Origin of the sequence: Paenibacillus doosanensis, assembly GCF_025060755.1 — a bacterium.
In the GTDB taxonomy this organism is placed as follows: domain Bacteria; phylum Bacillota; class Bacilli; order Paenibacillales; family NBRC-103111; genus Paenibacillus_S; species Paenibacillus_S doosanensis.
Genome location: NZ_JANYUY010000031.1, coordinates 1 through 57,671 on the forward strand (window position 1 = coordinate 1; position 57,671 = coordinate 57,671).

Genomic DNA, 57,671 nt, shown 5'->3' on the forward strand with positions numbered 1-57,671 from the left:
TATTACTTTCGGGGGAGCCCCCGGATATTCACAGGAAATAGCTGCGCATCATTTCCTAAACAACAAAAAAATACCGTAAGATGTTTAAACCATCTTACGGTACGAACAATTACTCCCATTTGTACGACATTCCGAGCTTAAAGCTTGTTATATTCCTCGTCTGTTACGGGTTCCAGCCATTCCGGTTTGCCTGCCGTGATTGCGATGTGTTCAAACCAGCTGTCCTTTGCAGCACCGTGCCAATGTTTGACTCCATCATGGGTGACAATAACATCGCCGGCTTTTAAAAATTGAGCAGGCTTGCCTTCTTCTTGATACCAGCCTTCGCCGCCGGTTACTAATAAAAGTTGAAATCCATCGCGATGAATATGCCAATTATTTCTGCATCCCGGTTCAAAGGTCACATTCCCGACGCCAACATTCACTTTAGGATCGGCAATTAATGTTTTCAGATAACTTTGCCCGACAAAATATTGCGCAAATGCTTCATTTTTTTCGCCCGCTGGGAAAATGACGCCATTTTTTACTTCTTCATGCTTTGCCATTTTTACGCCTCCAATAAATATCTGATTTACTTTAATTTCCCGCCAAATACCGGAAAGAAGCTGTGCTCGCCATAATTCTGGATGTGCTCTACCTTCTTCAAAGTCTCCATATCCGCATCGCTGATCACAAAATCAAGCTCCGCATTGATTCTCATATGATCTGGATTTGCCGTCTTAGGAATGACTACAAGACCAAGCTGGATATCATAACGCAGGCAAAGCTGGGCAACAGATACGCCGTACTTATCGGCTATTACCTTAACCTCAGCATGATCAAGGACTGCGCCGTGTGCAATGGGCGAATAGGCTTCTACCAGGATGTCATTCTTCCGGCAGAACTCAATGAGCTCCAACGGAGTATTGCTCACATGCGCCAAAATCTGATTTACCATAGGCTTGATCTCACAGCTTGCCAAAATATTCTCTATATCATCCTGAAGGAAGTTAGAAAGGCCGATTGCCTTTACTTTGCCTGCCATATAAGCATCCTCCATCGCTTTCCATACTTCCTTGTTTTCCTCGAAGTAACGGTTCTCCTCACGGAACTCCTTCCAAGGCTGCGGGCTGTGGATAATCAGAAGGTCAATGTAATCGAGTTCCATTTTTGCTAAAGACTCATTAATGGACTGCGTAACGGCTTCATAGGTCTTTAATTCTGCAGCAACCTTTGTCGTGATGAAAAGCTCTTCTCTTGCGATACCGCAAGAACGGATTCCTTCGCCTATACCGGCTTCATTCATATAAGCCTGAGCCGTATCAATATGGCGATATCCGATAGATACCGCATCGCGCAATGCCTGTGCCGCCTGTTCATTGTCAAGCAGCCAGGTGCCAAGACCTAATTGGGGAATCTCTACGCCATTCGATAATTTGTAAGTTTCGTTAAACATGCTTTTGTCTCCTTTGCATTCAACTACTCCGGAATGATTTCATTGACGCAGGCTAAAGCGTTTAATGTTCTCGGAAAGCCCATATAAGGAAGACAATGAGTGAGGGCTGAGATCATGGTTTCCTTGTCATTGCCCACATTCAGGTTACCCTGTACATGTGCCTTCACTTGACCTTCTGCGCCGCCAAGGCTGCTTACAATACAGAGAGTCAACAGCTCTCGCGTCTTTAAATCAAGACCGCCGCGGGTATAGAAATCGCCGAAGCAGAAGGCGGAAAGGTAATCTTGAATATGCTTTTGGTTGGACGGGGCATTCTCCCGCATTTTTGCAATGACATCCCCGAAAATCTCCACCTGCACGGCAAGCCCTTTGTCTAAACGATTATCTTCGTCCACCTGCTTCTGGCTTTCAAGCGGCAAGGTAATATTTCTGGCTTTGAAAACTTCATTGACCTCATTAATGGCGTTTAACGTTTTGGGGAAACCAAGGTATGGCGCACACTGGTAAACGGCTTCTTTGATTTCCACCGGTGTGAGTCCGACGTTCAGCGCGGCAAGAGTATGAGCTTTGAGCTGCGGTAAGGTTTGATTGGTTGCAAGCACCACGAGAGTAATAAGCTCGCGCTGTTTGTTATCCAGACTGCCTTGATAAAAAACTTCCCCAAAAATGAAGCGGCTCAGGATGTCCTGAAAATCAGGATCGGCAGCATAGGCCGCCGGCACTTCATCGCCGAAGAGTTGTTTGTACGTTTCTCGGCTCTTTTCAATTCGATTCATAGTTAAGCCTCCTGCTTGTTTTTTGGCAGCTGAATGAGACCCATGCAGCTATACTAAGCCGCAGGATGGAGCCGTACATGCTCAGCATAATCCCGGAGACTTCCGGAGCCAGCGCAACGAGATTAAACTGCGAATCCGGATCGATCCGTCATAGTATTATTCATTTAATTCCGCCCATATCCCGGCTTTTTAAGCAAAGTAACCATACGATTATTTCCAAGTGAAGAGGCACACCTGTGTAGGCGTGCCCTTCATATTTGTAAGGATTACAATTTACTCATTCTCCATCGTGCTGATGTCGATTACAAATCGATACCGGACATCCGAAGCCAGCACGCGCTCCCAGGCTTCATCGATCTGCTTCGCGGAAATCACTTCGATCTCAGGAGCGATGTGGTGTTCTGCGCAGAAATCAAGCATTTCTTGCGTTTCGCGAATACCGCCGATCATCGAGCCAGCAAATGACCGACGATGACCGATAAGGGAGAATACGTTGACGGACAACGGCTCCGCCGGCGCACCGACGTTGACCAATGTACCCTCCAGCGCCAAAAGCGAAAGGTAGGCGTTAATATCAATCTGCGCGCTCACAGTATTCACGATGAGATCGAAAGAACCGGCCAACTTCTTAAACGTCTCAGGATCGCTTGTGGCATAATAATGGTCTGCACCAAGCCGCAAACCGTCTTCTTTTTTCTTCAATGACTGTGATAAAACCGTAACCTCCGCCCCCATGGCATGAGCAAGCTTCACAGCCATATGTCCAAGACCGCCAAGCCCGACAACAGCTACCTTCTTGCCAGGGGCGGCTCCCCAATGACGCAGTGGCGAATAGGTTGTGATACCGGCACACAAGAGCGGTGCGGCAGCATCAAGCTCCATCCCGTCAGGAATTGTAACCACGAAGTCTTCGGTTACGACGATATGGGTGGAATATCCCCCTTGCGTATATTGCCCGTACCGATCGATGGCTGCATAGGTGCCCGTATTGCCGCTAAGACAATACTGCTCCTCTCCCTTATGGCAGTTAACGCACTCGCCGCAGGAATCGACCATGCAGCCTACCCCTACCCGGTCGCCGATGGCATGCTTGGTGACTTTCGAACCAACCTGGGTGACGATACCTGCAATCTCGTGGCCTGGAACGAGCGGATAGTTCACTGGTCCCCACTCGCCGCGAGCCGTGTGAATATCGGAGTGGCAAATGCCTGCGTACTTTATCTCAATGAGGACATCATGCGGCTGAAGGTCCCTACGCTCGATTGTGGTAAGTTTAAACGGGCCTTCCGGACTGAATGCAGCTCGCGCATGAGCAGTAATCATATATATAACCTCCTATTAATTCCGAAAAATAATCAACACCTGTTAATAATTATAGATTAATTCATGATACTATCAATGGTTAAAAGAGAGTGATTCGTTGATTATTAAACAATTTAGTACAAACTGTTTATTATTTTCGGAAGGTTCCTTTGGGATTTTATAGTGATCCAATCGAATCATAATTGGATTCTGTATAGCTTATCGTCACTCTGCTGCGGAGTACCGATAGACTCCGTTGCTTGCTCGGGTGTTCTGGGAGCACTTGATCACCGTACAGGCACTTGATTCAATCTGAAAGCCATGTCCGGTTGCTGAATTCGCGGCCGCGCAACACAACCTTGTTAGTATAAACCTCAACGAACAAGCCTTGCACAGCATCTTTCCTTACATTCTCGTACTTGGTAATTCATCACGAGACCGATTGTTGAGCAGGGGTAAGCATGTAATGTCTTAGTAAAATGACGGCCGTGCTTAATATCAACGAAAGTAATCCCGCGATTACGACGTATTGCGTACCCATCGCTGAAATAAATAGCCCGCCTACGGCCGTACCCAAGGTTGTCCCTACATTAGCTGATGTTAAAAACAAGCCGTTAGCGAAATCAGGCGCTTCCGGAGCTGCGGACATCATTAAATATTGATTGATATTGCCTCCAATACCCGCTACGATCCCCCAGATTAAAGTCATGACGGCGACCGGGACGCTAAGCTTTCCAAAGAAGAACAACATGATGTACACGGCTCCCAATACAAATGGAAGAGCTGCGACGGATCTGACAGCATGGTTCGTAAGCAGCCTGCCTGCGACCACATTACCGATAATATTGGCTCCACCGTACATGAATAACATGAAACTGATCGAATTTGAAGACATATTTGTCACTGTTTTCAAATACTCCGCAAGATAACTATAAACTCCAAAAACGGATGAATTCAATAAAATGACGGCCGCTATGGAAACCCAAGTGATTGCTTTTTTTAATACGGACAGTTGAGCCCCATAAGACTGCCTGCCCTTTACAGGCATAGAGGGTATAAATAGCAATGTAGCCAAGAATACAAGGATATTGACAACAGCAAAGAATATCATTGCCACTTCTAAAGAAGCCGCACTGGCAAGAAAACTGGCGATGGGTACACCGATGACCATGCCGGCCGATACGCCAATAAAAACTTTGGAAACTGCTTTAGGAGCTTCTTCCTCGCTGACCGAGTCGGCAGCTACGGTTAACGCCAATGAACAATATACGGGATGAAAAAAGGCCGGTATGACGCGAGCAATTAAGGCAACGGCAAAGTTTGACGCAAAAATGGAAACCACGTTTCCAACTACGAAAACGCCAAGTACGAGTAGCATGACCTTCTTCCGGTTGATTCCCGAAAACAATAACGGCATGGTTGGACCAGACACGGCTACAGCTATGGCAAACAGACTCACCAGCCACCCCGCCCGGGAGATACTTACGTTATAGTGTTCCGCAATGGAAGGCAATATCCCGATCACCCCCATCTCGGTATTTAAAATACCGAAAATGCCGACAGACAATATAAAAATAAGCAAATGGTTTCGGTTTTGCAAACTTATAGCTCCCTCTTCGGATAATTATGAATCCTGTTTCAAGTTTCAAGATATGCCTATTTTTTGAAGGTGAGCCAAGTAAGCGTCGGATACTTGCTCGCGGGATGTCTTCGTGTTGCAAACTTAATGTATGCCCTAATGTAAAGTGTTCCTCCATGGTGACTCTGCCGCACATCCAAGCTTTCGCCTCATAATGCTCATGAATTTTTTTCGTATATATCTGTGAAGTCGGCGTCTCGCTCTACTTTCAAAAAATTCCCGGCGATTTTCCCCATCCAATGAAGTTGCCATGTGGCAAACAATATAGGGCCTCTCCATACTTGCAGCTCCTTTGCGCAATAATGTATTTCTTATCAAGCACCGGCTTCATGTAAATGAACATTGATTGTTTAATCAACTCACGATTATAATTCTAAACAGAATCCCAATGCTTGCAATAATTAATTACCCACGATGTGTGGATTAATCAACAATAAATCCATAATTGCCGATTATCTAACAAATAGCGAACTGCACCCTAATTGTTAGACACAAGCTAACAATTGGGGTGCAGTTTTTCGGCCATAACAATAGCCACAAACGCTGGCGCAAACAGAATGGGAAATCTCTAAACCATCAGCCGTTATTCTGTCTGTTGTGCTTCTTTTGTTACCAAGCGCTCTACTGCTCTACGAAACTCCAGTTCCCTCTTCTTGCTTTTTCGCAATTCTTCTCTAAGTGATCTCATTAAAGAAACACACATCAGTGCCATAATAATGGAAAACGGAAGCGCGGTAACAATCGAAGCCGTTTGCAATGCATTAAGCCCCTGGCTCAGCAGCAGGACGAGGGCGATCGCCGATTGTGTTAGCCCCCATGTAATTTTAATTTTCCTAGACGGGTCCAGACTTCCGTTGGAAGAGAACATGCCCAACACATAGGTCGCTGAATCTGCCGAGGTGACAAAGAATGTAATAATGAGCAGAAGCGAAAGCATTGCAAGCATTTTACCGAAGGGCAAGTGGCTTAAAGCAGTAAATAAAGCGGCGGTCATATCCTTACTCACAGCTTCCGACAGCTGGATTCCCTCCATGATCTGCTCATGCAAACCTGTTCCTCCGAATACCGAAAACCAGACGAAGCTGAAGAGACTCGGTATGAAAAGAACGCCCAGTACAAATTCCTTGATCGTTCTTCCTTTCGAAACTCTTGCAATGAACATACCGACAAAAGGCGCCCAGGCAATCCACCACGCCCAGTAGAACAGCGTCCAATTGCTAACCCATGTCCCTTGAGTGAATGGCGTAAGCCTCAAGCTCATTTGAATTAAATTTTGCAAATAGCCGCCTACGGTTAGCGTAAAGGTATCCAGCAGAAATGATGTAGGTCCAAGAATGAACGTACATACCAGAAGCCCCAGCGCTAGAATCAGGTTAGCGTTACTCAGTAGCTTTATTCCTTTATCCAGTCCGGTAGTGGCAGAGAGCAAATATAGCAAAGTCAACACAATCAATATGACGATTTGGACACTGACATGATTCGAGATGCCTAATATAAATTGAAATCCTCCATTAATTTGCAGCGTTCCAAGCCCGAGTGAAGTGGCTACGCCAAAGGAAGTAGCAATAATAGCCAGTATATCGATTAATTTTCCTAACGTCCCATTAACTCTCTCCCCAATTAGCGGGAATAAAGTTTGGCTTATGAGACCCGAACGTTTTTTTCTAAATTGAAAATAAGCAAGAGTCACTCCCACAACCGAATAGATGGCCCAAGGATGAAGTCCCCAATGAAAAAACGCGTATTGCATAGCGAGCCTTGCCGACTCAACAGACTGACTTTCCGCACCTTGCGGCGGTGTCGTATAATGGGAAAGCGGCTCGGCTACGCCCCAGAAGACCAGCCCGATTCCCATTCCAGCGCTGAACAGCATGGCGAACCAGCTCAGATCGGAAAATTCCGGTTCATCCTCATCATGGCCCAACCGAATCTGTCCATATTTGCTAAAGGCCAAGTAAACTACAAAGATTAAAAAACCGAAGGTCACAAATAAATAAAACCATCCGAAGTTGCTTGTTGTAAAAGCCAGAAATTGATCTGCCTGTTTGACCAAACCTTCCGGATTCATCATGCCCCATAATACGAACGCGGCAATGATAAGGATAGAGACGATAAAAACCATAGTATCCTCCGTTAAAGAAGCTTCGCGCTTGTTTCGTTACATTTTTTCCTGCGGTCTTCCGAAATATTCAAGCAAAAGCAACATATCCCTCAGCTAAAACGACATTATGTTGTTATTCGCAGACATTATTCCTGCGGTTAGGAGGACAAGCTTATCTGAATAAAGCTTCTGCAGTGTCAGGCTTGTAATCATTGACGGGTTTGGACCGTTCAGGTAAGATAGTAGGTAATAAACTCCCACTTGTGCGTATTACAAGGGGGACTTTTTATTTTTCAGGAGGCGATTATGGAATATATTACAAAGTTACTTGAGAGTATGGGTTTCCATGGAGCTGCAACTGTTTATCTTGCCGATGCAATATTGATCGCTGGGATCGCTTTGCTTTGTATCTTTGCCAATTATGTTACGAAGGGAATTGTACTGAAGCTTGTTACTGCGTATATACGAAACCACAGTCGGACGACTTGGAATCATTACATTCTAGAACATAAAATCATTCAGAGGCTCTCTCATCTTGTACCGGCCATCATTATTTACTATTTCTCTTTTTCGTTCCCGCTCTATACGTACTTAATCGCGAAGGGCGTCTTCGTCTATATGATCATCGTGATGATGTTCGTGCTGGATGCGCTGCTGAATGCCATCAACGATATCTATATTACCTATGAAATATCCAAGACCCGGCCCATTCGCGGCTATATACAGGTCGTTAAGATCTTTTTATTTACGATCGGCGGCATTCTGGTCATCTCCAATTTAATCGGTCAAAGTCCTCTGATCTTGCTGAGCGGCATCGGCGCTTTATCGGCTGTTCTGCTGTTAATTTTCAAGGATTCCTTGTTGGGGCTGGTTGCCGGCGTCCAGTTGACGGCCAATGACATGGTCCGGGTTGGCGATTGGATCGAGATGACTAAGTACGGGGCTGACGGTGACGTGATTGATATTTCCTTAAATACCGTCAAGGTACAAAACTGGGATAAAACCATTACTACGATTCCGACGTACGCCCTAATCTCGGACTCGTTCAAAAATTGGCGGGGCATGCAAAACTCCGGCGGCCGCCGGATTAAACGCGCAGTTTATATCGATGTAAGCAGCATAGCTTTCTGCACACCGGAAATGATTGAGAAGTTTAGAAAAATTCATTTTCTGAATGAGTACATTGCTCGTAAAGAAGCAGAAATCGATCAATACAACCAGGAAAACGGTATTGATCGTTCCGTAAGAGTGAATGGCCGTGCGATGACGAATATAGGCGTATTCCGGGCATATATCCAGAGCTATATAGAGCACCACCCCAACATCCATGAGGGAATGACTCGTATGATCCGGCAGTTGGCTCCAGAGGAGACAGGAATCCCTTTGGAAGTTTACGCTTTTACCAATGACATCAACTGGGCTGTATATGAGGGCATACAATCTGATATTTTCGATCATATTCTTGCGGTCGCGCCGGATTTTGGTCTACGGATCTTCCAGAACCCGACCGGCCATGATTTGAAAAGCATGGTACAGGATGAATCCGAAAAAATGCTGTTACGAGGATAGCCTATCTGAACGTATCGTTATTAAGACATAGATGATGCCAAAAGAGCCGTTCGAGCTTATACATAAACGAACGGCTCTTGCTTTATTCTTCCGGCCACATTCCCAATGAGTGATGGCGGCGATCATGGTTTCACAGGCACATCACCTTCCTTAGGCGGAATTATGAATGCCCGACGACTCGGTGCGGTACATACGGTTCCTCCAAAAACGCAATCTCTTCAGATGTTAATTTAATGGAAAAGGCAGCTTCCGCATCCTCGAGATGGGAAATCTTCGTAGCCCCGACGATGGGGGCGGTTACCGGTTCTTTGTGCAACAGCCACGCCAGTGCGATGTGAACACGGCGAACGCCATGTTTTTCCGCAAGAACCGCGACGCGGTCGACCACCAATTGATCCACGTCCGCTGCGGCATCGTATTTTTGTTTTGCAATTTGATCGGTATCGGCCCGATGCGTAGATGCCTCCCGCGCTAATCTTCCTCCTGCGAGCGGGCTATACGGAATGACCCCGATTTTTTCTTCCTTGCAGAGCGGCAGCATCTCCCGCTCCTCTTCGCGGTAAATGAGGTTTAAGTGATTTTGCATAGATACAAATCGAGTCCAGCCGTTTTTCTCGGCTATATGCAACGCCTTTTGGAACTGCCATGCCCACATGGCGGAAGCGCCGATGTATCGTGCCTTACCAGCCTTGACTACATCGTGAAGCGCCTCCATCGTCTCTTCGATGGGCGTGTTATAATCCCAACGATGAATTTGATACAAATCGACGTAGTCGGTTTTCAATCTCTTAAGGCTCTTATCGATTTCGCTCATGATCGCTTTGCGGGAAAGGCCGGCGCCGTTGGGCCCTTGATGCATCCGTCCATGTATTTTAGTGGCGATAACAACTTCATCGCGGTTTGCATAATCCCTGAGTACGTTTCCAACGATCTCTTCGCTCGTTCCCTCAGCGTAGACGTTTGCTGTATCAAAAAAATTAATTCCAAGCTCCAGTGCCTTTTTTATGATTGGGCGAGCGCGCTCCTCATCGAGCACCCAACGATGATGCCCCTTCTCCGCGTCGCCGAAGCCCATACAACCAAGACAAATCCGGGACACATCCAAACCGGTATTCCCAAGTTTCGTATAATCCATTTCGTTGTTCCTCCCTTATTTGCTTAAATAAAAATCAAATGGGCGATTTTATGAACGCTGCTTGTTTTATCAACTCACGTTTTAGTCTAAACAGAATCAACATGCTTGCAATAATCAATTCCTCGCGATATGTGGATTAATCAACAAACGATCAATAATTGTCGATTATTTCGGCAAGATCATCATTTTGTAACGATAAGTTCACCTCCGTTTCACAGATTATGTGAATTAAATCACAATGATCATTTATACTAACGTAAAGGGAATAGGTAAACAATAAAACCATATCCTACCTTATAAGGAGTTGATGATCATGATGACCTACGACCCGGTGGTGTACAGCCGCATTTTAACGGGGCTCACGCTCGGATTTCACATTATTTTCGCTACGATCGGTGTCGGCGTTCCCGTAATGATCGCCATTGCCGAGTTTCTCGGGATCAAGCTGAAGGACCCTTATTACACTTTGCTTGCGCGGCGCTGGGCGCGAGGCTTCGTCATTACCGTCGCCGTCGGCGTCGTGACCGGCACCTCGATCGGTCTGCAGCTCAATCTGCTGTGGCCGAGCTTTATGCAAATCGCCGGTCAAGCTATCGCGCTGCCGCTGTTTCTGGAGACGTTCGCCTTTTTCTTCGAAGCGATCTTTCTCGGCATTTATTTGTATACGTGGGACCGGTTCCGTAATCCCTGGACTCATTTCTCCCTTGCGCTTCCCGTCATCATCGGCTCTTCGGCATCGGCTTTTTTCATTACCGTGGTGAACGCCTTTATGAATACGCCGCAAGGCTTCAAGCTGTCGGGGCGCACGATCGTCGATATCGACCCGCTCGTCGCCATGTTCAACCCGGCTACGCCGACGAAGACGGCGCATGTGCTCTCTTCCGCCTACATGACGAGCGCCTTCGTGCTGGCGGCGGCGGCCGCCGTATCGCTGCTCGCCGGAAGGAAGCATATCTACTACCGGAAAGCGCTGAAGCTGACGATGCTCGCCGGGCTCATCTTCTCGCTGCTGACCGCCTTCATCGGCGATCTGTCCGGCAAATTCCTCGCCGAATACCAGCCGGAGAAGCTGGCCGCGGCCGAATGGCATTTTGAGACGACCGCCCGGGCCTCTCTCGTCGTCGGCGGCGTATTGACCGAGAACCAGGAAGTCCGCTACGGACTCAAGCTGCCGTATGCGCTCAGCATCCTCGCGTTCGGCAAGCCGAACGCCGTCGTAACGGGACTGAACGATATACCGGCCGACGAGCGTCCGCCGCTGTATATCCACTACTTGTTCGACATCATGGTCGTCATCGGCAGCCTGCTGATCGTGCTCTGTATCGGCTACATTCTATTCTCCCGCAAGGCGCGGGCGGCTAAGGGGCAGGCGCTGCCCCGCTGGCTGCTGCGCTGCATCGCGGCATCGGGACCGCTCGCCATGCTCGCTATCGAATGCGGCTGGATCTTCGCCGAAGCCGGACGTCAGCCGTGGATTCTCCGCGGCTATATGAGAACGGAGCATGGAGCGACGACGGCCGCTCATGTGGACTGGATGCTGCTCTTGTTCTCGCTGCTGTACATGCTGCTGGCCGTAACCGTCTGGGCCGTGCTGCGCAAGCTGTTCCGCACCAACACGGCCGAACAGGAAATGATCAGCCGCGGCATCGAAGGAGGCAAACCGAGATGAATATCGAGCTCATCGGCATTACGGTTCTATGGCTATTTCTATACGGATACCTGATCGTCGCATCCATCGATTTCGGGGCCGGTTTCTTCAGCTATTACAGCATGATCACCGGACGGAAGCATCTCGTTCACGGCATCATCGAACGCTACTTGTCGCCGGTCTGGGAAGTGACGAACGTCTTTCTTATTTTCTTTATGGTCGGCATGGTCGGATTTTTCCCGGACACCGCCTATTACCTCGGAACCGGCCTGCTCATTCCGGGGAGCATAGCGATCGTTCTGCTCGCTATCCGCGGCTCCTACTACGCCTTCAGCACATACGGAGCGAAGGACAACCCGGTCTACCTGCTGCTGTACGGCAGCAGCGGTCTGTTCATCCCGGCCTCGCTGTCCATCGTGCTGACGATCTCGGAGGGCGGCTATATCGAGGAACGGGGCGGTCAGGTCGTCCTACAATACGGCAGGCTGTTCACAAGCCCGTACGCCTGGTCCGTCGTGATTTTATCGCTGGTCAGCATTCTGTTCATCTCCGCCTCCTTCCTGACCTACTATGCGGACAAAGCGAAGGATTACAAGGCGATGGAGGTGCTGCGCGGCTTCGCCATCGGCTGGAGCGCGCCGACCATTCTGGCCAGTCTGCTCGTCTTTTTCTCGATCCATGCCCACAGCCCGTGGCATTTCGAGAGAATGATGGAACTGGCCTGGATGTTCGCGCTCTCCCTTCTCTGCTTCCTGGTCGCAACGTATTTGATCTGGCAGCGCAAGCGGCTGGGCGTCGCCTTCATTATGGTCATGCTGCAGTTCGCCTTCGCCTTCTTCGGCTATGGCGCGGCTCATCTGCCCTATATCTTGTATCCGCTCGTCACAATCCATGCCAGCGTCACAAGCCCTACGATGGGCGTCGCGCTCATTATCGCGTTCATCGCCGGCTTGCTGCTGCTCATCCCTTCGCTGTATCTGCTGATGCGCTTGTTCCTGTTCAGCGCTTCTTATGTGCAGGGTAAGAACGGGAAATAGTTATCGGGGCGGCACGTTGCGGGGGACCAGCAAAAAACAAACCGGAGTCGGACAAGGACATCCTTCGTCTGCCTCCGGTTTGTTTGCATTGACGTTGATGTTCATAAATCATCTCTTCCATTCATACGGTCTGCCCGTGTCCCGATAATAACCGTAGCATCTTCTTCTTCCGATCGTACCATTGTAGAGCGAAGTCCGTATTGAGCCAAAAGCTCTGCGGCCAATGGCGCCTGGCGCTCGCTCGTCTCGATCAGAAGACAGCCGTTCCGTGCAAGCCAGGATGGTGCGGCGGCGGCAATTTTGCGCAAAACGTCAAGGCCGTCGGAGCCGCCGTCAAGAGCAACCAGCGACTCATGCTCCCGGGCTTCCTGAGGCAGAAGCTTCACAGCCTCGGTCGGCACATAGGGCGCATTGGCTATGAGCACATGAACCCGGCCGCGAAGCTCATCCGGCAGCGGTGCATAGAGATCGCCTTCGTACACGAAGCTGCTAACGGATTGGATATTACGTCGGGCGCAGCGCACCGCGACCGGATCGATATCGACGGCATGCAGCTCGATACGCTCCGACGCTGACGCTACAACGGCCCCTATCGCTCCGCTGCCGCAGCACATATCCACCACGACGGCTCCCGGCTGAACGAGGGCAGCCGCTTGCCGGGCCAAAAACTCGGTTCGATACCGCGGCACAAAAACGCCCGGGTCCACTTGAATCCGCAGGCCGCAAAACTCCACCCATCCGATTAAATACTCGACGGGAACTCCGGCGATTCTCCGCTCCACCCATGCAGCGAGCTGCTGAGAAGTCGGCGCAGACGAGATGAGAAGCCGCGCCTCATCCTCCGCAAAAACAGAGCCGGCATGGCGCAGCTTGCTGACGATTTCCGAATAAACAACGTTTTCATTAAGCTCATAATTATGCACAAATCATCCTACTTTTTATGGGGATTGTATCTTCAGTATACCTTCCGCTCCTTCCTATCGGTGTGTAGAAAAATAGTATAATGAAACTATACCGCCCCGCTTCAGCCATCCGATTTATTTGGCAGATCCGTCAATTATCGTCTCATAATCGTCGAGCCCCGATGCCATCAGCCACTGACCGTTTACATATTCGATCTTTATAATCGCTGTGCCGTACGGGTCGTCAAGCACCGTTGTATCTAACGTAATTTCGGCGGCATGATCTTTCTGGCTCTTCACCTTGGCGGTATCGATCAAAAATTGGGTCGCCCATCCGTGCCCCCCGTTTTGCGTGTTCACGTACAGCCGCCCCTCATAGTCCTTATAGAGAGGCAGACCGGTATCCGTCGTTTCCAGATAACGGCTATACAATTGCTTTTGAGCGGTATCCCGGGTGAATACTTGCTCGACCACTTTCTTTAAATCCGCTATCGAGTTGACACTACTGGTATCGATTCCCGACTTCCATTTATCCCCGTAGATCCGTCGATACTGCTCCTCGCCCGGAATCGTCTGCGACGCATCCTCTTTAAACGCCCCGGAACCGTTAAACATGCCTGCAACGATATCTACCGCCTTCGGCAAAAGCTGGGTGAGAATCTCCTTAGCTTCGTTGTCCGTAAGAGCCGCATTTGCTTCATCATTTGTTCCGGCGGCGGTTTTTATTACTTCTGCTTGACGGCCCTCGTTGATTTGTGAATTTTCGCAGCCGATACAGCCAGCAAGTAAAACAAATGTTGCTAATAACAGAAAAATGGTGATTTTGGTTATCCTCATCCATCCGCCCCCTTAAGGATATAGCTAATTGAGATTGCATCCAATAAGCAATTTCATCAGCGGTTTCGTCAATAAATACTCGCACATTAGAGTCTTTCAAGTATTGATTGTCGAATGACGGTTCATTTTCGGGATTTTTCAGCCACATGAACAATTTCCGTCTCCATGTATCCAGTTCCTCTAAGGTATATAGGTCAACCAATTCATAAAGTGCGGCTCCGACTACTTGTTGTTCGATAACGTCTCTCCAGAGAACGGTTCGTTTGAGGTGAAAATCATACTTGTTTTCTTCATTCCAAATAGCTTGCAGGACGTTTTTATTCTGATTGCTGATCTTGCGTTTATACTTACCCCATAGGTCATCTGCAATAATATGACTGAGATATCCTAATAAAAACATAGTATATCCAGCATCTTTATCATATTGAACTCTATTGTCATAAAAATCGATTAATCCAGGCCATTCAGGATAGCTTCCCATACCATCGCGCAAGTGAGACTTCGCTTTGGATAACTTATCTTCCCTGAACTGTACAGCATCCGGGGCAATGCTCCCGAGAAAAAAATCATGTGGAGGATGTCCTCCAAACATTTGAAAAGCAATCGAGAAATGTATCATCGGCCATGGCATCTTAAAATCCTTCCTTTTCTCCCTCAGACATACTTGAGTGCTGCCACATATTGAGACTGATTAATGAAGCTTGCCAATCCCTTCGGCCGTTCATTTACTATCACCCGGTTCCCCTCCTGAGCCATCCATTCACCCTCCCCTTGGTAACAGCCATTTTACCACAATTTGGATTAAACAGGCGATAAGGCGTTAAGAAAAAACGGAAACGCAAAAAAGCCCGGACACCTTCATCAGAAGGCCATCCGGGCTGTAGACTGTAAGGCTGTATTAGTCGAAATAAACCGCTTTGCCGGTTTTCGACGATTCGTAAATAGCTTCCAGAATTTCCGAGACGACGCAAGCCTGCTCCGGCGTAACGACCGGCTCTTTATCCTGCTCGACCGCTTCCAGCCACAAGCGCGCCTCCAGATCGGCCGGGCTTTCTTTTTTCCCGTCGTAGAAATCGACGCCCTTGGCATCCAGCTGAATTTCGTTCATGAACAAGCGGCTGTGCTTTTCGCCGTTAATGCGCAGACCGTCCTGCATGTCGGCCCCGCCTTCGGTGCCGCACAGCGTCGTTTTGGCTTCGCCGGTTTGCAGCATATTGATCGCCCAGCTCGATTCCAGCACGATCGTCGCGCCGTTTTCCATCGTAATCATGCCGAAGGCGGAATCCTCGACCGTAAACTTCTCAGGGTCCCAAGAGCCCCAAGCGTTGGCGGCGTTTTTCTTCTGGGACAGCTTGTGGAAGGCCGTACCTAGCACCGCTTTCGGCTTGTAGTTGTCCATCATCCACAAGGTCAAATCGAGCGCATGCGTGCCGATATCGATCAGCGGACCTCCGCCCTGCTTCTCTTCGTCCAGGAATACGCCCCAAGTCGGAACCGCGCGGCGGCGAATCGCATGAGCCTTCGCATAATAAATATCGCCGAGCTCTCCGTCGGAACAAAGCTGCTTCAAATACTGGCTGTCGGAACGGAAACGGTTCTGGTAACCGATCGTCAGCTTTTTGCTTGTCCGCTTGGCCGCTTCCACCATGCGGCGGGCGTCGGCCGCCGTCTTCGCCATAGGCTTCTCGCACATCACATGCTTGTCCGACTCCAGGGCGGTGATCGAGATATCCGCGTGGGAATCGTTCGGCGTACACACATGCACGATATCGATCGTGCTGTCTTTCAGAAGTTCCCGATAATCCGTATATACTTTCGCGTCCGGAGTGCCGAATTTCTCGGCGGCTTCCTGCGCTCTTTCCTCTACAATATCGCAGAACGCAACCATTTGGGCGTTGCTTTGATTTTTCAGTGCCGGCATATGCTTGCCGTTAGCGATTCCACCGCAGCCGATAATGCCGATTCTAAACGTTTTTGCCATTCCTATGTTCCTCCTTCGGAATCCTGAACTAATTAGCTTATGAGCCTGTCTTCTTGCTTAGCCCTAGTATATTGAAGATAGGGGGAAAAAGATATTTCTAATCTGGCTAACATTATATGCAATTTTGCCATCCTTTCCAGTCTGAAAGACTTCACCGGACTATTGTTTCCAATCTGATGCAAAATTTGTCGCCGATTTCCCGGGAAATGGAATTTCGGACGTAAAAAAAGAAGCCTCCGGTGCGAGACGCTTCTTCTTCTGCCTTATGCTTTTTTGATTGCGGTTGCGACCAGCTTGTAGCCGACCCCGCGAATCGATTCGATCTGCACGCTCTGCTGATTCATCTCCAGCTTCTTGCGCAGGGAGCTGACATGCACATCCACCGTGCGCTGGCCGCCGATATAATCGAAGCCCCATACGATATTCATCAAATCGTCCCTGGTCACGACGACGCCCGGGCGCTGAACAAGATAGAGCAGCACCTCGAACTCCTTCGGTCTGAGCGGGATCGACTCCCCGTTCAGCATGACCTCGTACTTCTCCGGATAAATGTACAGATCGCCGACCTGAATGACCTTCTCTCCCGCCGCGCCTTTGTCCTGAAGCTGGTCCTCGGACAATGTTCTGCGTAAAACGGCGGAGACGCGGGCCAGCAGCTCGGCCACTCCGAACGGCTTCGTAATATAGTCGTCCGCACCGTATTTCAAGCCCTGCACGACTTCCTCCTCGGCATTGCGCGCCGTCAGAATGATCACCGGCGTTTTGTTGCCCTTCTGGCGCAGCTTGGATAAAATCTCGAAGCCGTTAAGCCCGGGAAGCATAATATCTAAAATGATCAGATCAAACTGCTGCTGAAGAGCGGTTTGCAGCCCTTCGCTCCCGTGATCGATCACCTTCGTTTCATAGCCGTCTTGCGATAAATTATAAGATAGCAGTCTTGCTAGCGTAGGCTCATCTTCAATAACTAAAATTTTGTGCGGCATGGGAATCCCCCGTTTTAGTTTCTATATGACAAGCTTATCATAGCACGGTTTTGTTGGCAAAATGTAAAGTTTTTATTAATTTATTGTAAAGCGGCAAGGGCAGGGAAGCGCCGGCTTATGACGCCCTGCCCCTGCCGCAGCCGCTAGCGGTCAATGGATGACCGGCAGCTCGACGATAAACTTCGTCCCCATGCCGACCTCGCTTTCCACGCGGATCGTTCCTTTGTGCAGCTCGACCAAATGCTTGACGATGGATAGACCAAGCCCCGTACCGCCCGAACTGCGGGAGCGGGCTTTATCCACTCGGTAGAACCGCTCGAAGATGCGCGGCAAATCCTTCTTCGGAATCCCGATCCCCGTATCGGAGATCGTCATCTGAATCCGCTCGTAGTCGCCGCTCGGACCGTAGCTGCCTTCTACCGGCTCGACCTTGACCCTCACCTTGCCGCCTTCCGGCGTATAATTGACGCCGTTAGACAGCAGGTTGATCAGAATTTGCCGCAGCCGGTCCTCGTCGGCTTCGATGTACATCTCTTCGTCGACCTCCATCGCCAGCTCGATCGACTTCTTCTTCGCTTCGGCGTTCATCACGTTCAGCGCATTGGCGACAAAGGTATGCATATGCACCGGCGAAAATTGCAGCGGAATCCGTTTCGATTCAATCTTCGACAGCTCCAGAATGTCGCCGATCAGCCGGTTCAGCCGCTCGCTCTCGTCGAAAATAATTTGCAGAAACGATCTCGCCGTCTCCTTATCGTTCAGCGCGCCGGCGAGCAGCGTCTCGGCGAAGCCTTTCACCGCGGCGATCGGCGTCTTGAGCTCATGCGACACATTCGCGACGAATTCGCTGCGCATCCGCTCAAGTCTGCGCACCGCCGTAATATCGTGCAGCACGATCAGCACGCCGGCCCATTCCCCTTCTCCTACGGAAAGGGGGCTCAGGTTGATCTCCAGAATCCGCTCCGACGGATAGTAGAAAATCATCTCATCGCGGATATGCTCCTTAGAATCGATGCATTCCTGAATCAGCTGCGTAAATTCGTACTGCTGCTTCGCTTCGTCGAATTTTTTGCCGAGCAGCTCATGGGAGGAGAAGCCGACAATCTCCTCCGCCGAACGGTTAAGCAGCACAATCTTGCCTTCGCGGTCGATCATCATCACGCCGCTGATCATATTTTCCAGCACGCTCTTCAGCCGGCTCTCGTCCTCCAAAATCCGGTTCATCTGCAGCTGCAAGCTGTCCGCCATGCCGTTGATCGCCTGCCCGAGCTGTCCGACCTCGTCCTTCTTGCGGATATGAACTCTCGCCTTGTAATTCATATTCGTAATCTGGTAGGCGACCCTCGTAATCATCTCGATCGGGCGCGTCAAACTGTAGGCGATCCGGTAGCTGATCAGTCCGGCGATAATGAATACGGCCAGCAAGCCGATGAGCACGCCGTACCATACTTGGCGGATCGAAGCGTCGACATCCTCCAGACTCATCGCTAGACGCAGGAAGCCCTGGATTTGACCGCCTTCCTTCACCGGTACCGCCGCATACAGCATATTGCGCTGCAAGGTGACGCTGTAGCGCATATCCGTGCCGAAACCGCCGCTCTGCATCGCTTCGGCGACTTCCTTCCGGCTCAAATGGTTTTCCATATCCTGCGGATCGTGATCGGAGTCGCCAAGCACCTTGCCGTCGGCGCGGATGTAAGTGACGCGGGCGTCCGCCGATGCCTTGAGCCGGTCGGCCTGCTCCGTGAAATAACGGATCTGCTCCGCCTCCGTTCCCGATTGTCTCCAGTCTATCGTCACGAGAATGACTTTGAGTTCCCGCTCCATATTCGTTTTTAACGCATCGATATGGGATTCCTTCAGCATTCGGGCCATGAACAGCCCGGCGGCAAGGACGGAAGCCCCGATCAGCACTATAAATATCAATGTAAGTCTTGCCCGGAATTTTTGCATCGTTCCTTCGGTTCCCTCCGTATGAGGCGCGGCAATGATACCCCCGCTGGAATCATTCTTGTGTAAAAAGTAAACATACCTTAGTAGCGTAGCTGTTCGGAGATCGGAACGCCAGTTAATTTTTTGTTAAGACGGGTTTCGAATTTTTTCAAGCACCAGTAATTCAACGGCGCGCAGACCGGGGCCGACCACTCCTTGAACCGGTGCCGCGACAGCTCGTTGACGATCACGCCAAGCGCCGTCGGCACTACAATAATTTTAACCAAATCGAGCATAACCTTTACATGATCGAATGCAATATCCGCCCCGAAAAACAGCGATACCTCGAACGGTATGACAAACGGGCTTAATGCGGAATCAAGCACGATCATCGACAGCGCGAGCGGTACATTGCCCTTGGACAAACCGACCCAAATGACCGAGGATACACCCAGGGGAATGACCGTGAACAGCACGAATCCGACGACATACGGAGAATGCGAGCCGAAAAAAGCGCTGCCCAGCGCATACGAAACGACGGGCGCTATAATATGGGCAGCGGTGAAAATGATCAGCATCGGGACAGGCATCCGAAACGCCTGCTTGATCTGGCCCCAGCTGCAGCCGGTCGCCATCACGAACGTCAAATAAGCGAACAAATACGGCGCCCAGGCCGTCAGTCCGTTAAGACGGGCAGAAAAAAGAAACCCAAGTATCAGAGATACCGGGACAATGAGGGACAAATATTTTTCTATACCGGCGTTCAGCCGGATTCCAAAGGTTCTCATTGATTTAAGCGAATACAGGCTCTTTAAATTGCGCGAGCTTCTCCAGCGAGTTTTTATCGACTTCGGCGTGCAGGCTGTTGCCGTGGGAATCCATCGTCACAATCGCGGCGAAGCCTTCGGTTTGCAGATGCCACATCGCTTCAGGCGTGCCGAACTCCATAAAGTCGACGCCGCTTACTTTCTTGAAGCATTGCGCGTAATACTGCGCCGCGCCGCCGATCGCGTTCAAATAAACGGCGCCGTGATCCTGCAGGGCAGCCAGCGTTTTCGCGCCCATGCCGCCTTTGCCGATCACCATGCGAATGCCGAACTTCTTGATGATCGTTCCTTGATACGGCTCTTCCCGGCTGCTGGTCGTCGGGCCGGCTGCCTTCACATGCCATTCTCCGCTCTCATCCTTCGCCATAACCGGACCGCAGTGGTAGATTGCAGCGCCGTTCAAGTCGACAGGGGCGTCGTGATCCATCAAATATTTGTGCAGCGCGTCGCGCCCGGTGTACATAGGTCCGTTGATGATTACGACATCGCCTACACGCAGCTGGCGAATCTGCTCTTCCGTTACCGGCGTTTGCAGTACGACTTCGCGGCGTTCGGACGTTTCAGAACTTGCTGCGGCTTCCTTCTTCATCGATACGGTGTTGCCGTTCGGATATACCCATTCCTTGATGCCGCCGGTGTTCGGATCGAGCAGAACGCCTTGTCTGCGGAACGCCCAGCAGTTGTAAGCAACGGATACGAAGAAGCTTGCCGGCAAACGGTTCATCACGCCCACCTTACAGCCGAGCAGCGATACTTGACCGCCGAAGCCCATCGTGCCGATGCCGAGCTGATTGGCGGTTTCCAAAATGTAATCCTCCAGCTTGCGCAGATCCTCTATCGGGTTCTCGTCGTCTACACGGCGGAACAATTGCTGCTTGGCCAGCTCGTAGCCGCTTGTCCGGTCGCCGCCGATGCCCACGCCAATGAAGCCCGCGCTGCAGCCCTGACCTTGCGCTTGATATACCGCGTGCAGAATGCATTTGCGGATACCGTCGAGGTCGCGTCCGGCTTTGCCGAGCCCTTCAAGCTCCGTTGGAAGGCTGTATTGAATGTTCTTGTTTTCACAGCCGCCGCCTTTGAGGATCAGCTTCACTTCGATCTCGTCCTGCTCCCACTGCTCGAAATGAATCACGGGCGTTCCGGGTCCGAGATTGTCGCCGCTGTTAGCGCCGGTAAGCGAATCTACCGAGTTGGAGCGAAGCTTGCTGTCTTTGGTCGCTTTGGCAACCGCTTCGAGAATTTGCTTCTTCATGACGATTTGGTTGGCGCCTACGGGACAATGAATAACGAAGGTCGGCATTCCCGTGTCTTGACAGATCGGCGAGACGTTGCACTCGGCCATATCGATGTTATCGGCAATCGTAGATAATGAAATCGCGGAACGGGTTCCCGCATCCTCCCGCTCTTGGGCGGATTGGATCGCTTGCCGGACGTCGGCCGGAAGATTCGTCGATGTCTCTACGATCAGGTCGTAGATGCTCTGTTGAAATTGCTGCATGAATAAAATCTCCTTTCCAAAATAAGCCCTGCGTCAATTCTATATATGATGGCACATAAGTATATAATAGCATATTCCGCCATGTTCAAAAACTGCGAAAAACAGCGCCATGACGGCTTCCCGCGGCGCCAGCCTCCCATTGTCGTTTCCCAGTAAACTTTTCGTTAAAAATAGCAGGCGGCGGCAGGAGTTTGCCCGCAAATAATAGAATACGTTAGCAGAGTAAACTAGGTCATTCAGACTACACGATAAGGAGCATCGATGTTTATGAGGAAACTCGTCGTCAAGGCGGTTGCCCTGAGTATTTTCGGGCTTGGCATGCTTCTTCCTTCCCTCCAGGCGGCCAAGACGAATGTCCTATACAAAGATCAAGTCGCCGTGATCATGTACCACCACGTGGACGATGACGCCAAGAGCGCCGGAACGATCACGACCAAGCTTTTTGAAGACCAGCTGACGTATTTAAAAAACAAAGGCTACCAATTCATCACGCTGCAGCAATTCAGAGACTATATGCAGGGCGCCAAAGTCCCTCACAACGCCGTGCTGGTAACGTTCGACGACGGATACGAGAGTTTCTATGTAAACGCTTACCCTATTTTGAAACATATGCGCATTCCCGCCGTTAATTTTGTCATTACGGGAGATTTGGAAAATCCTCTGGCCAGCTATATCCCCTCCTTATCCAAGGATGAAATCGTCGAGATGACCACCGATACGAATTTTATCGACGCGCAGTGCCACAGCAACAGCTTCCATTATAAATTGCCGGACGGCAGCGCGGCCCTCCTCGGACGGATCGTAACGGACGGCAAGAAGGAAACCGAGGAGCAATACAAGCAGCGCGTTCTCGGCGATACGCAGGCGTGCGTCGCCAAGCTGGGCGAGCTGTATCCCGGACCGATCGACGCGTATGCGTATCCGTTCGGCTTTTACGATAACAAAACGATCGATTATATCGGCCAAGGCGGCATGAAATATGCCTTCACCATCGTGCCCGAAATGGCGACCCGCGACGAAGACCCGATGCAAATTCCGCGCATCAACGCAGGCAACAGCGCCGTCACGCCGGAAGTTCTCGACTCTTCGATCATGCGCCGCATCGTGGCGCCCGCACCTTCGTCTCAGGAAGTGCCCTTAGCGGACACGATGAATCAGCTGGGCGGGAAAGCGACAGCGGCGGCGGACGGCACCGTTACGATCCAGTACCAGAGCGGCCAGTGGACCGGGACGGCGAACGCCAACAAGCTGACGGCCCGCGCCGGAGGCAAGACGATCGCGCTGCAAAAGCCGCTCGTCCTGAAAAATAACAAAGTGTTCATAGCTCTTAAAGATTTGGAAACTGTCATCGGCGCCCAAATCGTGTATAATCCTACTGTGCAGAGCTTTTCCGTGCGCCAGACGCCCGCGGCAAAGAAGTAAACAGGATAGGATGAGTTATATGGACAGTCATTTTTTCGCTTATATGTACCGATTGCGCTACATTGAACGCTGGAGCCTTATGCGCAATATCCTCAAGGAGAACGTCGCCGAGCATTCGTTTCACGTCGCGCTGCTGACGCATGTGCTGTGCACGATCGCCAATGAGGAATTCGGCCGTAACGTTCCTACGGACCGCATCGTCAGCATGGCGCTGTTCCACGATGCGACGGAAGTGTTTACAGGAGACATCCCGACGCCGGTGAAGCACCATAATCCGAAAATTTTATCCAACTTCCGCGATATCGAACAGCTTGCCGCCGAACGGCTGCTGGATATGATTCCTCCGAAGCTTAAGCCCGTATACGAGCCGCTGATCGACGCCAAGTCGTCGGGACTCGATCCCGAGCTGAAGCGTTACGTCAAAGCCGCCGATTTGCTCGACGCCTACTTGAAATGCGTGACCGAGCTGTCCGCGGGCAACAAGGAATTCGGCAGCGCCAAGAAACAGATCGAGCAGTCGATTCAGGAAATGAATATGCCGGAGATGGAGTACTTTCTTAAGCATATGGCGCCCAGCCTGGAGAAGACGCTCGACGAGCTGTCCGAGGAATCGTTGTAAGCCGATCCGCACCCAAACGAAAGGACCTCAATTTCCACTGCCATGTGGAGGCTGAGGTCTTTTTCTCGAAGTCCAGTCTGACTTGGAAAATATTTCGATCGGAAATATCATTGTTCGCAAAGAAGGCGACAACACAAATGTAGTTGGTCAAATAAAAGTTGCCGAAAGTCTTCCATCTGCTAACATTGGGGCAAATATATCCTTTCAAGATCAAAATGGAAAAGAATTAGGATTCATTGTTATTAATGAAAAGCTCAAGGCAGGGATAAATAATTTTGAAGCAGTCGGTTCCGGAGATTTCACTAATTATGTTTCATTAAAATTCCATATCGGTGCATTGAACGGTAGAATCGTAAAATAGCTGTTTGGAAAGAGCAAGAAAACCGTATCCAGCGAGCATGGCGATATTGAAATTGGGCGGGGAATCGAACTCATCGGCTTTCGGGAACTAGGCCGCTATTCCGCCGGGGGTTGATCCCCCCGCTGCTCGCCGGATCGCTTTAAAATAAGGTAACTCCCCCATAACTATGATGTATGTCCCCCATAAGTATCTTGGAATTATTGGTATAATACAATTTGTAAGCGTTTACTAATAATAGCATTGCTGTAAGGCCCGCGCCGGCCGGCCACCGGCTTGCGGCATCCAGTCTGGGAGCAAGGGAGGTGGAAGGAAAGTCAACCCGTTGGACGCGACGCGTTCAAAGATGTTGGCCTATGCCATTGCGGCGACGCATGGCTGAGGCATTACAAAGGAGGTTAAGTTGATGCTCAAATGGAATAAGTTACAAATAAATAAGATATGTGGAATTTCAGTCGCTTTATCGGTTACTTTATCGTTATTTTGTACGGCTGGTAACCCTGTTGTCTACGGTGCTGCTGCCTCGCAAAATATCGTTGCCTTTCCCGGAGCTGAAGGCGGAGGCAAGTTTGCCACAGGCGGACGCGGAGGCGAAGTCGTATACGTCACTAATCTTAATGACAGCGGCCCCGGATCATTCCGGGATGCGGTCGGCACGCCGAATAGAATCGTCGTTTTTAAAGTGGGAGGAACTATTGAATTACAAAGCGATGTCGTTGTCAAATCCAACGTGACTGTAGCCGGGCAGACTGCGCCGGGCGGCGCAGGAATTACATTGAAAAACTATAAAATCGGTCTAGGCGGGGATAATATTATTCTTCGCTTTATCAGCTCAAGGCCCGGTGAAAGAGGCGTCGAGAAGGATTACGATGCATTTGGAGGGGCGAACGGAAGCAATTCCATAGTAGACCATGTGTCAATAGGCTGGGCAAATGACGAACAATGGGGACTTTATTCAAACAATAATAATTACACCGTACAGTATTCCATCATCGGTCCGTCGAATTCATTTTCCTACCATTCCAAAGGCATTCACGGGTTTGGGGTTATGCTTGGCAGGGCTAATGCTTCATGGCATCATAATCTGCTTGTACACAACGTATCCCGGAATTTCAGAGGAAAAGTAGTAGGAACCAATCCCATCGATTTTACCAATAACGTCATCTACAACTGGGGATACCAAACGGCTTACGGGACTCTCGGGCATGAAAATTATGTGAATAATACGTTGAAAATGGGCGTTTCCACCAAAGGAGGCTTCAATTATATAAGCGTTGGAGATAGCGGAACAAGTCCCGAAAACTATTCCATTTATTTAAAGGGGAATCGGTTTCTTAATAGGGATAATACAGACTACGGTACGCTTACCTCGAATAACTGGACAGGGATAACCTATGATTCCGGAAAAACAGAAGCAAATACCCGTTCGGATGTTCCTTTTGAAATGATTGTAAACGATGTGAATGTTTCTACCGCCGTCTACGCGGAAAGTGCCAAAGATTCCTACAATCATGTGCTGCATTACGCCGGTGCGGCGGTCAGTGCGAATCAAAGAACGGCTATTGACAAGCAGGTTGTTTTCGAAACAAGATCAGGTCAAGGATCGCTCACGGGCGCAAGACCTTATTCGGAAGCTTCGGATGAACAAAAAGCAGAGCTTGACAAATACCATATTGAAACGGGCGTCGAATATATGTATCCTGATGCAGTGCTGACCGGGGCGCCGGCGGATACAGATGGAGATGGCATGCCTGATGACTGGGAGAAGGCAAGAGGGCTTAATCCGAACAGCGCTTATGCGCCTGACGGCACCTTGGAATCCAGTGGGGACTACTGGGGAATGGGCTATACGAATATCGAATATTATATCAATGATTTAACGGTTCATGCATTCCCGGCCAACACCGTGAAGGCTTCTCCCAAAAAAAGAAAGTAATGTCGCTGACGAAAACGATGCCTGCAGCGGCAGGGCGGCAGAATGGTTAATGAACAAATATCCGTCAAATTCGGGCAAGCAGCCGCTGCTTGCTTCTTTTTTTATGATCGTTGACTGCTGGCCGGCATCTCGACAGGATAGATCGTTCGACTTGCCGGGCTTCTCCCCGTTGACGCCCTCCCCCGTCCCTTTCGGAGAGGCGGGGGCGAATGAAAAGCCGATATGATCGATCCAAACCTTCTGCATATCGCCTTTCAGCTGTACCCTTTTGGGGCTTAGGCACAGCGCCTCCTTCGCCTCGCTCCCCTTCGCTTGCCAGAGGAATGATTATAGCTCCAGCAGCGCCGTTTTGTAGGCGGTGACGGTCGGCTGCATCGGCGCCAAAAGCCGTTCGGCCACTTTCCGCATCCGCATGTTTTTATCCAATATTTGGATGACGATATGCGTCGCTCCCGTCCTGCCCAACCTTTGCGCGGATTGGGCCGCCAACGCCAACCCCAGCCCTTGGTCCCGGTAAGCTTCGCGGATATATAGCGCGCGGTAGAGCAGCGTATCCGTCAGCTCGCGATCGACGATCGACCATCCGACGATTTGTTCATCCAGCTTGAGCGCCAGGCTGCAGCTGCGATCGATAATGCTTTCTTTTTGCAGCGGCATGAAATAATCGTTAAAATCTTGCTCCTGCAGCGTATTCATAAGCGCCAATTCGTTCTGCCGCAGCTCGCTCCAAGGGACGACGCGAAAGCGGGCAGGCAGCTTGAACCGGCGAATCCACGGGCTGGGCATGCCGGCGAATATGTCGCATCGGTAAAACCGGCTGTATACCGCTGGCGGCTGCCATCCCGATTTCACCAGAACCCGCTCCAGCGCCTCATATTGGTTGAGGGCATAATACTCGATGCACGCTTGCTTCTTTATTCGATGGAGATGCGCCTTCAGCTCCTGCATAAGCGCCGTGCCGATGCCGCGATTCCGGAAACGTCCGTCGACGAATACGGAGAGCACTCTGGCCGGATCGTCGCGGGCAGGCGAATGGGCGAGAAGCAGTCCGACGGGATGTCCCGTCCAGCGGGCGCCCAGAGCTAATTTTTGCCCCTCCGGGTCCGCATCGGGCCGGACCAGCCAGTCTCTGTAAGAACGATAGGTGAAGGGCTGATACGGCCCCGCCGTTTCCGGCTCAAGATGTACAATCTCAATCAAGGTACGACATCCTCCCGACGCGTCCAAAAAAAAGAAGCCGAAACGATGATTCCGGCTCCTCTCTCCAAACGTTGTATTATCTTTTTTTCTTGCCTTCCGGATACGGAGGACCGTACAGAATAAACGCCGAGAATGACGTGCCTCCGGAGACTTGCTCCAGTTCCGCTTCGTCCAGCTCGCGCTCGGCGTCGGAGGCAGGGGCGTTGATCAACGTCTTCGCCTGAAGCTCTCCGTTCTCCCCTTCGGAAATGACAACTTCAACGCCTTCCGGCAAATCCAAGCCGCTCAGCTCCCGGATCGCCTGATTCGGATTAGCCAGCGCGAGCGCCCGGAATGAAGCGTCCTCCGCAGCGCGCTGCTTGAACAACTCGAATTGCTCGTTAGCCTTCTCCATCGTCCAACTCATAAGGTAAAACCCCTTTCCATGATTCGTTGCCTAGCCACCCTCATTATAGCCTGACCTAAGGCAATAATCTGTACCCCATTCGGGGTATCTTTGCCGCACACGCCGTCACACAATCTGGCGCGCGGCGAGCCGGGCGAACGCCCCCTCCTGCCGCAGCAGCTCTTCATAGCTGCCCTGCTGCACGATCTTCCCTTTGTCCATCACGATAATCCGGTCGGCGTGGACGATCGTGCTGAGCCTGTGGGCGATGACGATTCGCGTACCGCTCATGCCCCGCAGCATCGTGGTAATGTTCTCCTGCGACTTCTGATCGAGCGCGCTCGTCGCTTCGTCGAGAAGTACGATTCTCGGCTTATGCACGATGGAACGGGCGATCAGAATGCGCTGTTTCTGCCCGCCGGACAAGCTGCCCGCGCCTTCCGACAGGACGGTATGCATCCCCATCGGAAGCCGGCTGATCTCGCCGTCCATGCCGACGAGCTGCGCCGCATTCCAGGCGTCGTCTATCGTGTATTCGCCGCCTTGGCCGATAATGTTTTGCGCGATGTCCCCGGCCCACAAACGGCCGTTTTGCAGCACGACGCCGCACCGCCGCCGGACGGCCCGCAGGTCCAGTCCGCTCAAGTCTTTGCCGTCGAAATAGACGGCGCCCTGCTCCGGTGTTTCGAAGCCGATAATCAGGCGCAGCAATGTCGATTTGCCGCTGCCGGAAGCGCCGACGACCGCTACGTATTCTCCCGGCTGAATCTTCAGAGAGACGTTGTCGAGTATCGGCGGCCCGTTCATGTCGTAGCGGAACGTCACCTCGCTCAGCTCGATGCCGCCTTTCAAATCTCCCGGATCTTCCCGGTTCGCTTCCGTTTCCGGCTCTTCCTTCATAAGCGGCCTGACCCTCTCGTAGAGCGGCTTCAGCTCGAACAGCGGCAGCGATGAAGCGCAGAAGGCGATCACCGAGCCGATCAACGTGGCGTACGCCGTATGGAAGGCGGCGAAGGCGCCCGGATTCATCCGAATGTCCGAGGCCGATATGATCCAGAACAGCACCAGGCTCGATAAAACCGGGTAAGCGCCGTTGACGACGGTCAGCCGGTTGGCGGCTTCGCGGAGACGGTACGCATGAGCGCGCTGCATGCTGAAGGCGCCGCTCCACCGATTGAAGGCGCGCCGCTCAGCCGCAGCGACGCGCATCTTGGTTATGTTGGCGAGCAGCTGCACGAGCAGCCCGCCGACCTTGCCTTCCTGTTCGGTTTTTCGTTTCATGTGCTTGGCCAGCTGTACGCTTGACAATGCAAAGACGGCCGCGTAGATAACGATCAGCAGTACGGCCAGCCACGCCAAGCTCGGCTGATACCAGAACAGCAGACCGAATTGCAGCAAGGAGAAGATCGCGATCGTCATGCCCGATACGAGCCAGCCGGATATGACATGGAACATAGCGCCCACGCCCCCGATGCGGCTCGCCAAATCGCCGGCGTTGTACCGGCGGAAAAATCCGGCCGGCATATTCAGCAGCCGGTCCCATGTTGCGCTGTATAGCGACGCCCCCCATGTGCCGAACAGCCGAAGCCACGCCATGGACTGCGTCACCCGGAAGCCAAAGCCGGCAAAGGCGATGCTCATCAGCAGCGCCATCATCTGAAACAGCTGGCCCGGTTCCGCCGCAGGAATGATTTTGTCGATCATAAAGCCGGTAGCGGCCGGCAGCGCCATGCCGAGCAAGCCGAGGGTAAGCCCGTAGATCAGCCCCCAAACGATATCCTTCATCGCTCTTTGGGTAAGGAGAAAGCGGACGATATCTTTCGGCGTCAGAGAGCGGTACGGCAGCGGGCGGTACAGCTCGTAAGCGAACGGGCGCAGCTGCTCGGCCAGCCGCTGCTTGACGATGACCGGCTTCTCCCCCGCCTCGCAGATCATTCCGTAGGCGCCGTCTCCGGCCGGAAGCAGCGCCGCCGGACGGCCGTCCTCAAGAAAGGCGAGCAGCGGTCCGTTGTCTTCCCGCCACCAGCCCGAACGCAGCGCAACCTTGCGGCTGCGAAGACCGGCTTCGCGAAGCAGCTCCTCCGCCTTGCGGCCCGGTTCCCATCGTCTCGGCATGTTCAGTTCAATGCCGATCATTTCGCAGACAAGGCGCGTGCAAAAGAACAGAGGATCGCGCCGGTCCGGGAACGAACCCTCCCGCTGAAGTCCTCTCTTATCGCCGACCGCCGAAAAGCGGCTGACGGCTTCCTCCATGCTGAGCCTGTCTTGCTTTAATCTTTTTGCCAGCCGCTCCTGTTCTTCCCGCTTCGCCTGACGCAGCTGATGGAGCAGCTTTTGCGCCAGGAGACGGTGAAACAAGCGCACCGATTCGGGCAATCCGTCATGCAGCTGCAGCAGGCTTAGGGTGTCTGCTGTGTACAAGCGGTTGCCTTTGGGAGAAGCCGCCCATACGGAGCGCATCATCGGCACGTATACGCCGGGCGGGACCGCAGGCAGGCCGCCGTCCTGCCATAAGCCGGGCAGCCCGCCTTCAGCGCACATCCAGACGACATGCGCTTCCGAAGTGAACACCGCCGGTTCCCAGACGACAATGTCGGCGTTCGGCTCCGCTTGCTGAGCCTGAACCGGGGCTGCATCGGACACGGCCGCGGAAGTAAGACGGAGCAGCCACTCTTCAAGCAAGCCCGCCGCCTGAACCTGCAGCTTGAGGCTGTCATCGGCGTCATCAGCGCCGCCGGCCCGGACGGCCTCCGCAAACGGTTCAAGCCGAATGCTGGCGATAACCGTATCCGCCATCATCTCGGCGATCCAGCCGAAGCCGCCTTCATCTACTTGCGGCAGATCGAACCAAACCTGCCCTGCCTCCACCGTAAGCACATGCGATTTGAAACCGGCCGGCTTACCTTGCGCAAGCTCGGCCGTATACATGTCCACGGCGCCTTGCTCCACGTAATGCATCGTCAGCACCCGGCGCTCTTGCAGCAGTAAGGCGGCTCTGGACGGATACCGCTGCCGTGCTTCGGCGAGTTCCGGCATCATCATGAAGCCTCACCCCTCTCCGAGGCATGGAACAGCTCCCGGTAATGGCCTTCGACTCGGAGCAATTCCTCATGGGTTCCCGTCTGTACGAGCTTCCCTTGGTCCAGCACCGCGATCATGTCGCAATCTCGGATAGCGCTGAGCCTGTGAGCAATAATGATGCAAGTGCAGCCTCGCCTGTGAATATTGCCGTAGATGACGGCCTCGCTCTCCGGGTCCAGGGCGCTGGTAGCTTCATCCAATATGAGGATGGACGGCCGCTGCGCGAGCGCCCTGGCGATTTCCAGCCGCTGCGCCTGCCCGCCGCTGAAATTCCGGCCGTCTTCCTCCACCATATGATCGTATCCGCCCGCTCTTGCGGCGATGATCTCGTGGATGCAGCTGTCCTTGGCCGCTTGAACGACAACGGCGTCGGGTATCGTCGGGTCCCACAGCGTAAGATTATCGCGGACGGTCCCTTCAAACAGCCGGATATCCTGGTCGACCAGCGAGACGGAATTGGCCAGCACATGGCGGGGCAGCTCGGACCGCTGCCGACCGTCGAAACGGATCGCCCCGTTCCACGGCTCGTATAAGCCGGTCAGCAGCTTCGACAACGTCGATTTGCCGCTGCCCGATCCTCCGACGATAGCAACCGTCGCGCCGGGAGGAACCGTCAGGCTGATCCGCTCGATAAGCGGAGGGTCCAGAGGACTGTAGCCGAACGTAACATTGCAGATAGCCAGCGCTCCGGACAGCTTCGGAGGCCATTGCTGCGGGTCGTTCGCCTCGCCCGCTTCCGATGAGCCGGAATGCGCCGTATCGGCCGAATGGTTCAGCACGTCGTCCAGCCGAAATAAATGCCCTCGCATTTGCTGCCATTCTCCCCCCATCGCCACCAGATTGTTGACCGGCGCAAGAAAACCCGAAGCAAAGCCGGTAAAAGCAAGCAGCATGCCGACCGTAAACGAGCCGTTCAGCACGAGGAGGCCGCCGATGACAAGAATGATTGCGCTATTTAGCTGCTCTAGCAGAACAGGAATCGCCGACAAATATTGGTTGGACGCGCCGAGCGCTTGCTCCGTGCGAGTCGTATTGGCCTGGTATCCCACCCAGCGGGAGAAGAAGTCCGACTCCCTGCCGCTCGCCTTGAGCGATTCCATATTGATCAGCCCGGCAATGGACGCGCCTTCCAGCTTCCCCTCGTCCATCTGCAGCTTCTGATTCCGGTCCGTCTGCTTGCGGTTTACATGCAGCAAGTACGCCACGTTAAGCGCAGCGACCAGTATGGCGATCAGCGCCAAACGGTAATCGTAAAGCAGCATGAACGTGAAGTAAAATCCGGCAAGCATCACGTCAATAACGGTGCCTGCAAGCTTTTCCGTTACAAATTGGGCGACTCTGTCGTTCGCCTGCGCTCTGCCCGCAATCTCCCCCACGAAGCGCTGAGCGAAAAATCCGACGGGCAGACGAAGAATATGCAATACGAAAGAGCCTGCCATACTGAGAGAAAACTTCGTTTCCATTCTCAGCAGCGCATACTGCCTTAGAGCCGTTAACAAGGCGCGAAGAACGACGATGACAAGCATTCCCAGCAGGATAGCTCCCGCCCATTCCCTCTGTCCCGCCAGCATCATCCGGTCTACGAAAAGCTTCAGAAACAGCGGTACGAGCACCCCCGTGCCGGCCAAGCCGATCCCCGCCGCAACCAAATAGACGACTTCCCGCTCATATCCTTTGAGCCGCCGCAGCAGCGACGAGCGCACCGAAAAACGGCTCCCTTCCCGCACGAAGGCTTCTCCCGGCGTCATGGTCAGCACGACTCCCGTATACGAGCTGTCGAACTCTTCGAGGCTTACCGAGTACGGACCGTGGGCAGGATCGTTCAGAAACGCCTTGCCGCCGGCAAAGCCCTCCACCACAAGAAAATGATTGAAATTCCAATGTACGATAAAAGGAGGCTTCAGCAGCTTGAGATTTTCCGGGTCCTTCTTGTAGCCTTTGGCCTCCATGCCGTATTTGCGGGCGGCCTTCAAAATGTTGCTCGCCTTGCTGCCGTCCCGGGATACCCCGCAATCGTACCGGAGCGTCTCTACAGGAATATGACGCCCGTAGTAGGCCAGCACGATAGCGAGGGAAACCGCGCCGCATTCGACCGCTTCCATCTGCAGCAGCGTCGGCGTAACCGCTCGCGCACCGCCGCGAAGCCTGGATAATAACGACGCCATCATCGGATTCACCTCTTCTGCGCGTTCGCGATCAGAATATCCATTCGATCGGACGCGTTTTGCCTGTAATAAACTGGACGGAGCACAGCATACCCGTCTTCAAGGTTATGCCGGACTCGGCGCGCCGGGCGGTCCAGCGAAGCCTGGTCGGGTGCCCCGGGTCCTTTTGCAGCGCGACCCGCACTTCCGCTACGGGACCGGCCGCGATGAAGGCTGCCGCAAGCTCGCGGTTCCCGGTCGCCCGCTCCGCCTCGTCCAATGCGGCGGGAATTTGCGATACGGCGGCGATCTCGCCGATTATCGCTCCGTTCGCATTGGCGCTGTCGCCGTTCGGCCATACCCTTGCCGGCGTGCCGGGCTTGAGCGCTTTGCTCTCATCCATCGGAACGTACACGACGGCCTCGTACTTGTCTTCGGAGTCCGCCGCCGCTTCCGCTTCCAGCGTGATGAGCGGCTGCCCGACCTGGACCCACTGTCCCGGCTGCGCGAGGACCTTCAGAACGCGGCCGCTCGCCAGGCTGACGACCTTCGACTTGAGCAGCAGCCGCTGCGCGTTATCGGCGGAATTGCCGCCGTCCCCGGCTTCCGGCCACGAAGGGTCGAACAGTCTCGCAACCGTGTCGCCCCGCCGCACCGTATCTCCCGGCTTGACCCCGATATCCGTCACCTGGCCGGCGGATGTAGCCGCGATGGCCGCAAGCCCGTCGTGCATCGTCAATACGCCGTTTCCGTTCATTTTGACGGTCACCGTACCCAGCACCGCCCATGCGAAAAAAGCGGCAAGCAGCGTTAAAACGGACAAAAGAGCGATCCAGTGCCGCGGACGGGCGATCGTCATCAGCACGTCAAACTGCTCGGGCGAAGACATTTTCTCCAGCGAGGATTGGCGGAAAATATTCGGATTCATCGCGTCATTCCCCCTATTCTCCCTGTTTCGGCGATAGCTTGAGCAGGCGGACGAGACTGCCGCTCCCGGTCTCGCTCCCGGCATTGAAATTATAAGTGCGGAGCGCCCCCTCCCACACTCCGGCCGCTTTAAGGGCCTCAACCATCCGCGCCGGCTCGGCGGAACCAGCCTTATCGGCGGAGAGTGCGATCAGCCGCACCGCGTCGTAGGCGGCGGCCGCTATACGGCTCGGCGCCATCCCGAACGCAGCACGGTACTTGTCTGCAAAAGCCGCAGCCGCCGCTCCGCCCGCAGCTGCATCGGCGGCGAAATCGGTATAGCCGTATACTTCGCCGGCATACGCCGGCATCATCTCGGCGGCCGGGACGGCCGGACCGGCTAGGAGCGGGTAGCGCGCCCCGGCCGCCTGCAGCCCGGAGCCGATTTCCGGCGCCGCTTCCCCGCTGCTGTCATAGACGACCACAGCTTCCGTCTCCAGCAGCTTCCATTTGCCGATGACGGCAGTGAGCGCGGAGCGCGCGGAAATGCGGGTCAGCCTGTCGGCGACGAGAATGCCTTTCCGGTCGGCCGCTTTCTCCAAAGCCGCGGCAAACTGCCGGCCCGCGGCGCTGTCCTCGTAATAAATCGCCACCTTGCCGAAGCTTTGCCGGGCAAGCCACTCCGCGACTTCCCCGGCATAAACTCCGGGAGCGATCCCCAATGCGACGGAACGGCCCGCAGCCGATGCTGCGGCTCCATCCAGAAGGAGCGTAGGAACGCTTGCCGATGCCTGCCCTGCCGGCAATGAGGCGGCGATGGCGAACGCCGGAGCGGCAGAACCATCGCTGAGCTCTTCCATCCCTCCGTCTCCCCGGTAATCCGGCGACAGTCTGAACCGCGGATAGGCGGAGCTCGCCTGCAAGTCCGCCATCGCCAGTTCAACGCCGCGCTGCATAGAGACTGCAGCGCTTGCGTCTTTCGGCAGATACACCGCAACCGGTACCTCGACCGCAGCGCCGTCTGCTATCGTGGCCGATAAGGACGATGGCGGCGACGAGTCTGGCCCTACCGCGGCCCACTGCCATAAACTTGCCGCCGTCGATGCGCCGCCCGCTTGCAGCCCGTAGCACAGAAGAGCGCCGGCCATGAAGGAGGCGGCCATGCAGAGCGCCACGGGCAACCGCGAACGCGCCGCTGCACCGGCAGCCGCGCGCCGATCGTTCGGCCGGACAGCGGCGGCCGCTTCCGCCGTCGATGCCTCTTCGACTGCCTCAGGCTCCGGCAGCGCCGGCTCTTCTGGCGGCGGGCCAGCCGTGCGCGAAGACTCGCGGTTCACCTTGGCCAGACGCTTAGCGAGGATACCGGCAAATTGAACGGCAAGCGTATTATGCTCGTACAATATCCGGTCGAACGAATCCTTGATCAGCTTCAGCACGACCAGATCGCTCTCCGCCCTGGCGGAAGCCGAGCGCGGGTCTCCCGTCAGCAAAGCCATTTCGCCGAAATATTCCTTTTCTCCCAATATCGCCAACGTCGTTTCGTTGTTGCCGGAGCCCAAATAAATTCTAGTTTTCCCCTGCATAATGATGTACAACGAATCGCCGAATTCGCCTTCCTCGAACAAGATGTCTCCCGCGCGGTAGCTGAGCTGGGTAAACTGCTGCAGCAGCGCCGCCTTATGCGCCCTGTCCAAGCCTTCGAACAGCGGAATTTCCAGAAATGCAAGCTTGTTCAAAACTATCCCTTTCCCCTTCCGGCCTACACTAAAAAAGCCGAATCGTGTCAAGGGCACATTCCGGCTTCATAGAATCGTTTTCTTTTTCCGTTCCCATGCCTATCATTATAAGCAAACTTCCAACTCAAAACATACCCCATTTGGGGTATATCCCGATATATTTTGCATAAGGCGCGGGCTTTTGAAAGATTAGGATATAAGACCCTGGCAGGGCTTCGGCGGCCCTCATCCGTTCGATCTTTTGCTGCTGTGGGGAGAATTTAACAAATTCAGCTTGGCCGCTGCGGAGACGGCTTTCACCCGGTTATTGACTCCCAATTTGTCGAACACGTTACGGACGTGCACTTTGACTGTACCGGCAGACATCACCAACCGGACCGCGATTTCCTTATTCGACAAGCCGGCGGACAAGCATTGCAAAACGTCGAGCTCCCGGCTCGTTAAAGACGGCACGGCCTCCGCCCCATATTCTGAGGGCGCCGCCGCGCTCGAAGGTTCAAAATATTGCGTCAGCGTATGCACATAGCCTAATTGCGACGCCAGCATTTGCAGCAGCGGCAGCCGGTCCGCAGAAAACACGCCCGGTGCGTACTTGTTTTCCAAATACAGCACCCCTTGCAGATCGCCTTGAATCATCACAGGCAGCCCCAACACCGATTTCGGACGATGCCGGGTTATGTAAGGATCAGGCAAAGTATGCCCGAGACCGTCCTTGGCATCGTTCCATATGACAGGCATCCGGTTTATCGCCGCGCTGCGGACGACGTGCGGGCTGACGTCGCCGGACTCGTCCAGCGGAGTGTACCCTGTCCGGGCTGCGGCGCTTTTATCCGGATCGAGCATCAATACGGCGTATAGCGCTTCCTTTGCCGCTTTGACAAAAACGCCCTTGTGCGCTCCGGATACATTCATAATAATCGTCATGATGCGAGACATAAGCTTTAGCGAATCTTTCTCTTCCGTAAACGCCTGCGAGACTCTTACGATCGCTTCCATTTCCAGAACCTGGGCGTAGCTTCCTTTGCTTCCCGGCCGCTTTTCCTCTTGATCGGCCCGCCGTCCCTCGGCGGTGACAGGACCGGACGGCTCCGCGCCGGTTGTAGCGGCGCTTTCCAGCTGCCCGAGCGCGAAGAGACCGATGCCTCCGGTTTGCTGATATTGCCGGAGACATCGTTCCAAATCCGCTCTTAAGCCGGCTGCGCTCCGGTATCTGTCCGCTACGGATTTCTCCAGCAGCTTGAAGACGATCCGCTCCAATATAACCGGGATGGCGGATAAAGAACTGCCGCCGAGCGGAATGGGCGGCTTGGCCACATGGGCATGGGCCCATTCCAACGGGTCGTTCGCTTCAAACGGCAGCCTGCCGGCAAGCACCTCGTACAGCGTCACCCCCAGCGAATACAGATCGGTGCTCGGATCGATCCAGCCATCCAGCTGCCCGGTTCTCTCCGGAGCCATATAAGGCGGGCTTCCCTCCATGAGCGGCACGGTTCTCGTCTCGCACCTCTCTTCCGCAATTTGAATCGAATGCCCGAGTCCCGTAAGACAAACCCGAAGCGTGCCCGGGACCACGACGATCGTTTCCGGGCGAATGTTCATATGGACGATGTTCTTTTGATGCAGCTGCTCCAGGGCCTCGGCAATTCCGATCGCAATGGTCAGGAAATTGTCAAGCGGTACCGGTCCCGCCATGGCAAAATGCTTCAGCGTCATCCCATATACCCACTCGCTGGCCATAACGAGCCGGTTGCCTTCTCTGAATAGCGCCAACGGCTTTAAAACCCCGGCAAAGCTGAGATTCCCCGCCACTTCATATTCATTGATGACTTTGGCATTTTCGATGACGGCTCTCGGCCCTTCCTTAACGATTTTCAACAAAACGTCCAAGCGGTTCTCTACAGAAGATGCGTGACAAACCGCGATCGCCTCATCTTCAAAGATGACCTGGCGTATATCGTAACCGGTTGCTCTGAGCATAACGAACTCCTTTTTTTAGCGAAGAAACATGCAGGTTTATGTCGAATATTGTATCATAAATCGGCTGTCTGCTGGAGTATCTGCTTCTAAAGACCCGCTTGTTAACGGATGCCCGTTCATAAAAAAAAGAGCGGGCGGGAACTAAGCCCCAATAAAAACCCCGTCGCAGATATTACGTACAACCAATGTGCTCATTTCGATAATGCATCTTGGAGGGTTTCAGACATTGCAAATATATGTTCCCTTGTAAACAAATAACCAGTATTGATTTTGGCAAGAAATGTACTGCAAAAAAAAGGACATCCCGTCCTCGAAACGGATGTCCATATATGATGGGTACGATCGCCGATACTGCGTCCGATCCTGGTTTATTGAAAAACAGCGGCTTCGGTGATATCCCTGTAAGCCCAGTGGGTTAGAGGCAGATCGGTGAAGCCGGGCTTCCCGGCAGCTTCTTGCGAATCCGCCGCCTGACTGTCGGCGCTGCGATTCAGCACGCGGTTCAGCATGGCGATGCATTCCGCTCTTGTGACTTGGCGGTCCGGACGGAAATTTCCGTCCTCGTAGCCGAGGATATAGCCGCTTTCCGCCAACAGCCTGATGGATGCTTCGGCCCAATGGCCCCGGATATCCGGAAAATCCTCGGCAACGATTCCTTGCCCGGCCCCGGCAGACACGAATCGGGATAAGATTGCGGCCAGCTCCGCCCGGGTCAGGGTTTGCTCCGGTCGGAAGCTTCCATCCTCATACCCTCCGAACAGTCCCTTATCGCCCAAATACTGAACGGCAGCCGCATACCAGTCGTTGGCTCTTATATCCTTGAAGACTTGCCGGCCGCCGGGCTCCGCCATGTCCCCGTTCACTGTCAAACGGTAGAGCAGCTGGGCGAATTCCGCTCTGCTGATAGCATTATCCGGTCTGAATGATCCGTCCTCGTAGCCGGAAATATACCGGAACGTCTTGTCGGCGTTCAGCATGATGCCGGAGGATGGATCTTGGACCGCCTTGTATTCCCGATTGTCCGGATCGGGCTGGGGATTGGAAGACGATGCTTGATCGGACCCAGGATCAGCTCCGGGGGCAGTCTCAGTTCCGGGATCAGGGCCAGCGATGGGCGAGCCTGATCCTGAGGATGATCCTTTATTCTTCCGCTTAACCGGCGTTTCGGCTGTAATGGTAACCTGGTGCGCCGACGTCACTTTGCTGCCGTCCAGGGCGGAGGCCGTCACCTCCACCACCCCGGCGGCTTCAGCCGTCAATAGCCCGGACGAATTGACAGTTGCTAGCGAGGTTGCGCTTCCGTCCGTACTGTTGACATTCCAGCTAAGCGACTTATTGCTGGCATTGTCCGGAGAAACGATTGCCGTTAACTGCAGCTGTCCGCCCGCCGTCACACTGCTTGCGCCCGTGATGTCGATGCTTTGGACGGAAACGTGCTCAGGCTGTTCAGGTTGCCCGGGTTGTTCCGGTTGTCCGGGCTGCTCAGGTTGAGGCTCTCCCTCTGAACCGCCGGGTACGGCGCTCATGGTATCGACAGTAAATAAATATGGCGTAAGCGGCTGCAATTCCAAGGTTTCCGCCTGCTCTGTTCCGCCGGTAATCAGATCGGTGAAGCTTGAGGCCTGTCGGTTGCCTGACCGGATCGCCGCACTTACCGGCGTCGGGCCATAATTGACGACGTTCAACAGGGTGCGTCCCTCGTACTCGACACTACGCCACTCCACGTTATAAGGAAGCTCTCCGGAAGCCGGATCGACAAGCGTCATGTGCTGCGGATCAATAGATTGCAGAATCGGAAGCAGGAATGCTCTGATCTGAGCCGCAGTCCAGTCGGCCGCCGAAATTTTGTCGGCATGGGTGAAGACATAGCTCCGGTCAGCGGCGGATTGCTGGGCGCCGTGAGGTTCCAGCTCCAGCGCGTGGGAGCCGATGAGCAGTACCCGTCCGCCCGATTCGATAAACGCTTTAATACCGGTAAGCGTAGCGGGGTCCACCCGCGTCGCATAAGGGACAATCAGCAGCTTGTAGGCGCTGAGTCCGCCGTTCTTGACCTGCTTTTCCGAGATAAAGCCCGCTTTGTGCCCGCTGTAGGACAAAGCCTCGTAGGAACGCAGCATTACATTGGAATAATCGCCCGAAAAAATCCCCGCCGCTACCGAATACAGGATAGCCGCTTGCGGACGCTCATTCTGGAACGCGGTGACCTCCTTGGCCAGACGGTTTAAATCAAGCCCCGTCCGTCCGGCGGCCGCAACCGCATCAGGGCGGTGCAGAATGCTGCCTTCCCGGCTTGAGGACTCGTCATACGTCCGCTCCCAAACCCACATGGTCGAGCCGCTGCGCCCATGGATGGCGCTTTGCCAGAGCACGGAGCGGACATGCTTCGCCTGCTCCGGAGTGTACATCTTATCCCCGTCGGCTATGAGATGGTGCTCCGAATTAAACACAGGCGCTTGCTTGAAGGAAGCCTGAAGATCATAGAAGCTTAATTCCTCCATAAAACCTTTGGGCCCTTCATTGATGTAGTTCCAGTTGTCGTTGCCGTTAATTTGGCTGAATTCCGAGAAGCGCTCAATATCCACTCCCCAGGACAGGCTGCCCCGCGGGTCGCCCATTATTTTGACTTGAACGGGCAGATCCGGCGCCAGCTCGTGGATAATGCCGGCCATCCATTCATGCCAGCGGGCAAAATAATCCTGATTGAACAGTACATAATCATAGGAAACGGGAGTTGCGCTTACATTCTCCGGCATCGGCACCTCTTCAAAAGAGCTGTACGACGTCTTGTATACGCCGTTTAATTCGCCGATATTGCCGTTATAAATTTGCTCCAGATAGTCATGCCAGGCTGGCAGCGCATATGCATCCTTATTGGACTGATAGACTGACTCATTGCTTAAGGTAATGCTGTGCAGCGAGCTGTATTGCGAGACAATGGGAATCAGCGCTCTTAAGTAATCCTCCATCATGGCCAGGGCCATAGGGCGGAACAGCGAGAACTTGATGAAGCCGTTGTTCGCCACTTTCAACTCAGGCCATTTGGTCAGCGCCCAATCCGGAAAATAATGGGGCGAAATCAGCAAATTGACGGCAACGTGATTTTGTTCCGCGCGGGCCAGTACCTGCTCAATGTCGGATTCGATTTTTTTAGTAGAGACGACGTATTCTTTATCCTCGGAGTAACCGCCCAAATCCTCGAAGCCCGGGTTTTTCACCAGATTGACACTGCTGCCCGCCTTCGTGACGCGAAGATCGTCCACCCAGATCGTTCCCGCGTTCTCCGACGTAACCATCAGCTTGTAGGACGTTTCTTGAGCCCCGGTCGTGTATTCGTAGACCACCTCCCGCCAATCGTAGGTGCCGCTGGGGAAGGATTTGCGCTGCTTCATGGCCGAACCGCCGGGAAACCAGGTATTTTTGGCGTTTTCTCCCTTAACCCATACGCTGAATTCATAGGTGGTATTGGGCTCCACAGGGATCGTTTGGGCCGCATTGATATACACGTTGGCTTGCAACGGGGAGGCATTGGCAATCTTCAGGGAAGCATTTCCCGAATGGCTCACGCCCTCCACTATGGCGGCAGTGGCATTCACATTGCCTGAACGGCCGACCGTATATTGGTTGACGAAGTCTTTTTTATCCAATATTACGTCGCGAGGCCCCAGCTCGATCTGAATCACATTGGCGCCCAGGTCCTGGAACTTGGGAATATCCTCCCTGACCTTGTTAAAAGCGCCGTAGCCCGTGAAGAAAATGGGCCGTTCCTCCGTTGCCCCGCTGCTTCGCACCTCCGTATTTCCTAGGAAGGAATAGCCGGATATGGCGGTTGGCCCGTATACATAGCGGGGAACGGATTGAGGAATGCGGCTGCCCGCCAAATAGCTCTGAAGCTTCGTCAGCGCATCGTCATACAGCTTGCCCAGCTCCACAGCGACATAATAGGCCCGGCTCAATCTGCCCTGAACGATATCCTCCTTGCCGTAATCGACGAAATCCTTGATCACCGTGTAGTTGACGCGTTCGTAATCGGTGGACAGCCCCTGGGCCTCGCACTGCAAGAGCAGCTGCTCCAGTGCCGGAAGCTTGACCGCTATGGCATTCAGCATGGCTTCCACCTCGTCGGCAGTCATTACGGCGGCAACGCTTACAGTCTGGCGTTCCGTTCTGCCGTCTCCCGGATCGTATAAGGTAAAATCGAGCTCATGACTGCCGGCCAGACTAGCGGCAAAGGGCAGATCGATCCGGGCCGCCGACCGGGCGGGAATCGTTATATTCCGTTCGGCGCCAAGGGTGTCGGAAGATAGATGCAGGTTTCTGGGCTCGTCTCTCCAGTTTAACGCGTACATTGAATAGGAGACGGTTGAATCCACATTGACCTCTTGAGGACCTTCCACCCAGTAGCTCCAGTCTGCGGCGGCGGGAACCAGATGAACTTTGGCGTGCAGGCTCGGGCTTTTGGCCTTGCCGATGCCCGGCGTCCACTCAATCCAGCCTCTCCGGCCCGCACCGTCATTGTCGTTGATCAGCAGGGTGAACGGAAGAACGTCCGTATCCTGCTTGCCTGTATAGATCGTCGTCCATGGCATCCGCACCTCGTAGTAAGTATCATGGCCGCTCTGGGTGGCTGCCGCCGTAATCTGATCGGCGCCGGCGACCGCCTTGCCCTCGCTGAACTGCCATATATGAGCCTCTCCGTCCATGTAGTTGATGCCGTATTCCGGTCCGTAGGTGCCGTCCGGGCTGAAGGCGAACTGGATGCTGTCGCCCCGCCACATCGTACTGTCGGAGACGGGAGTATGCACATTGTCCGTCACCTTGGCCGCCCAGTAAAAGTATTGATCGTCATAAGCCAAATAGACGCTGGCCGAAACGTCATCCTTGCCGGCCCAGCCGCTCATGGCAATTTGCGCGGAATTATCCGGCAGCCGGATCTCCGCATAACCGCCCCATTCGTCCAGATTGCCGTCGATCACCATGCTGCCCGCCTCAAGAGCTACCGCATGGTTATGGCTTCCGAAGCTTGTGCGGAACTGGTCCCAGCCGGTTATGACAGGCTGCGTTCCGCTTGCATATACCGCTTCATGGATGGTCCCGGACGAGTTCGCCCCGTATGAAGCGGCGCCGCCGTCTGACAGCGCTTCCAATTCATTTCCATGAACAGCCGAAGGAAATCCTCCAGCTCCTATGGAGAACAAAAGCAAGAAAATCATGGCCCAGATGGCCGATGAACGAATGATCATACTGCTGTCCCCTCCCTATTTATCCGATTTTTGTAATCTGATGTCTGCCGTCCAGGCAGGTTTTGCAGGCAGCGTACTTCGTTCCACCTCCCTTCCTCACACTGGTCCCGCAACTGAAACGGGCATGGCCGGCGCCGGGTTCTCTTCGCAATCGATTCGTCTCCGACTCCGCCCTTTTGCGTCTCTTTACCATAAACACGATAAACGGCAGAGCGAAGGCTCGTCTATAATCAGGGGATAATCATTAGGAAGGGACTTTGCCGCGACAGAGCAATAATCATAAGCCCGGCCGCAATAATCATCAGAATGCGTCAGCGGCCCCCCATGTGTCCTTTGCCGTCCCGGCATGAAAAAAGACTCCCGGCAACAGGCTGAAATCACCTGTCGCGGGAATCTTGAGGTTTACAATTCGTATTTTATGGCGGCTGTGCAATTCACGGTATGGCTGGTTGAACGCTACCCATGTAGTAATCCGCGCGCCAGCATCGACTCAGCAAGCAGAACCGCTCCTTTTCCTGCACCCATTTTCGTATTGTGGGAGACTAGAACATATTTCACGCCGCCGAGTACGGACTCCTCTTCAAGTCTTCCCATACTGGTCGTCATCCCACCGCCAAGCTCGCGATCCAAGCGGGGTTGAGGACGAAACGGGTCGTCAAAGAGATGAATCATACGGTCGGGGGCAGAATGCAAATTACCGTTTTGGAACGGATTGTAACCGTTGATTGCTTCTTTAATTTCAGATAAACCGGCTTGTTTTTTCAATCCGACAAACACCGATTCTGTGTGTCCGTCCAGCACATTCGCTCTCGTACATATACAATTGATATGGATCTCAGCCGGAGCAATGCCCTCGCTTGAATATTCTCCAAGTATTTTTAAAAGCTCTTTTCTCACCTTCCCCTCTTCATTGGGGATGTACGGGATTATATTATCCAAAATATCTAAAGATCGCACCCCGGGACTTCTTCCGGCGCCGCTTAGCGATTGCATGGAAACCATTAGAACGTTTTGTATTCCAAAACGATCGTATAATGGTTTTAAAGTTATCGCAAGTCCGGTGACCGTACAATTGGGAACAGGCAGAACAAAGCCTTTCCAGCCGCGTTCCCGCTGCTGTTTGCGAATTAATTCCGCATGATCGTCATTGACTCCGGTAATGAGAAGCGGAGTATCGTCGAAATAACGAAATGCGGATGCCGTCGAAAACGTTGGGGTCGTTTGGGCAAACCATGGCTCCAGCTCTTTAGCAAGATCGGATTCAATCGCCGTGAAAATCACATCGACAGTTTCTGGGCGGAACTCCTTCGAGGATATAACCGGAACTTCCAACATATCCGCAGGAACCGGCGTGTTCTGTATCCATCTGGATGATCCGTCGGATTCCAGTAAGGCTTCATTGTAATTTTTCAAAGTTCTTGAGGTAACCATAATGACGACTTCAAAGTCAGGATGATTGGATAGTGCTTGCACGAATTGCTGTCCGGCCATTCCGGTAGCTCCAACGACTGCCGCTCTTAACCTGGTCATTTTGTTCACTCCTCGTATTTAATTTAATGCTGCTATCCGTAACGCGATGATACAAATAAAAAAACTCACCCCCAAGACCATAGTCTCAGGGGCGAGATTCGTTCACTCGCGGTACCACCCGGATTCGCCGATATGTCGCCATATCAGCCTCTTCGAGTACGGCATCCCTGTACAAAAGATACTTATACTCTAGCTCTATAACGGGAGCTCCCGTTACACCATCCCCTCTCAGGTTCCGATGTACGGCTCAGAGGCTTTCTTCAATAAAGAATTCTTTACTCCTTTTCAGCTAACGGAGCTCTCTGTGAAAGAACGCTTTACTTACTTTTCTCATCATCGCATTTTCATGTTCAGGAAAATAATACCAAGCAACCAAACTAGAGTAAAGATATTTTTACAAATATGATTGATAAAATCAGTTACAAAGAAACGTTCCCCGCGTCCTGCGAATGCGCCGCTTTGCCTTGTTTGGCCGCTCTGCGGTCGCGCCAGCCTTGCAAAATGACGAACAGCGAAGGCACCACGATCAACGTCAGCAGCGTCGAATAAATTAAGCCCGAGATGATCGTAATCCCCATCGGACGCCACAGGTTGCCGCCCATAATCGTCATCGGCAGCAGCCCGCCTATCGCCGTCGCCATCGTCAGCAGAATCGGCCTCAGCCGCGCTTTGCCGGCTTCAGCTACGGCTTCATGCAGCGGCAAGCCATGCTCTCTCGCCTGCTCGATAAACTCGATCAGGATGATGCCGTTGCGCACGACGATGCCTGCCAGACTGACAAGCCCCATCAAGGCCATAAATCCGATCGGCGAGTTCGTTAAGAACAGGCCGATGACGGCGCCTCCGGCCGCCAGATAAACCGTGGACAATATAAGAACGGGGATCGATAACGACGAAAATTGCATGACCATAATAATATAGATCAACAGCACGACGATGATCGACAGCTTCCCGATCGAAGCGAACGCGTCGTTTCTTTCCTCATTCTCGCCGCCGTATTCGACCGTATAGCCCGGCTGCAGCTTATATTGGCCCATCTCCTGCTTCAAATCCTGCAGCACCGCATCGGGAAGACGGCCCTCCGTATAACTGCGGACAATAATCGTCCGGGTCTGGTTGCGGTGATGAATTTGCTTCATCATGCTGCTCTCATGAATGTCTCCAAGCTCGCGGACGGTCACGGTACCGCCGCTTTGCGACGGCACGTACATTTCCCCCATTGTATCGACCGGATTGGCCGTTCTTTCCTTGGCGTATAGCGATACGTCGAGCAAATCCTTGCCCTGCTGCATCGTCGTAATCTTAAGCCCTTCGGTTGCAATCCGCAGTGTTTGGGACAAATCCTTATCGCTGACGCCGAACAAGCGCTGTTTATCCGGATCGGCGTTAATCTCGATCGTATTCATATCGATCCCAACGTCATCCGATACGCTGACCGTGCCGGGAATTTCTCTCAGCATGGATTTCACATCCTCGGCCATTTGCCGCAGCTGCGCCAGATCGTCGCCGCTGATTCGCACCGCTATAGGCGCGCCCACCGGCGGCCCCTGCTCAAGCTCGCGCGGCGTAATTTCGACATCGTCGGGCATAATCGCCTTAAGCTGCTCCCGCCACTGCGAGACCACCTCTTTCGTGCGGATCACCTTCGGGTCGATCTTCACGAACAGCTGTCCGATCTCGGTGCCGGAGGAATCCGATTCGGAATAATAAAATCTCGGCGTAGAACGGCCGGAGTATGCGGAGACGAAGACGACGCCCTTCTGCTGCTGCATGAATTCAGCCGCCTTGGCAACCGTATATTCGGTCTCCGCGAAGACGCGGCCGGTCGGCAGCTTGAAATCGATCAGCATCTCGTCTTTTTCCGCCGGCGGGAAGTATTGAACGCCGAGCAGAGGCAGCAGACCGAAGCTGCTCGTGCCGATGAACAGCGCGACGATGCCGGTCAGCAGCGGCCGCCGCAGAAACCGGTGGATCTGCTTGCCGTACAGAGCGCTTAGCCGCTGAATCGGCTTGCCGAGCAAGCCGGGTGTCGAGCTCGCTTTGCCCAAGCGGCCGCCTTTGTTCATGATCCGCTCTCCCACCCATTGGCGGAAGATCGGTATAATCGTCAGCGACATCGCCATGGAGGCGGCCAGCGTCAGCGAAATGACGACCGGAAGCGGCCGGATGAAGCTGCCGATGTTCCCCTTCAGGAAGAACAGGGGGAGGAACGCGGCCGCCGTCGCGATCGTAGCGGTAAGAATCGAGATCGCCACATCGCGGCTTCCTTCCAGCGACGCCTTGGCCGGATCGTCCCCGAGCTGCAGCCGCCGCTGGATATTGTCGTTGACGACGATCGCGTCGTCGACGAGAATGCCGAGCACGATTACGATCGCCACAATCGTGATCTGATTGAGGTCGATTCCCATCGCTTCCACCGGAATGAAGCCGACCGTAATCGAAATCGGAATCGCCAGCGCCACGATCAGCGACGTGCCGAACGTGAGCCCCATCGAGCAGACGACGATAACGACCGCAATCCCGATCAAGAGTTCTCGTCCGAGCTCCTTGAACAAATGTTCCAGACTTTCCTTCTGCGTGAACAGCGAAGACATCTGCACATGATCCGGCAGCTGCGGCTTCAGCTCCGTCACCTTCTTGTCGATCCGCTTCTGCAGATCCGGAATATCCGCCCCCTTCTCCGCATTGATCACCAGATCGAGCGTCGGCTTGCCGTTATGCAGCACGCTGACCTCCGTCTTCTTCGGACGCAGCTTAACGTCAGCGACATCCTTCACCTTGAGAGAACGGCCTCCCGGCAGTCCGAGCAGCTCGGTATTGGCAATATCCTCCGCCGATTTCCATTCCCCGCTCAGGTTGACGTAATACTGCTTGCTATCCTTATCGACCGTTCCGAGCGGAACGCGGTCATGACCGTTCATCAGCGCTTGGGCGACAACGCCCCACGGCAGAAGGAACGTATCCATCTTGGCCGTATCCAGCACCACCGCGACCTCTTGATCCGGCAAGCCGACGATCTCGACGTTGCTTACTCCGCTCACCGTAGACAGCTGCTTCTTCCATATTTCCATCGTCGGCCGCAGCGGCTCCAGCTGATCGGGCGATTCAACGGTAAAATGCAAAATTTGCTCGGCGATTTTACTCAAATCGTCGTTGACCTCAGGCTTCTCAGCCTCATCCGGCAGCTCGCTCTCGGCCGACTGCACCTTCTGCTTCAGCGTATCCCAAGCGCGCTTAATATCCGTATCCGCCTTCACCTCGACATTGATCACGGATACATTGGCCATGGAAGTCGAGCTGAGAACCGATATATCGCTCATTTCCTTAATCTTCTCTTCCAGCGGACGCGTGACGAACTGCTCTACCTTCTCCGGGGACGCGCCGGGATAAACTGTCTTCACCAATGCGACGGTCAGATCGATTTCGGGATTTTCCCGCTGCTTCAGCGTAAAAATATTGACGATCCCCATCAGAACCGCCATCAGGAAAAACAGCAGCGTGACCTTACGGTAACGAATGAGCTTGGCGATCATTCTTCGCTCACTTCCATGCTATCCATATCTACGATCACTTGGGCGATAGAATCGATATATTCGGGGCCGTGTCCTTGGACGACGAACCATTGGTAGGCTACCATCTCGACCATTCCGATTTTCGAATAAGCCGCGATTTCCAGCTGCTCCTCGGAATAATCGGGGCATCCTCCCCACTCCTTCAAATGCTCCTTAATGATCAGCATCATTTCATGGTAGAAAGCCTGCGATATATCTCTGATCTCTTGTGAAGCAATCCCGTTCCGGTACATGATGCTCAGTATCGCTCTGTTATGATAATAAACCGTCAGCGACCGCTGGATCATCCAATAATACACTTCGTTATTTTGGCAGGGCGCGTGCGGACCGTGCTTCAGCGCCTCCGAGATTTCCTCCAGGCAAGCTTCGGCGATGCTGCGGAATAAATCCTCTTTGCTCTGAAAATACAAGTAAAACGTCCCTTGCGCGACGCCGGCTTCCCGAACGATATCGGAAACCTTCGTCTGATGATACCCTTGCTCCTCGAACAGCTTTAACGCCGCTTCGACAATATTATTTTTTTTATCCTCTCCCATTGCGCAGCTCCCCCTATGTAATCCATTTATCGTTTTTTAGAAATGACTGACTCATCAGTCATTTTTGATTTTAACATCATTATCCAGGGAATGCAATGCAGTCCCTATTTCGTTTTTATGCAAAAAAAACAGCCCGGAAACCGTCTCCGAGCTGGCTGAAATTGCATTATGGATGCGCTATCCGGCTATTAGCCGGTAACGACTTTAATGACGTTGCGTACGGATTGAGCGGATTTGTCCAAAGCCGCCATCTCTTCGGCAAGCAGCTCCAGCTCGAATATTTTCTCGATGCCTTCGCCGCCAAGCAAAGTAGGCACGCCCATAAACAGGTTGTCGTAGCCGTACTCTCCTTCGAGCAAAGCGATGGAAGGAATGATTCGTTTTTTATCCTTAATAATCGCTTCGGTCATTTGAACCAAAGAAGCCGCAGGAGCATAGTATGCGCTGCCGTTGCCCAGCAGATTGACGATTTCGCCGCCGCCGGTGCGCGTGCGCTGAACGATCGCTTCGATACGGTCGGCAGAAATCAGCTTCTCGATAGGAATGCCTCCTACGTTGGAATAGCGAACGAGAGGAACCATGTCGTCGCCATGACCGCCAAGCACGAAGCCGCGAACGTCTTCAACGGAAACATTCAGCTCTTGAGCGATGAATGTGCAATATCGAGCGGTATCGAGTACGCCGGATTGGCCGATAACGCGGTTTTTCGGGAAGCCGAGCGTTTGGTAAGCGACATAAGTCATCGCGTCAACCGGATTGCTCAGGATGATCACGATCGATTCAGGAGATGTCTTTTTCACGTTCTCACAAACGGATTTTACGATTCCTGCGTTCGTGTTCACGAGGTCGTCGCGGCTCATGCCCGGCTTGCGGGCGATGCCTGCTGTGATGATCACGATATCGGAATTAGCCGCATCTTCGTAGCTGGAAGTGCCTACGATATTGCTGTCAAAGCCTTGAACCGGAGAAGCTTCCATCATGTCGAGAGCTTTACCCTTAGTAGGGTTTTCCAGTTGCGGGATATCGAGCAGTACGACGTCGCCCAATTCCTTTTGAGCAAGCATCAAAGCAGTCGTAGCACCGGTAAAGCCGGCGCCGACAACGGTAATCCTTTTACGTTTGATTCCCATGAGAATACCCTCCCGAATTTGTAATGTTCATGCTCAGCATATCCAAATGTTGGCTGCAATATTCCGTCCCAACGCACCTTTGTACACTCGGAAAGCAGCTGCGCCCTCCAAGGAAGAAACCCTGGATCTTCCTAATAAAAAGGGAATTTCCAGGGTCCTAAAGCAGCTCTTAGCCCATGTGAGCGATGATTTGGTTAGCGAACTCGGAGCATTTAACTTCAGTAGCGCCATCCATCAAACGAGCGAAGTCGTAAGTAACCGTTTTGTTGTTAATAGCCGTTTCCATACCTTTGTAGATCAGCTCGGCAGCTTCCAGCCAGCCCAGATGCTCAAGCATCATAACGCCGGACAAAATAACGGAACCTGGGTTTACCACGTCTAAACCGGCATATTTAGGAGCCGTACCGTGAGTCGCTTCGAAGATCGCATGGCCGGTTACATAGTTGATGTTCGCGCCCGGAGCGATACCGATGCCGCCTACTTGCGCAGCCAAAGCGTCGGACAAGTAGTCGCCGTTCAGGTTCAACGTAGCGATAACGTCGAAATCGGTAGGACGAGTGAGAACTTGCTGCAAAGCGATGTCGGCGATAGCGTCTTTAACGATGACTTTGCCGGCAGCTTCCGCTTCTTTTTGAGCTTGGTTAGCAGCATCCGTGCCTTTTTCGGCTTTGATTTTGTCATATTGAGCCCAAGTGAAGGTTTTATCGCCGAACTCTTGCTCAGCCAATTCATAGCCCCAGTTTTTGAAGGCACCTTCGGTAAATTTCATGATGTTACCTTTATGTACCAAGGTAACCGTTTTGCGGTTATGCTTGATCGCATATTCGATAGCGGAACGGATCAAACGCTTGGAGCCTTCGGAGGAAACAGGCTTGATGCCGATACCGGAAGTTTCAGGGAAGCGGATTTTTTTAACGCCCATTTCGTTTTGCAGGAATTCGATGACTTTCTTCACTTCGGCGGAACCGGATTCCCACTCGATGCCTGCGTAGATATCTTCTGTATTTTCACGGAAAATAACCATGTCGACAAGCTCAGGACGTTTTACCGGCGAAGGTACGCCGTTGAAGTAACGAACCGGACGGGAGCAAACGTACAAGTCAAGCTCTTGGCGAAGCGCAACGTTCAAAGAGCGGATACCGCCGCCGACAGGAGTCGTCAAAGGTCCTTTGATCGCTACGATGTATTCGCGGATTGCCGTCAATGTGTCGCCAGGCAGCCAGTTGTTGAATTTGTTGAACGCTTTTTCGCCGGCAAATACTTCGTACCATGCGATTTTCTTTTCGCCTTTATATGCTTTTTCTACCGCTGCGTCCAGAACGCGCTTGGAAGCCGCCCAAATGTCGGGACCCGTACCGTCACCTTCGATAAAAGGGATGATAGGATTGTTAGGTACGTTCAACTTGCCGTCAACGATAGTAATTTTTTCGCCTTCAGTTGGTGCTGCGTAATTTTCGAATTGAGCCATGATCTTTGTTTGCCTCCTTATAATGGTGTGGATAAGACACAAAATTGAACGGGAGCCACAGCGCTTGTCCCGACCCTGAACCGGATCGGGATAAGCTGACTGCAGCAACCCGCTGCCGCTTAAAGCTCTATTGATAATCGATTAACGATTTTCAATCGGGATATACTTTTGATTCGAAAGACCGGTATATTCGGCGCGAGGACGAATCAAACGGTTGTTTTCGTATTGCTCAAGAATGTGCGCTGTCCATCCGGATGTACGGCTGATCGCGAAGATCGGAGTGAACAGGTCGCGAGGAATTTCAAGAGAAGTATACACCGAAGCCGAATAGAAGTCCACGTTAGGTTTCAAACCTTTTTGCCCTGTAACGAGATCTTCAATTTTAATCGACATGTTGTACCAGTTCATGTTGCCGGTAATTTTGCCGAGCTCGTGGGACATTTTTTGCAAATGCTTCGCACGAGGATCGCCGTTTTTGTAAACGCGGTGTCCGAAGCCCATAATTTTTTCTTTGTTTTCAAGCTTGGTGTTGATATAGCTTTCCACGTTCTCGTAAGTTCCGATCTCTTCGAGCATGGCCATAACCGCTTCGTTCGCGCCGCCGTGAAGAGGTCCTTTTAACGCGCCGATAGCGCTCGTTACGCCGGAGTAAATATCGGACAAAGTAGCTACGGTAACGCGCGCCGCGAACGTCGAAGCGTTCAGTTCGTGGTCGGCATGGAGCACCAAAGCTTTATCCAAAGCTTCGATCGCCACTTTGTCCGGCTCTTTGCCGATCAGCATATACAGGAAGTTTTGCGCGATCGACGTAGCGTCGCTTTTCGGAGCGATCGGCTCTTTGCCTTCGCGAATCCGTGCGAATGCCGCGATGATCGAAGGAATTTGCGCTTGCAGTTTAATCGCTTTGCGCAGGTTGGCTTCCGGCGACATATCGTTAGCTTCTTCATCGTATAGAGCGAGACAGGAAACCGCCGAACGTAGAGCAGCCATCGAATTCGTATTTTTAGGATACAATTTGATTTGCTCGATCACTTGGCTAGGCACCGCAGCGTAAGCGTTCAAATCTTTTAGCAATTGGTCCAATTCGGAACGATTAGGCAGTTTGCCGTACCAAAGCAAATATACTACTTCTTCAAATGTCGCGTTTTCGGCAAGATCGTCAATGTTAATCCCACGATATGTGAGCACACCATCAATAATGGAGCTGATCGAGGACGTCGTTGCAACAATACCTTCCAAACCTTTGGTTGCAGTCAAAGTAATCTCTCCTTTGCAATTCAATTCATAAAATGACTATATCATAAATCATGGATCAAAGAAAAAATCATGAGGAATTCCGACGAAACAAGGCGCTTTACTAGACTTTCACACAGACGGGCAAAACTGATGACAACGTGTGCGAATGCAAGCAGGTCTGCTCATCCACAGAGAATTCTTATAATTCTACTATAAATGATTTGGCGAACAATGTGAACAAATCGGGACATAAAAGTTCATTATCAGCATAATAAACTTCTGCTATATGCATCAGTACGCGCTATCCGTGACATGGACTACAAACCCTTGATAATCAAGGATTTCTAGATTCCAGTATTCTCAGGATGAATCATAAAAAAACACTGTGAATTATAAATCTGACGGGTAAATTGTGGGAAAAGTCATGCTCGCTAACAAGGATTTGCTACCGAATGTTAATTTATTCCGAAACATTTTGCGGCCGGCGCAAACAATGATAAAATAGTGATATTTGAAACCGCTGAACCATGAATGGGGGGATACGATGGAAATCAACCGCAGAATCGGCATCATAGATATCGGTTCCAACTCAATCCGGCTTGTCGTGTACGAAATCAATTCCCTTCATGCTTACAGAGTGATCGGTGAATTTAAGCAATCGGCCAGACTAAGCCAAAAAATCGGAGCGGATAATACGCTTCCGGGCGATGAAATCGACCGTATCGTTCGTATGCTGCGCCATTTCCGCGAGATTTGCGACGCCAACGGCGTTTCCGAAATTCGCGCCGCGGCTACCGCCGCGATCCGCAATGCGGCCAACAGCCGGCAAATTATGACGGCGCTGCGGGAGCAAAGCGGCATCGACGTGCGCCTGTTGTCCGGGGAAGACGAAGCGCGCATCGGATTTCTCGGGATGATTCACTCCCTGGACGTCGAAGACGGCTGGCTCGTCGATATCGGCGGAGGCAGCACCGAGATCTCGTTATTTCTCGGCCGGCGGCTGGTGAGCAGCGTCTCCTTTCCGTTCGGCGCCGTCAATACGACCCGCAACTACGCGCCGGACGGCCATTTCTCCGAGGACACGCTCGCCAAAATCCGGCTGATGGTGCGGCAAGCGGCCATCGGCGAACCGTGGATTCGCGAGCATCCGGGGCTGCCGCTGATCGGACTCGGCGGCACGATCCGCAATTTGGGCAAAATCAATCAGAAGAAGCTCAAATATTCGCTCCCGCAAACGCATAATTACCCGATGTCCGCCCAGGAGATGGAAGAGCTTATGCACTGGCTGCCTTCGCTGCCCGCGGAGAAGCGCAAGAAGGTCGACGGCCTCTCCAAGGACCGCCACGATATTATCGTCCCGGGTCTGACGATTCTGCATACGCTGTTTCAGCTGACCGGCTCCAGCCATTATATCGTCAGCGGCGCAGGGCTCAGAGACGGCTTGTTCCACGAAGCGTACTTGGCGGACCGGCCGGCCGCCGGCAGCATGGCCGAGCTCAGCGCCCGCAACATGCTCGGGCTTCATCCGTGCGCGCCCGCAGCCCATTTGGAGCTGGTGGCCGCCAATGCCGCCAAGCTGTTCGACGCTCTGCAAGAGATTCACGGCTATGATTCGCGTATCCGCGGATGTCTGCATACCGCCGCGCTGCTGTACCGGATCGGCGTATCGGTCAATTACTATCAATTCGCCAAGCATTCCTTTTACATAATCGCCCATTCCCGCCTTGACGGTCTCAGCCATCGCGAGCTGCTGCTCTGCGCGGCCGCCGCTTCCTACAAGACGAAGAATCGGGTGCATCCGATTTACCTTCAGTATAAGGGCATCTTGCTGGAAACCGACGTCGAATTGATCGTCCGCCTGGGCACGCTGCTGCAGCTCGCCGCGGCGCTGGACTGCTCCGAAACACAGGAGCTTGCGATGATCGAAGCGAGGGTTAACGAGAATACGGAGCTGCAATTGCTCGTCCATTCGAAAAAAGACCCCTCTGCGGAATACAGAGAGATCTCTTCTTTAGCCAAAGATTTCAAAAAGGTATGGGGTCTGAAGCTTACGCTTCAGGATGAGGCTTCTTCTTTTTCCACGATTTGATCCGCATCGCCTCGAACTGGCTTCGAAGCGGCACTTCTTCGTTAATGACGCGCACGTACATCCCGTTCGATTGAAGCAGACGGGCTTTGACGTTATCGCTTAAGCTCAGCTCCAAAATCCGGATCAGCGACTCCTGAATCTGCTTGTCGAACACCGGACAGATCAGCTCGATACGGCGGGTCAAGTTGCGCGTCATCCAGTCGGCGCTGGAAATATAAACTTCCCTCTCGCCTTCGTTCTCGAAATACAGAATGCGCGAATGCTCGAGAAAGCGGTCCACAATGCTCAGAATGCGGATATTTTCGCTTAAACCAGGGACCCCCGGCCGCAGGCAGCAGACGCCCCGCACGATCAGATCGATCTTCACGCCGGCTCTCGATGCGGCATACAGCTCGTCGATAATTTCCTGATTGGATAAGGAATTGAACTTGGCTACGATTCTCGCCGGCTTTCCGAGAGAGGCATGCATCGCTTCGCGGCGAATTTTCTCGAACAGCTTATCCTTCATATCGGTCGGAGCGACGCCGAACGCCTTCCAGTTATGGGGCGCGGAATAACCGGTCACCTCATTGAACAATGCGGACGCATCCTCGCCGATAATCGTATGGGACGTGAACAAGCCGACATCCGTATACAGCTTCGCGGTGTTGTCGTTATAATTGCCGGTGCCGACATGGACGTAACGGCGCAATCCGTCCTGCTCCTGCCGCACGACCAGCGTAATCTTGGCGTGCGTCTTCAGGCCGACAAGGCCGTAGACGACATGGCAGCCCGCCTGCTCCAGCTTGCGCGCCCATGCGATATTGCGCTCTTCATCGAATCTCGCCTTCAACTCGACGACGACCGTCACCTGCTTGCCCGATTCCGCCGCGCTCGCCAGCGCTTCGATTAACGGAGAATTGCCGCTGACGCGGTACAGCGTCACCTTGATCGCCAGCACCTTCGGATCGTCCGCCGCCTGGCAGATGAAATCCGTGATCGCATCAAACGATTCGTACGGATGATAGACAAGCACGTCCTGCTGCCGAAGCACCTCGAAGATGTCGTCCGTATCGTCCAGTTCGGCCGGATACACCGGCTCGATCGGCTTGTAGCGAAGATGGTCGTATCCTTTGAGCGAGCCCGACAGCTTCATGAAATACGTCAAATCGATCGGACCGTCAATCTCAATCGTATTGTCGCTAATTTCAAATTCGTACTGCAGCTGCTCAAGCGCATAGGGATGAATGCCCTTCTGTACCTCCAGTCGTACCGGAGAACCCCAGCGGCGGCGGCGCAGCTCCTTCTCGATCTCCTCCAGCAAATCCTCCGCGCCTTCTTCATTGAGCGTCAAATCGGCATTGCGCGTCAAGCGGAAGGCATGGACCGCGACCGGCGTATAGCCGGAGAACAGCGTATGCATATGCTGCTCCATCAGCTCCTCCAGCAGGACGAACTCATGCTTCTTGCTGTTGGAACGAACGGGCACCTCGATAAACCGCGATAAGTTCGAAGGCACCTGTACAATGGCGAAATACGGCTCATCCTCCGGGTCCTCGTCCTCCTTCATCAACACCACAGCAAGGTACAGCGCCTGGGTATGTACGAGCGGGAACGGCCGGCTCTGGTCAACCGCCATCGGCGTCAGCACGGGAAAAATAATTTCATGATAATATTCATCCATCGCTTTGCGCTGGGTCAGATTCAGATCTTCGTAATCGGTAAAAATAATGCCTTCCTTACTCAGCTGCCGGGTAAGCTCGCGATACGTTTTATACTGCTCGGATACCATTTTGGACGCTCGCTTCATCACGCGCTTGAACAGCCCCGCCGGCGTATAGCCGGTGAAATCCTTTTTCACGTACCCGGCCTTGATCTGATCCTTCACGCCGGCCACTCTGACGCTCATGAACTCGTCCAGATTGGACGATACGATGGCCAGAAATTTCATCCGCTCCAAGAGCGGAGTCTCCGGGTCTTGCGCTTCTTCCAGCACGCGCCAGTTAAATTCGATCCAGCTTAAATCGCGGTTCAAATAATCATTCGATGATGCTTCTCTTTCTCTCGGCGTCATCTCTTTCATATCGTCACGTAACCTCCATCAGATGTGCCCCGTTTTCGAAAATGAAACTTGAAGCGGCCATCGCGCCTATTCGTTTTCATTCTGCTTTCTTCATGGTAGTTCGACATTGTCATCGGAGATTAGGTTCTTTGTAAATTTTATGTAAAGAAGGCGGGAGTATTCCGTCTTTTACGCTTCAGGCAGCTTTTGCAGCAGCTTGTACAGCTCCGGGGCCGCCTTGTCGATCCGCGTCGGCTTCCAGTCCCGGTTCAGCCATATATGACGCGTGCCGCCGGTAACCAGCAGCTCTTCCCCGCGCCGAATCTCCGAGGCGAACTGCATCCGCAGATGCGTATACTCCTCCACCCGCGTGCGGATCGTGACGATATCGTCGTACTTCGCCGGCTGGCGGAATTTGAGCTCCGCATCGATGACAGGCAGCAGCAGCCCGCACTCTTCAATCGTTTGATAAGGCATGCCCAGCGAGCGGATCAGCTCGGTGCGTCCGATTTCGAACCAGTTCAAATAATTCGCATGATAGACGACGCCCATTTGATCCGTTTCCTGATAACGCACTCTGATCGTAAACTCAAACCATGGTGATGGAGACATCAGAACATCCTCCTGCAAGCTATTATAGCCTATTTGTAATGAGAAAACCGCCGCCTGTCGCAAAGGAACGCACGCTGCTGCGACTTAGGCTTAGAATCCAAACGCCGAGAAAAAAAGAGTGAAACCGATGTAAGAACGTCGACTTCACTCTGGGAAAAACTTGTTTTGGTTAAAATCGGACTAGCGGCAAGCATGCAGCTCGCTTCGCGGAATTACAAAACGCGGGCGCGTCCGGAGTAAATAACGCCGACTTCCGGATAGATCGACACTTCCTCGCCGTCCTTGATCAACCCCAAAGCGCCATCCACGCCGACGATGACCGGTTTGCTCAAGCTAATGCCGACTACCGCCGCATGGGAAGTAATGCCGCCCGTTTCCGTAATGATCGCAGCCGCCTTCTCGATGGCGGGCATATAATCCTTGTCCGTCGTCAGCGTAACCAGAATGCAGCCTTCTACCGCTTTAGCTTTAGCCTCTTCTGCGGAGCGGGCGGCTACGACCTTGCCCGTGGCGATTTGAGTGCCGATGCCTTGGCCTTTGGCGATCATTTCGCCGATTTGATGCACTTTGATGAGGTTCGTAGTTCCGGAGCGGCCTACTGGCACGCCTGCCGTGATGACTACGGTATCGCCCAGGCTGACCACACCCGCCTTAACGCTGCTGTCAACGGCAAGCTCGAACAGCTCGTCCGTCGTTTGGCAATGCTCGCCTTTGATCGGTATAACGCCCCAGACAAGCGACAAGCGGCGAAGCACTTGCTCGTTAGGAGTTACGGCGATGATCGGAGCTTTCGGACGGTATTTGGATACCATGCGAGCCGTATAGCCGCTCTCGGTAGCCGTCAGGATCGC

The 57,671-nt window shown here is 53.0% G+C and carries 40 protein-coding genes and 1 other annotated feature (1 of these 41 running past the window's edge); of the genes, 8 read left to right on the forward strand and 32 right to left on the reverse strand.

Going from position 1 to position 57,671, the window contains the following annotated elements:
• Window positions 1-137: 137 nt before the first annotated feature.
• The 6 genes from N0M98_RS20615 to N0M98_RS20640 form a co-directional block, all read right to left on the reverse strand.
• A complete protein-coding gene (locus N0M98_RS20615; protein WP_249865161.1) occupies window positions 138-545 on the reverse strand; it encodes a cupin domain-containing protein in 408 nt (135 codons plus the stop codon).
• A gap of 26 nt (window positions 546-571) precedes the next feature.
• Complete coding sequence (locus tag N0M98_RS20620; RefSeq protein WP_249865162.1) at window positions 572-1,435, reverse strand: aldo/keto reductase; 864 nt, start codon at window positions 1,433-1,435, stop codon at window positions 572-574.
• Between the two features lie 23 nt (window positions 1,436-1,458).
• Entirely contained in the window at window positions 1,459-2,211 is a 753-nt protein-coding gene (locus N0M98_RS20625) for a carboxymuconolactone decarboxylase family protein (protein WP_259619001.1), read from the reverse strand.
• Between the two features lie 273 nt (window positions 2,212-2,484).
• The gene (locus N0M98_RS20630; protein ID WP_259619002.1) at window positions 2,485-3,534 is read right to left on the reverse strand and encodes an NAD(P)-dependent alcohol dehydrogenase; all 1,050 of its coding nucleotides are present in this window, start codon (window positions 3,532-3,534) and stop codon (window positions 2,485-2,487) included.
• 409 nt (window positions 3,535-3,943) lie between these two features.
• Window positions 3,944-5,113 (reverse strand): MFS transporter, encoded by a 1,170-nt coding sequence (locus tag N0M98_RS20635; RefSeq protein WP_259619003.1) that lies wholly within the window; start codon window positions 5,111-5,113, stop codon window positions 3,944-3,946.
• A gap of 622 nt (window positions 5,114-5,735) precedes the next feature.
• Window positions 5,736-7,274, reverse strand: a complete 1,539-nt coding sequence (locus N0M98_RS20640; protein ID WP_249865165.1) for a glycine betaine uptake BCCT transporter — start codon at window positions 7,272-7,274, stop codon at window positions 5,736-5,738.
• A gap of 285 nt (window positions 7,275-7,559) precedes the next feature.
• On the opposite strand from N0M98_RS20640, the gene N0M98_RS20645 reads away from it, so the two are divergent.
• Window positions 7,560-8,822 (forward strand): mechanosensitive ion channel family protein, encoded by a 1,263-nt coding sequence (locus N0M98_RS20645; RefSeq protein ID WP_259619004.1) that lies wholly within the window; start codon window positions 7,560-7,562, stop codon window positions 8,820-8,822.
• A gap of 160 nt (window positions 8,823-8,982) precedes the next feature.
• Here the strand turns inward: N0M98_RS20645 and N0M98_RS20650 are convergent, their stop codons facing one another.
• Window positions 8,983-9,957 carry an aldo/keto reductase gene (locus tag N0M98_RS20650; protein ID WP_259619005.1) on the reverse strand — a complete coding sequence of 325 codons (975 nt, stop codon included), beginning with the start codon at window positions 9,955-9,957 and terminating at the stop codon, window positions 8,983-8,985.
• 313 nt (window positions 9,958-10,270) lie between these two features.
• On the opposite strand from N0M98_RS20650, the gene N0M98_RS20655 reads away from it, so the two are divergent.
• Both N0M98_RS20655 and N0M98_RS20660 read left to right on the forward strand, forming a co-directional pair.
• Entirely contained in the window at window positions 10,271-11,626 is a 1,356-nt protein-coding gene (locus tag N0M98_RS20655; RefSeq protein ID WP_259619006.1) for a cytochrome ubiquinol oxidase subunit I, read from the forward strand.
• On the forward strand, window positions 11,623-12,642 hold the full coding sequence (locus N0M98_RS20660) for a cytochrome d ubiquinol oxidase subunit II (RefSeq protein WP_249865169.1): 1,020 nt from the start codon (window positions 11,623-11,625) through the stop codon (window positions 12,640-12,642). The genes N0M98_RS20655 and N0M98_RS20660 overlap by 4 nt, the downstream gene beginning before the upstream one ends.
• Window positions 12,643-12,743: 101 nt before the next feature.
• Here the strand turns inward: N0M98_RS20660 and N0M98_RS20665 are convergent, their stop codons facing one another.
• From N0M98_RS20665 to N0M98_RS20700, 8 genes are all read right to left on the reverse strand, one after another.
• Window positions 12,744-13,565: a putative protein N(5)-glutamine methyltransferase gene (locus N0M98_RS20665; protein ID WP_259619007.1), complete on the reverse strand. Its 822-nt coding sequence runs from the start codon at window positions 13,563-13,565 to the stop codon at window positions 12,744-12,746.
• A gap of 114 nt (window positions 13,566-13,679) precedes the next feature.
• Entirely contained in the window at window positions 13,680-14,189 is a 510-nt protein-coding gene (locus tag N0M98_RS20670) for a hypothetical protein (RefSeq protein ID WP_259619008.1), read from the reverse strand.
• A 55-nt stretch (window positions 14,190-14,244) separates the two neighbouring features.
• Window positions 14,245-15,012, reverse strand: a complete 768-nt coding sequence (locus N0M98_RS20675) for a zinc dependent phospholipase C family protein (RefSeq protein WP_259619009.1) — start codon at window positions 15,010-15,012, stop codon at window positions 14,245-14,247.
• Window positions 15,013-15,279: 267 nt separating this feature from the next.
• Entirely contained in the window at window positions 15,280-16,362 is a 1,083-nt protein-coding gene (locus N0M98_RS20680) for a Gfo/Idh/MocA family protein (protein WP_259619010.1), read from the reverse strand.
• A 263-nt stretch (window positions 16,363-16,625) separates the two neighbouring features.
• Window positions 16,626-17,345, reverse strand: coding sequence for a response regulator transcription factor (locus N0M98_RS20685; RefSeq protein WP_249865174.1), 720 nt, complete (start codon window positions 17,343-17,345; stop codon window positions 16,626-16,628).
• A gap of 150 nt (window positions 17,346-17,495) precedes the next feature.
• Complete coding sequence (pnpS, locus tag N0M98_RS20690) at window positions 17,496-19,298, reverse strand: two-component system histidine kinase PnpS (protein WP_259619011.1); 1,803 nt, start codon at window positions 19,296-19,298, stop codon at window positions 17,496-17,498.
• Between the two features lie 80 nt (window positions 19,299-19,378).
• The gene (locus tag N0M98_RS20695) at window positions 19,379-19,936 is read right to left on the reverse strand and encodes a bile acid:sodium symporter family protein (protein WP_259619012.1); all 558 of its coding nucleotides are present in this window, start codon (window positions 19,934-19,936) and stop codon (window positions 19,379-19,381) included.
• Between the two features lie 133 nt (window positions 19,937-20,069).
• Window positions 20,070-21,602 carry a fumarate hydratase gene (locus N0M98_RS20700; protein ID WP_249865178.1) on the reverse strand — a complete coding sequence of 511 codons (1,533 nt, stop codon included), beginning with the start codon at window positions 21,600-21,602 and terminating at the stop codon, window positions 20,070-20,072.
• A 267-nt stretch (window positions 21,603-21,869) separates the two neighbouring features.
• Between N0M98_RS20700 and N0M98_RS20705 the strand changes: the two genes are divergently transcribed.
• The 4 genes from N0M98_RS20705 to N0M98_RS20720 all read left to right on the forward strand — a co-directional run bounded on the left by N0M98_RS20705 (window position 21,870) and on the right by N0M98_RS20720 (window position 25,937).
• Window positions 21,870-23,024 carry a polysaccharide deacetylase family protein gene (locus N0M98_RS20705; protein ID WP_259619013.1) on the forward strand — a complete coding sequence of 385 codons (1,155 nt, stop codon included), beginning with the start codon at window positions 21,870-21,872 and terminating at the stop codon, window positions 23,022-23,024.
• Between the two features lie 19 nt (window positions 23,025-23,043).
• Window positions 23,044-23,643, forward strand: a complete 600-nt coding sequence (yfbR, locus tag N0M98_RS20710) for a 5'-deoxynucleotidase (protein ID WP_249865180.1) — start codon at window positions 23,044-23,046, stop codon at window positions 23,641-23,643.
• Between the two features lie 82 nt (window positions 23,644-23,725).
• Window positions 23,726-24,004, forward strand: coding sequence for a hypothetical protein (locus tag N0M98_RS20715; protein WP_259619014.1), 279 nt, complete (start codon window positions 23,726-23,728; stop codon window positions 24,002-24,004).
• 403 nt (window positions 24,005-24,407) lie between these two features.
• Window positions 24,408-25,937 carry a dockerin gene (locus tag N0M98_RS20720; RefSeq protein WP_259619015.1) on the forward strand — a complete coding sequence of 510 codons (1,530 nt, stop codon included), beginning with the start codon at window positions 24,408-24,410 and terminating at the stop codon, window positions 25,935-25,937.
• A gap of 327 nt (window positions 25,938-26,264) precedes the next feature.
• Here the strand turns inward: N0M98_RS20720 and N0M98_RS20725 are convergent, their stop codons facing one another.
• The 14 genes from N0M98_RS20725 to citZ form a co-directional block, all read right to left on the reverse strand.
• Entirely contained in the window at window positions 26,265-27,137 is an 873-nt protein-coding gene (locus tag N0M98_RS20725; RefSeq protein WP_259619016.1) for a GNAT family N-acetyltransferase, read from the reverse strand.
• 76 nt (window positions 27,138-27,213) lie between these two features.
• Window positions 27,214-27,543, reverse strand: a complete 330-nt coding sequence (locus tag N0M98_RS20730) for a hypothetical protein (protein WP_249865183.1) — start codon at window positions 27,541-27,543, stop codon at window positions 27,214-27,216.
• Window positions 27,544-27,648: 105 nt separating this feature from the next.
• Window positions 27,649-30,564 carry an NHLP bacteriocin export ABC transporter permease/ATPase subunit gene (locus tag N0M98_RS20735; RefSeq protein WP_259619017.1) on the reverse strand — a complete coding sequence of 972 codons (2,916 nt, stop codon included), beginning with the start codon at window positions 30,562-30,564 and terminating at the stop codon, window positions 27,649-27,651.
• Complete coding sequence (locus N0M98_RS20740) at window positions 30,561-32,771, reverse strand: NHLP family bacteriocin export ABC transporter peptidase/permease/ATPase subunit (protein ID WP_259619018.1); 2,211 nt, start codon at window positions 32,769-32,771, stop codon at window positions 30,561-30,563. The genes N0M98_RS20735 and N0M98_RS20740 overlap by 4 nt, the downstream gene beginning before the upstream one ends.
• Before the next feature lie 28 nt (window positions 32,772-32,799).
• Window positions 32,800-33,675, reverse strand: coding sequence for an HlyD family efflux transporter periplasmic adaptor subunit (locus N0M98_RS20745; RefSeq protein WP_259619019.1), 876 nt, complete (start codon window positions 33,673-33,675; stop codon window positions 32,800-32,802).
• A gap of 13 nt (window positions 33,676-33,688) precedes the next feature.
• On the reverse strand, window positions 33,689-35,389 hold the full coding sequence (locus N0M98_RS20750; protein ID WP_259619020.1) for a cyclic nucleotide-binding domain-containing protein: 1,701 nt from the start codon (window positions 35,387-35,389) through the stop codon (window positions 33,689-33,691).
• Between the two features lie 225 nt (window positions 35,390-35,614).
• On the reverse strand, window positions 35,615-37,366 hold the full coding sequence (locus tag N0M98_RS20755) for a protein kinase domain-containing protein (RefSeq protein ID WP_249865188.1): 1,752 nt from the start codon (window positions 37,364-37,366) through the stop codon (window positions 35,615-35,617).
• Between the two features lie 368 nt (window positions 37,367-37,734).
• Window positions 37,735-42,606, reverse strand: a complete 4,872-nt coding sequence (locus tag N0M98_RS20760) for an S-layer homology domain-containing protein (protein WP_259619021.1) — start codon at window positions 42,604-42,606, stop codon at window positions 37,735-37,737.
• 456 nt (window positions 42,607-43,062) lie between these two features.
• Complete coding sequence (asd, locus tag N0M98_RS20765) at window positions 43,063-44,136, reverse strand: aspartate-semialdehyde dehydrogenase (RefSeq protein ID WP_259619022.1); 1,074 nt, start codon at window positions 44,134-44,136, stop codon at window positions 43,063-43,065.
• An 84-nt stretch (window positions 44,137-44,220) separates the two neighbouring features.
• Window positions 44,221-44,482: a binding site (T-box leader), on the reverse strand.
• Window positions 44,483-44,555: 73 nt separating this feature from the next.
• Window positions 44,556-47,669, reverse strand: a complete 3,114-nt coding sequence (locus N0M98_RS20770) for an efflux RND transporter permease subunit (RefSeq protein WP_249865191.1) — start codon at window positions 47,667-47,669, stop codon at window positions 44,556-44,558.
• Window positions 47,666-48,244, reverse strand: a complete 579-nt coding sequence (locus tag N0M98_RS20775; RefSeq protein WP_249865192.1) for a TetR/AcrR family transcriptional regulator — start codon at window positions 48,242-48,244, stop codon at window positions 47,666-47,668. Before N0M98_RS20775 ends, N0M98_RS20770 begins: the two co-directional genes overlap by 4 nt.
• A gap of 188 nt (window positions 48,245-48,432) precedes the next feature.
• A complete protein-coding gene (mdh, locus tag N0M98_RS20780) occupies window positions 48,433-49,374 on the reverse strand; it encodes a malate dehydrogenase (RefSeq protein WP_249865193.1) in 942 nt (313 codons plus the stop codon).
• Window positions 49,375-49,543: 169 nt separating this feature from the next.
• Window positions 49,544-50,842 carry an NADP-dependent isocitrate dehydrogenase gene (icd, locus tag N0M98_RS20785; protein WP_249866268.1) on the reverse strand — a complete coding sequence of 433 codons (1,299 nt, stop codon included), beginning with the start codon at window positions 50,840-50,842 and terminating at the stop codon, window positions 49,544-49,546.
• Window positions 50,843-50,983: 141 nt separating this feature from the next.
• Complete coding sequence (gene citZ / locus N0M98_RS20790; RefSeq protein WP_259619023.1) at window positions 50,984-52,099, reverse strand: citrate synthase; 1,116 nt, start codon at window positions 52,097-52,099, stop codon at window positions 50,984-50,986.
• 523 nt (window positions 52,100-52,622) lie between these two features.
• Between citZ and N0M98_RS20795 the strand changes: the two genes are divergently transcribed.
• Window positions 52,623-54,167, forward strand: coding sequence for a Ppx/GppA family phosphatase (locus tag N0M98_RS20795; protein ID WP_259619024.1), 1,545 nt, complete (start codon window positions 52,623-52,625; stop codon window positions 54,165-54,167).
• Here N0M98_RS20795 and N0M98_RS20800 read toward each other — a convergent pair.
• From N0M98_RS20800 to pyk, 3 genes are all read right to left on the reverse strand, one after another.
• Window positions 54,127-56,229, reverse strand: coding sequence for an RNA degradosome polyphosphate kinase (locus N0M98_RS20800; protein ID WP_259619025.1), 2,103 nt, complete (start codon window positions 56,227-56,229; stop codon window positions 54,127-54,129). The genes N0M98_RS20795 and N0M98_RS20800 overlap by 41 nt on opposite strands.
• A gap of 168 nt (window positions 56,230-56,397) precedes the next feature.
• On the reverse strand, window positions 56,398-56,820 hold the full coding sequence (locus N0M98_RS20805; protein WP_259619026.1) for an acyl-CoA thioesterase: 423 nt from the start codon (window positions 56,818-56,820) through the stop codon (window positions 56,398-56,400).
• A gap of 212 nt (window positions 56,821-57,032) precedes the next feature.
• Window positions 57,033-57,671, reverse strand: partial view of a pyruvate kinase gene (gene pyk / locus N0M98_RS20810; protein ID WP_249865198.1) — the 3' portion only. The gene runs 1,119 nt beyond the window's last position; the window shows 639 of its 1,758 coding nt (coding positions 1,120-1,758); the start codon falls outside the window, past its right edge — the gene reads right to left on this strand; its stop codon occupies window positions 57,033-57,035.

Bases quoted from the DNA above. Each gene is read 5' to 3' on its own strand.
- N0M98_RS20615 (WP_249865161.1), bottom strand. From the start codon at position 545: ATGGCAAAGCATGAAGAAGTAAAAAATGGCGTCATTTTCCCAGCGGGC.
- N0M98_RS20620 (WP_249865162.1), bottom strand. From the start codon at position 1,435: ATGTTTAACGAAACTTACAAATTATCGAATGGCGTAGAGATTCCCCAA.
- N0M98_RS20625 (WP_259619001.1), bottom strand. From the start codon at position 2,211: ATGAATCGAATTGAAAAGAGCCGAGAAACGTACAAACAACTCTTCGGC.
- N0M98_RS20630 (WP_259619002.1), bottom strand. From the start codon at position 3,534: ATGATTACTGCTCATGCGCGAGCTGCATTCAGTCCGGAAGGCCCGTTT.
- N0M98_RS20640 (WP_249865165.1), bottom strand. From the start codon at position 7,274: ATGGTTTTTATCGTCTCTATCCTTATCATTGCCGCGTTCGTATTATGG.
- N0M98_RS20645 (WP_259619004.1), top strand. From the start codon at position 7,560: ATGGAATATATTACAAAGTTACTTGAGAGTATGGGTTTCCATGGAGCT.
- N0M98_RS20650 (WP_259619005.1), bottom strand. From the start codon at position 9,957: ATGGATTATACGAAACTTGGGAATACCGGTTTGGATGTGTCCCGGATT.
- N0M98_RS20655 (WP_259619006.1), top strand. From the start codon at position 10,271: ATGATGACCTACGACCCGGTGGTGTACAGCCGCATTTTAACGGGGCTC.
- N0M98_RS20660 (WP_249865169.1), top strand. From the start codon at position 11,623: ATGAATATCGAGCTCATCGGCATTACGGTTCTATGGCTATTTCTATAC.
- N0M98_RS20675 (WP_259619009.1), bottom strand. From the start codon at position 15,012: ATGCCATGGCCGATGATACATTTCTCGATTGCTTTTCAAATGTTTGGA.
- N0M98_RS20680 (WP_259619010.1), bottom strand. From the start codon at position 16,362: ATGGCAAAAACGTTTAGAATCGGCATTATCGGCTGCGGTGGAATCGCT.
- N0M98_RS20685 (WP_249865174.1), bottom strand. From the start codon at position 17,345: ATGCCGCACAAAATTTTAGTTATTGAAGATGAGCCTACGCTAGCAAGA.
- pnpS (WP_259619011.1), bottom strand. From the start codon at position 19,298: ATGCAAAAATTCCGGGCAAGACTTACATTGATATTTATAGTGCTGATC.
- N0M98_RS20700 (WP_249865178.1), bottom strand. From the start codon at position 21,602: ATGCAGCAATTTCAACAGAGCATCTACGACCTGATCGTAGAGACATCG.
- N0M98_RS20705 (WP_259619013.1), top strand. From the start codon at position 21,870: ATGAGGAAACTCGTCGTCAAGGCGGTTGCCCTGAGTATTTTCGGGCTT.
- yfbR (WP_249865180.1), top strand. From the start codon at position 23,044: ATGGACAGTCATTTTTTCGCTTATATGTACCGATTGCGCTACATTGAA.
- N0M98_RS20720 (WP_259619015.1), top strand. From the start codon at position 24,408: ATGCTCAAATGGAATAAGTTACAAATAAATAAGATATGTGGAATTTCA.
- N0M98_RS20730 (WP_249865183.1), bottom strand. From the start codon at position 27,543: ATGAGTTGGACGATGGAGAAGGCTAACGAGCAATTCGAGTTGTTCAAG.
- N0M98_RS20735 (WP_259619017.1), bottom strand. From the start codon at position 30,564: ATGATGATGCCGGAACTCGCCGAAGCACGGCAGCGGTATCCGTCCAGA.
- N0M98_RS20740 (WP_259619018.1), bottom strand. From the start codon at position 32,771: ATGATGGCGTCGTTATTATCCAGGCTTCGCGGCGGTGCGCGAGCGGTT.
- N0M98_RS20745 (WP_259619019.1), bottom strand. From the start codon at position 33,675: ATGAATCCGAATATTTTCCGCCAATCCTCGCTGGAGAAAATGTCTTCG.
- N0M98_RS20755 (WP_249865188.1), bottom strand. From the start codon at position 37,366: ATGCTCAGAGCAACCGGTTACGATATACGCCAGGTCATCTTTGAAGAT.
- N0M98_RS20760 (WP_259619021.1), bottom strand. From the start codon at position 42,606: ATGATCATTCGTTCATCGGCCATCTGGGCCATGATTTTCTTGCTTTTG.
- asd (WP_259619022.1), bottom strand. From the start codon at position 44,136: ATGACCAGGTTAAGAGCGGCAGTCGTTGGAGCTACCGGAATGGCCGGA.
- N0M98_RS20770 (WP_249865191.1), bottom strand. From the start codon at position 47,669: ATGATCGCCAAGCTCATTCGTTACCGTAAGGTCACGCTGCTGTTTTTC.
- N0M98_RS20775 (WP_249865192.1), bottom strand. From the start codon at position 48,244: ATGGGAGAGGATAAAAAAAATAATATTGTCGAAGCGGCGTTAAAGCTG.
- mdh (WP_249865193.1), bottom strand. From the start codon at position 49,374: ATGGGAATCAAACGTAAAAGGATTACCGTTGTCGGCGCCGGCTTTACC.
- icd (WP_249866268.1), bottom strand. From the start codon at position 50,842: ATGGCTCAATTCGAAAATTACGCAGCACCAACTGAAGGCGAAAAAATT.
- N0M98_RS20795 (WP_259619024.1), top strand. From the start codon at position 52,623: ATGGAAATCAACCGCAGAATCGGCATCATAGATATCGGTTCCAACTCA.
- N0M98_RS20800 (WP_259619025.1), bottom strand. From the start codon at position 56,229: ATGAAAGAGATGACGCCGAGAGAAAGAGAAGCATCATCGAATGATTAT.
- N0M98_RS20805 (WP_259619026.1), bottom strand. From the start codon at position 56,820: ATGTCTCCATCACCATGGTTTGAGTTTACGATCAGAGTGCGTTATCAG.